The organism is Enterococcus sp. AZ196 (assembly GCF_050498845.1).
Lineage (GTDB): Bacteria > Bacillota > Bacilli > Lactobacillales > Enterococcaceae > Enterococcus_A > Enterococcus_A murrayae.
On record NZ_JBIPAM010000001.1, the window covers coordinates 2216374 to 2273280 of the forward strand.

Sequence of the window (56907 nt, forward strand, 5' to 3'; positions counted from 1 at the left end):
TATCCTCCTTTAATGTCTCTACGGTCTTAGGCACATAGGTCAGTGCTTTGTTCAAAGTTGGATAAATTGAAGGATGTTTCTCCGAAGTTTCAAATTGGAAACATAAGGCATCTGACAACACATCCATTGGCAAGTCAAGTTTCTTCAATAATTGATAGATATGCTTCACCTCTGACAATTTCATTGCTGTCTTACCTAAAATTTCTCCTGTATTCGTTTGAATCAATCCACCATTGAACGTGATCGAGTAATCATCTGCATCAAGCAGGTTCAACTCAGATAGATAATCTTTAATCGCAATCAATGGACGACCTGTGCAGATTACAATTTTAACCCCTCTAGCTTTTGCTTCTGCTAGTATTTTTTTATTTGCATCGGAGATCGTCTTTGCGTCAGTCAATAATGTACCATCTAAATCAATCGCCACTAATTTTATCATTCCAGAGATTCCCCTTCCTTCACTTGAAATTTCCCGTCATCTTTTACTTCCTCAAGTCGCACTGAAATAATTTTTGAAACACCGGATTCTTGCATCGTAACACCATAGAGTACGTCTGCAGCTTCCATCGTCCCTTTTCTGTGTGTAACTACAATGAACTGCGTATCGTTTTGGAAAGCACTCAAATAACGACCAAAACGAGCGACATTCGCTTCATCTAAAGCAGCTTCAACTTCATCTAAAACACAAAATGGTACTGGACGAACCTGAATGATTGAGAACAATAATGCGATAGCCGTTAATGCGCGTTCTCCACCAGAAAGAAGCGATAAACTTTGCAATTTTTTCCCTGGCGGCTGTGCCTCGATTTCAATTCCTGTGTTTAATAAATCATCTGGATCTGTTAACACCAGCTCTGCTCTACCTCCGCCAAACATGTTGGGAAATACCAGATTAAATTTCTCGCGAATTGCTTGGAATGTCGTGTAGAAACGAGTTTTAACTTCATCGTCCATCTCATCCATTGTCTCAAACAACTGCTCTTTAGCTGATAATAGATCGTCACGTTGTGTGGTAAGAAAGTCATAGCGTTCTTCGACTTGTTGATATTGCTCAATCGCATTTAGATTCACTGGCCCTAGTTTTTCGATTGCCTGTTTCAATCGACTAACTTCATTTTGGGCAGCCAGCTGATCAATTTCAGGATTTGCTTGAGCTTCAGCACCTTCAAAGGTTAGGCTGTATTCTTCCTGCAGATAAGCTAAAGCGTTGTCTAATTTCAGCTCATAACGATTTTTTTGAACATCCGCCTGCGATTGCCGCGCCAATAAATGTTTTTGCTCACGATTGGCTTCAGTCAATGCATTATCTGCCTGATCAACTTGACGTTGCAAGTTCTGACGGGTTTCTTTCCATAAGTTCAATTGCTCTTGCAAGTGTTCGCGAGCAACAGCCAGTTCTGTCAATCGTTGATTTAGACTTTCCTCAGATTCCTCATGATCCGATGAGTCACTAGAAAGTGCTAGTATTTGGTTCTCTAGCTTCGTTATCTGACTAATCAGCTCATTGATTTGCTCCTCAAAACTTAATGCTTGTCGTTCTAAGTAGAGCAAACGTTCATCTAATACTGCATAATCAGCTTGTAATCGGCTAAGTTCAGCATTGATGTTGGCTCGTTTTTCTTCTAGCTGATCGCTTTCTTCATTCATCTGTTGAATTTCTTGATTGATTTTTTCTTGCTGTGTCTTTAATTCAACTTGTTGAACTTCCAATACTTCTTTTTGTGACTGATAATCTGTTAAAAAGCTCTCCAGTTCCTTCGCCTCATAAGAAAATAGCGTCTGCTCTTTTTGCAAGCGGACCAGCTCAGCACTGACACGTTCTTCATTACTTTGTTCTTCTTGATATGCAAAACGCGTTTGTTCACCTTGCGTACGTAAATTATCTAAGGTCTCCGTTTGTTCAGCCACTTTGGTTTGCAGCTCACGAACGAAGTTTTCCTTTGTTTGTAATGCTTGATTGATTTCTTCGTAGCGTTTTGTCCATTCGGCTAATTCATGGCCTTGATTGAACAAATTTCCTCGATTGCCTTGCTTGGTGGCTCCGCCGGTCATTGACCCTCCAGCGTTCATCACATCACCATCTAAAGAGACTACCCGAACTTGATAGCGCAACTGACGAGCAAGCCGATTCGCACTATCTAGATCTTTGGCGATTACGATTGCTCCTAATAGATTCTGCATGACAGGAGCAACCTTTTCTGAAAATGACACAAGCTCACTGGCAACTCCTAAAAAACCAACCTCTTCTTTAATCGCTTGATACTGCTGGATACCTAAACTGCGCGGTTTGATTGTCGTTAATGGAAGAAATGTCCCTCGACCACTGCGCTGCTTTTTCAAGAAGGTAATCCCTTGCCGCGCATCTTTTTCATTTTCTACGATGATGTGCTGAGCTGACGCCCCTAAAGCAGTCTCGATTGCCAACGTGTATTCTTGCGGTACTTGAATCAGCTCCGCCACTGCACCAACAATTCCGCTCAATTGATCTTTGTGCTGCAGGACACTCCGGACTCCTTGATAAAAACCGCTATAGTTCTCTTGGATTTCCCGAAGACTTTTTTGTCGTGCTCGCGCCTGCTGAACCTGACTCATCAAATCGTACATCAGCTGCTGTTCTTTTTGCAATTGCTGCTGTGCACTATCCTTTTCTTCTGCTAAGCGAAGATAATTTTCTTGCTCTTTTGCCAACCGCTTCTCTAAGGACTGACTCTTAGCCTCAGCAGCTTCTTGTTGTGTCGTCAACTCTTTCAGCTGTTCCCGTAAAGCTTCAAAGCGTGTCATACTCTGTTGGTTTTTAGCCGTTTCTTGGGTATACTGACGCTCTAAATACTTCAACTCATTGCTGACATTCGCAGACTCCTGCATTAATTCAACATATGTACCACGCAGATCTTCCAATAATTCTTTTGGAGATTTTTTATATTTTTCTGCTTCTACCATCAATTGCTGAATTTTTTCTTCCAGTGCGAGTTTTTCCGCTTGTTTCTCAGCTTGCTGCGTTTGAATTCCCTGCAAATTCAACTGTGTCTCTGTTTTTTTCTTGCGTTGCTCGGTTAATGCAGCTTGATATTCTATGCTGGTCTTTTGGGTATTTTTGGAGCGTTCGCTTAGCAGTTCTTTCTGTCCTTCAGCCTGTTTTAATGCTTCCGATAAATGCAATAGCTGCTGCTGACCCGTTTCTAACTGTTCATCCAATGAGCCGCGTTTTTCTCGCAATGTTCCTAACTGCATTTCCGTCTGTTGAATAAAACAGCTTTTTTCTTCAACTGTTTTGGATAGCTCTTCAAAATCAGCCTTAGCCGATTGCCATGAGTCGCGAGACTGCTTGATTTTAGCCACCGTTAAGCTGACATCGGTTGCTGTTAACTCTTTTTTAAGCGCCAAAAACTCCTTAGCTGCTTCACTTTGAGCAGCTAAAGGAGTCAGCTGATCTTCTAATTCATAAATAATGTCCTGAACCCGACTAAGATTATCCTCTGTCTCAAAAAGCTTTTGCTCTGCTTTGCGTTTTCGTTGCTTATATTTCAGAACACCGGCAGCCTCTTCAAAAATACCACGACGATCTTCAGGTTTGCTGGCAAAAATTGCTTCGACTTTCCCTTGGGAAATAATTGAGAAAGACTCTTTTCCTAAACCAGAATCCATGAACAAGTCCTGGATATCTTTCAAACGACAGGCCTTCTTATTAATGAAAAAATCACTCTCACCTGTTCGGCGATAACGTCTCGTTACACTAACTTCACTAAAAGCCAATGGCAAATAATGATCCGTGTTGTCTAATACAACCGTTACTTCCGAAATATTTAACTGTTTTCGTGATTCCGAACCAGCAAAAATAATATCCGGCATCTTCCCCCCACGCAGACTTTTCGCAGACTGTTCTCCCAAGACCCAGCGAATTGCTTCAGTGATGTTGCTTTTGCCGCTGCCGTTTGGTCCAATGACTGCTGTCACACCTGGTTCAAATTCAATTTTAGTCCGATCGGCAAAAGATTTAAAGCCGGCGATTTCAATTCTTTTTAAATACAAAATGCTCCTCCTAAAATTTCATAAAAAGCCATACGAACTTGCACAGCAATGGAAAATGCTGTGCAACTTAGAATTATACATGTTCGTTTAGCTGGATATAGTCAATACTTACAGAAACAGTTCTACCCGCGACGTTTATCATTCTGAATCTCTCAAGAGAAGCTGATTATTTTTCCGAAATTTTTGTCAACGCCTTTTCCGCCGCATCCTGTTCAGCTAATTTCTTTGATTTACCTTGTCCTGATCCGATCAATTGATCATCTGCATAAACATCAATCGTAAAAACTCGTTCATGAGCGGGGCCCTCTTCGTTGACCAACCGATACTCGATCGTCACATCACCGCTTTTTTGTAAAACCTCTTGCAGACGAGTCTTATGATCCATCTCTCTTGTAAAAACACCTGCTTCAATCTTTGGGAAAACAACTGTTTGGATAAATCGCAACGCGACATCATAACCTTGATCTAAATATAAAGCACCTAAAAAAGCCTCGAATAGGTCGCATAAAAGTGCTGCTCGGTCACGGCCACCAGAGTTTTCTTCACCCTTTCCCAACATTATATAATGATCAAAATGGCATTCCTTCGCAAATTTTGATAGGCTTTCTTCTCGTACAATCGCCGAACGCAGACGGGTCAAGCGTCCTTCCGGCAGGTTTGGATAATAGTGATACAAATAGTCCGATACTTGAATTTCTAAGACAGCGTCCCCTAAAAATTCTAACCGTTCATTATCTGAAATATTCATGTTACGGTGTTCATTCACGTATGATGAGTGGGTAAACGCCTGTTCCAATAAGTTAACATCGTGAAAGACGATGCCGTAGTTTTCTTTCAATTCATTGATCAACTGTGTATCCATGGGCTCATTCCTTTTTTTGAGATTTCCATCACGCTTTATTATACTGTTTTTTCCACAAATTTTAAATCAGAAGTCGCGATAGTAAGAAATTTTCAAAAATTCATCGAAGTTTTTTCTTCTTGCTTTTAAAAATGTTAAAGTAGAAAAAAGAGCGGAGGAAATTTAATGGAGAAGCTTGCTGAGGCACTATTGATTATTGATTTACAAAAAGGTGTTTGCTTTGATGATAAGACGATCGATCATTTTTCTGATCTGATTACGCTTGTTAATCAACGAATGAAACTATATCGCGAACAAATCAAACCAATTATTTTCATTCAGCACTGCGACGAGGACTTAGTTCCAAATTCGAAGTCTTGGGAGATCGTAGATGAATTAGAGCGCAAAGAACACGATATTATCGTGCAAAAAACACATGCTAATTCCTTTTATCATACTAACTTGCAAGCTCTCTTACAGCAACAGCAAATCACCAGCCTAGAAATTTGCGGTGCCCAAACCCAATTTTGTGTCGATACCACTATAAAATTTGCCCATGGCCTAGGCTACCAGCTGACCATGCTGAAAAATGGATCGACCACCTATGACAATGAATTTCTTTCTGCTTCGGATACTATTGCTTTTTACGAGAATATTTGGAATAGACGTTTCTTGCATTTGATTCAATAAAAAACTTCGTCCTCAGCGACGAAGTTTTCCTCAACATTTATTTAAATAAAAAATGCACCAGCAAACACTGGTGCACCTTTTTTCGTTAAGCTTGGTTGTTTTCCATAATGTAATCAACTGCAGCTCCAACTGTTTCAATTTTCTCAGCATCTTCATCAGAAATTTCTGTTCCGAATTCATCTTCCAATTCTAAAACAAATTCCATGATACTGATTGAATCTGCATTTAAGTCGTCTTTGATACTCAATTCAAGAGTCACTTTGTCTTTATCGATTTCAAAATGATTTGAAATTATTTCAGCAACTTTACTAAATACTTCTTCACGAGTCAACAACATTCACCTCCGCCTGATCAACTATTATTCGTCTATGTTTTACCAGAAGGTCACAGTTCATTTTACTGATGTTTGATTACTTTGTCTACCTTTTTCGCTAAATTGCCATACCCCTATTCTTCTGTAGAGGGTTCAAAAAACTGTACCAATTGTCCAACAACATTCGTATCTAGCATTGTGTGGATTTGATCAATTGTGTTGGCTACAGCTTCAGGACCAGTAGAACCATGTGTTTTAATTACGGGAGCTTTAAGACCGAACAACACCGCTCCACCATGAGAAGAATAGTCCAATTTGTCTTTTAAGCCATATAATGTATCTTTTAACATCGCAGCGCCAAGTTTCCCTTTGACACCGGCATCATCAATACTGCTTTTCAACAAGCCCATTAAGCCCATCGCAGTTCCTTCAATCGTTTTTAACACGGCATTTCCGGTAAATCCATCAGTTACGACAACATCTGCCGCCCCATTTAGAAGCTCTCTAGCTTCCACATTTCCAATAAAATTGATGCTTTCTTCAGCTTGCAGCATCTTGAAGGCCTCTTTCGTCAACTCGCTGCCTTTGGTTTCTTCTGTACCATTATTCAAAAGTCCTACACGTGGATTCTTTATTCCACGAACATGTTTCGCATAAAACGATCCTAAAATTGCATATTGATGGATGTGTTCTGCCTTATTTTCAGCATTCGCACCTAAGTCCAACATATCAAATCCACTATCGCTATTCAAAACCGGCAGTGTCGACATTAATCCTGGTCGTTCGATCCCCTTGATTCTTCCTACGACAAACAAGCCGGCTGCCAATAACGCTCCTGTATTCCCTGCTGAAAAAATAGCATCTGCCTTGCCTTCTTTGACCGCTTGAGCGGCTAAAACCATTGAGGCTGTTTTTTTCCGGCGGATCGCCTTCACAGGTTCATCTTCGCTGTTGATCTTTTCATCCGTATGAATGATCGTAATATTTTTTTCATTGGTAATATATTGACGAATCGCGTCTTCTTTTCCATATAATTGAAACTCAATCTCGGGATGATTTTTTTGGGCTAACATTACACCCTCCACGATCGCTTTTGGTGCAAAATCGCCACCCATTGCGTCTACAGCAATTTTCATGAGAAAATTCTCTCCTTTTTTTCTTTTACTAAGTCTATTTCCTTACAGAAAATAGGTTCGATTAAAGAAACAACTGTCATTCATGTTTTTACTCAAAAATCTTCATTCAAACAATTAAAATCAGAAATGACAACTAGTTTCTTTAAATTTTTCTACAGTATAGCATACCTAATCAAAATATGTTTCACCAGTTTCAGTTGGTTTTAAAGTCTCTGCTAATGGTGCAAAGGCCGGTTGTGCTCGCCAATCCTCGATTTCCCAAATCTGATTAGCTTCATCTCGTGCTACTTCCAATACATTTGCATCATTTACAAGATCCGCTATCAGAAACTGTGGCAGCCCCGATTGACGGAAACCAAATACCTCGCCTGGCCCCCGTAATTCTAAATCCTTTTCACTTAAGACAAATCCATTATTCGTCTCAGTCATAATTTTCATGCGTTCTTTTCCCATTTCATTTTTCGGACTAGCTACTAAGATGCAGTAAGAGGCATCCGATCCACGACCGACTCGGCCGCGTAATTGATGAAGCTGCGCCAAGCCAAAACGGTCTGCATCCATGATAAACATCACAGTCGCATTTGGAACATTGACACCAACTTCAATAACTGTGGTAGATACTAAAACCTGACTCTGATTGTCCTTGAATTCTTCCATGATCGCATCTTTTTCAGCATTCTTCATTTTTCCATGCAAAAGATTGACCTGATAGGTTGGTGCGTAATACTCTTTCAAATGTTCATAGATTTCTGTTGCATTTTTCACATCTAGCGCTTCTGATTCCTCAATCAATGGACAAATCACATATAGCTGATGCCCCGCTTGCAATTCCTGTTTTGCCCAATCTAACGTGTGCTCCAGCTGTTTTGGTTTGATCCAACTCGTTTTGACGGGTATTCGTCCTGACGGCATTTGATCAATAACAGAAACATCCATCTCTCCATAGGCAGTAATCGCCAACGTACGCGGTATCGGTGTCGCTGTCATAAATAAGACATCCGGATGCAGCCCTTTTTCTCGCAAAACTCTGCGTTGATTTACACCGAATCGATGTTGCTCGTCAGTAATGACTAATCCAAGATTCGCAAACTGTACATCGTCTTGAATTAAGGCATGGGTCCCAATCACTACATCGATCTCCCCATTTTGCAGACCAGCTAGAATTGCTCGTCTTTCCTTGGTTTTTGTGGAACCAGTCAATAGCGCTGTTGTTAATTCCAGCGGATCAAACAATTGATTCAAACTTTCCAAATGCTGTTGAGCCAAAATTTCTGTTGGTACCATTAATGCTCCTTGGAAACCAGCAGTCATAGTCGCATACAACGCGATTGCAGCAACAACTGTCTTCCCGCTACCAACATCTCCCTGCAGCAAGCGCTGCATATGCTTTTTACTGCGTAAATCGTAACAAATTTCGTTAGTCACTCTTTTTTGTGCATCCGTTAATTCAAAGGGAAGCTTTTTAGTAAAGTCTTTCAGGCGTTTCACATCATATCGAATTGCAATCCCGTTTTTTTCACTACGTTCGCTTTTTTTCAAGCCTTGCATTCGCATTTGAAATAGGAAGAACTCTTCAAAAACGACTCTTCTTTTGGCTTGATGGCTCTCTTCTGGATTTTTGGGAAAATGCAGCGCCCGCATTGCTTGTTTTCTAGGCATTAGCCGGTATTTTTCCAATAAATAATCAGGCAAATTTTCCGTTACCTGATCACCAAATTTTTCAAATGCAGCTTTAATCAAATCAACTAGTGTACTTTGCCGGATGGCTTTAGTCACATGATAGATTGGCGCATACTCTTCTGTTTGCTTACCGCCTAAAATTTTCATCCCAGTTAGCGATTTCCGTTTAGCGTCCCACTTCCCATAAACGGCTAATTCTTCACCGACTTCGACTTTATCTTTTAAATAAGGCTGATTGAAGAAGGAGACCATAAAAACTGCGTGATCTTGCATCATCCGAAACTGCAATCGACTTTTTTTGTATCCAAAACGACTGACCACCGGAGCTGAAACAACCACACCTTTCAATGTGACTTTCTCTTGATCATTGATTTCTAATAGATTTTTTTCTTGAATATCCTCATAACGAAATGGATAATAGCTTAATAAATTCTCAATCGTTACGATTCCTAACTCAGCTAATGTTTGTGCACGTTTTGGTCCTACACCCGGCAGTATCGATACAGACTCTTGAATCGACATAGGCAACCTCCTTTCATTTCTATAATTCAGCTAACTCATTTTAAAGGAATGTCATTTTTCCAAAGTCAGGAAGAATAAACTACCCTCGTACGCAGACGGTCCAACTAAACTCAATCTGCTCATATCTAGTGAACAAATTAGATGTAATGTAAACTTTATACACTGCGAAAAGCTAGACTGGCAAAAAGGAGGGGGTGAGCCAGATATTCTTGGCCACTCCCTCCGACTTTTACTTATTATTCTGCTGAAAGCAAGTATGGATAGACAGGCTGCTTTCCTTCATGAATCTCAACTTCTAACTCAGGATAACTTGCCTCGATTGCTTCACTCAATTTTTCAGCTTCTGCTTGCGTACCTTCTTCGCCAATAATGATCGTGATGATTTCAATATCCTCACTAATCATTTTTTTCAAGGTATCTAAGGCTGCTAGGTATCTATCTGCTTCAGAAAGAACAATTTTCCCGTCAATCATCCCTAAGTAATCGCCCTCGTGAATTTCAACACCATCAATTGTAGTATCACGAATTGCGTTTGTGATTTGACCGCTGACTACCGATTCAAGCATTTCAGTCATCGCTGTTTTATTGTCCTCCAAGCTTTGCTCACCATTGAAGGCTAACATCGCTGTCATTCCTTGAGAAACAGTTTTACTTGGTACAACAGCTACAGGAATATCGGCTACTTCAGCTGCCTGATCCGCTGCCATAAAGATATTTTTATTATTCGGCAAGACAATGACTTGATCTGCATTGACTTCTTTGATTGCTTTTAAAATATCTTCTGTACTTGGATTCATGGTTTGACCGCCGCTGATTACATACGCCGCTCCTAAACTCTTGAACAATTCTTGAACACCTTCACCAGCTGCGATTGCAATCACTGCATAAGGCTGATGTTCTGCTGGCGCTGCTTTGAATTCAACTGCTTCTTCATCATGCTCCAAAATCGTTTCATGTTGCAGACGCATATTATCAACTTTAACTTTGATTAAAGCACCAAATTTTTGTCCATAATTCATTACTTCGCCTGGATGTTCTGTATGCACGTGAACTTTAACAATTTCATCATCATTGACAACGAGTAATGAATCACCAATACCGTCTAAATAGTTGCGGAACGTGTCATAATCAAAATTACTGTCAACTGTTGGTCCTTCACCTAGACGAACCATAATTTCGGTACAGTACCCAAACTTGATGTCCTCTGTTGCCAATTGACCTTGCACGCTGCGGTGATGTTCTGCATTAACCATTTCATCCATTTCTGCTGGACTTGGTTCATATGTGTCATCTGCTTGGAATTCACCGTTTAATGCGTTTAGAAACCCTTCATAGATGAATAGCAATCCTTGACCGCCACTGTCGACTACGCCAACTTCTTTTAAAACTGGCAACATGTCTGGCGTTTTATCCAATGCTTTTTTTCCATATTTAACAACAGCTGACATTACTTCAATCACGTCATCTGTTTGTTTTGCTTTACGCTCACCGGCCTTAGCTGATTCACGTGCCACAGTCAGAATTGTTCCTTCTACAGGTTTCATTACTGCTTTATAAGCAGTTTCTACACCATGAACGAGAGCCTCAGCTAAATCTTTTGCATTTAATGTATCGACATCCAAAATTTGCTTAGAGAAGCCACGGAATAATTGAGACAAGATAACACCGGAATTTCCCCGTGCCCCCATTAATAGACCTTTTGCTAAAACATTCGCTAATTCTCCAACTTTCTCAGAAGCAGAATTAACAACAGCAGTCGCGCCGCTAGTCATAGATAGGTTCATATTGGTTCCAGTATCGCCATCCGGCACTGGAAATACATTTAATGAATTGACATACTCTGCATTAACTTGCAGACGTTTAGCGCCAGCCTCTACCATTTCTTGGAATTGACTCGCGCTGATTTCTGTTACCTTCACTTACTTAGTCCTCCTTAAGAACGCTGCCTTTAGTCAGGCAGAACACGTACACCTTGAACGTAGACATTCACCGAATTAGCTGTAACTCCAAGCATCGTTTCCAAATTGTATTTCACTTTTTCTTGGACATTGCGCGATACTTCTGAGATCTTCGTGCCGTAGCTGACGATCGTATAAACGTCAACAGCGATTCCGTTCTCTTCTTGACGTACAACGACGCCGCGTGAATAATTTTCTTTTCTTAAAATCTCTGTGATATTGTCTTTAATTTGATTTTTACTAGCCATACCGACGATACCAAACACGTCAGTAACTGCACCGCCGACAACCGTCGCGATGACGTCGTTTGAAATTTCGATCATACCAGTCTGTGTATTAATTTTCACAGCCATAGTTGTTAGCCTCCTTAAATAGGCCTATTCGCCCATTTTTTCTACTATAATAGTTTATCATAGCCCTATGACAAATAAAAGAAAGTTCCATTGCGATTTGCTGATAGGGCACTCCCTGCGTATCGCAATTTTCTTACATCAAAGCTTTTACTTAAAAATTTTTACGCTAACAGAGTATAATTTACCTGCAAATCCTTTGAATGTCAATCTTTCTAAAAAAATTCACTTGCTAATCTTGCTGATATATGCTATTTTATTTTAGTATGAGCCAAAGAAGCGCTCCAATATCAAGGCTAAAGGAGGAAACAACACATGGCAAAAGTTTGCTATTTTACTGGTCGTAAAACAAGAAGTGCAAATAACCGTTCTCACGCTATGAACGCTACTAAACGTACTGTAAAACCTAATTTACAAAAAGTTCGTGTATTAGTGGACGGAAAACCTAAAAAAGTTTGGGTCTCAACTCGTGCTTTGAAATCTGGAAAAGTTGAGCGCGTTTAATATTATCCAACTAAATCAAACCGTTCATATATGAGCGGTTTTTTGTTTTCCTATTTTATTTACATAGCTACAATGAAAAAGCGGGTCGCTTAAGTCGATCCGCTTTTTTCTCTTCTCACTTAGATAAGATAGCACGCCGCATAATTTTCAAATCTTTGCTCGAGTTTCATAGCTCTTTCACAATATTTTGCTATATCTATGGTAAAATTTGGATAGTCTGTTGAAAGAAGTTTGGTGATTTTTATATGAAAAACTATCTTAAAGAAAACCGTTGGTATTTACTGTCCAGTTTTTTCCTGCCGCTTTTGCTCATGGTAGTCGTCTATTTAACGATTGGGATTTATCCGGGATCAAGCCGCAGTGTCTTAGCCAGTGATGCCTTCTCACAATTTTCGAATTTTCATGCAAGTTTTAGAAATATGCTTTTGGGCAAACAAGGCCTTTTTTATACTTGGAACGCCTCGATGGGGCTTAATTACTTATCGCTAGTCTCCTATTATCTTGGCGGTTTCTTTACTCCGCTGGTCATTTTCTTTCCAAATCAGTTAATGCCTGATGCATTATATTTCTTAACACTAATTAAAATTGGTTCAGCAGGGTTAGCATTTTGGTTTTATGCCAAAGGCAGTTTTAAATTACCTGATTGGTCACGAGTAGCGCTTAGCGTTACCTATGCCTTGATGTCTTTTGCTATTGCCCATTCTGAAATCATTATGTGGCTGGATGCCTTTGTTTATCTGCCCTTGATTATTTGGGGCATTAATCGCGTGATGGATTTGAAGAAACCAACCGTTTTGTTTGTTTCCTACTTAATGCTGTTTTTGACAAGCTTTTATATGGGCTTTATGATTGGCGTCTTTTCAGTATTGTATTTCATTGCACGCTTGATCACCAATTGGAAATCCTATAAAAAAAGTATCATTCCATATGGAGCCACTTCACTATTAGCCGGTTTTGCATCAATGATTGTAATTTTGCCGTCGATTCTCGATCTGCGAACAAACGGTGAAGAATTGACTCAGATCACCACCTTTAAAACAGAAGCAACAAGCTGGTGGGATTTTATTGCAAAAAATTTGATTGGTTCTTACGATACAACAAAATATGGATCAATCCCATTCATTTATATCGGCCTTTTGCCATTAGCTCTATGTCTGTTTTTCTTTATCTGTAAAAAAATCCATTGGAAAAACAAACTTGCTTACGGTGTGATTGCCGCAATCTTAGTAGCAAGTTTCTATATACAACCAATGAATTTATTCTGGCATGGGATGCATGCGCCGAACATGTTCTTGTTCCGCTATGCTTATCTGCTTTCTTTTTTAGTAATCACTCTGGCCGCTTGGGGCTGGGAAAAATTGGATCAAGAAAATATATTACAGTTAGTCGCTTCTCTCTTGCTGCTAATTGCTGTCTTTGCGATTTTCTGGGGTATGAAGGGCAAAGATTATGACTACCTTAAAAATATTTCACTGTATATCACAATCGGATTCTTAGCTGTTTATGCGTTAGTCTTTACAGCGCATCATTTTAATAAGATTCCATTGAAAGTTCTTAGTATTCTGCTATTACTATTAATGTCTACAGAAGCCTTCATCAATAGCGATTTTATGGCACGTGGTATTTTAAAAGATTGGAATTATGCCTCTCGTAGTCTCTACACAGAGCCCTATCCTTCAATCAAAGCCTTAGTTGATGAAACAAAGGACAATAATGATACCTTTTATCGCATGGAGAATCTCGATCCTGTCTCATCCAATGATTCCTTTAATTATGGCTATAGCGGTATCAGCATGTTCTCTTCGATCCGCAACCGTCATTCATCTGGCTACATGGATCAATTAGGCTTCCGGTCAAGAGGAACCAGCTTGAACATTCGCTATCAGAACAACACACTGCTTGCCGATGCATTCACTGGTATTAAATACAATATCGCAAAAGCTAAAAACCTGAATAAATATGGTTTTTCTAAGATTAAAAGCATTGGTGAGTATAACCTTTTCGAAAATAATCATCATTTGCCATTAGCTTTTACCGCTCCAACAAGCATTGATAAATTAAAGGCTTTGCCAAATAATAATCTTGGTACACAAACTCAATTGTTCAATGCCTTGTCGCAAGAACAATTCCAGTATTATCAGTTCTTGCCAATCACACAAGTAGGCACAAAAAACGCCACCGTTACCAACGCTGGCAATATTACGACTATCACGGAAAAACAAGGAAATGTAGCAAAAGATGTCACCTGGAAAGTTCAAGTTCCAGCAAATACACAAGCTTACTTAAGTCTCTATCCTTACGACTTCGCTGAATTAGAAAGCTCAACCGCCACCGTTACAGCTGACGGTCAAACGCGCCAAGCGCAAATCGGGATCAGCGGACAATATTATGACTTAGGCTACTATCAAAAAGCAACGATAGTCACTTTTACTGCAAGCTTTTACGGAACAAAAGCCATCAGCTTCCAAAACCCGCAAGTTTTGGCGTTAGACACCGTCGCTTACCAATTAGCTGTTGATAAGATTAAAGAAAACGGCGTGGATATGAAAGTTGGTAAACGCAGTGCGGAGGGAACAGTAAATGCTAAAGAAGCACAAACACTGATTACCACGATTCCTTATGATGAAGGCTGGACAGCCAAAATCGATGGGAAAAAAGTAGATACGAAAGCCTTTCAAAACGCCTTTGTCAGCATTCGAGTACCAAAAGGTGAGCACAAAGTAACCTTTAGCTATCTGCCTAAAGGATTTATCGCAGGAGCTCTTTCTTTCGTAATCGCGATTGGGATGTTTATCCTCTATTTGCGAACGTTAAAACAAAAACAATCACATCGACATTAAAAAGAACCACACATTTTAAAAAAGGAAACTTTTTATTTTGGATAGTTGCTCCCCTTTTATTCACTTGCTGTAAACAAAAGAAAACATCCAGCACCAATCACGTAGATTGCTGTTGGATGTTTTCTTTTTTATTCATATTTTACTTCTGCTAAGTATAGTCCTTCTGGATGAGCTGTTGGTCCAGCAGCATTCCGATCCTTCGCCTCGATAATCGCTGGAATACTGTCTGCCGGGATGCGCCCATTCCCAATTTTTAGCAAAGTGCCTACTAATATCCGAATCATCTTATATAAAAAACCATTCCCACGAAAAATAAACGTCAATTCCGTTCCCGCTTTATTTATCTCCACGTCTGCTTGATAGATCGTCCGGACTTTATCCTCTATTGAACCACCCGTTGCGCAAAAAGAAGTAAAATCATGCGTTCCTAATAAATCCGGTAAGGCTTGACGAATCAAATCCAAATCTAAAGGATAGGGATAATATGCAGCATAATATCGTCGAAATGGACTTCGTGGTTTAGTTATTTGGACTTTAAAATGATACGTTTTCTCCACAACATGATAGCGAGCATGAAACTCGTTATCCACAATTTCAACTGAAGAAACGGCAATATCATCTGGTGTTTGAGTATCTAACGCAAATCGCATCCTTTCTAACGGACGCTCCTGTGGATAATCAAAATGAATCACTTGACCAATTGCATGAACTCCCGCATCAGTTCTCCCCGAGCCAAAAATCGTTACCGAAGATCCATTATTCATTTTCTGTAGTGTTTTCTCTATTTCTTCCTGCACTGTTCGGCCATTCGGCTGCCGTTGAAACCCATTAAAATTTGTTCCATCATAGGCTATCACCGCTTTATATCTAACCATCGTACTTCTCCTTTTTAATAGTAAGGAAATCCTTTTAAGCTGCTGCCATTCCACTCACTTATTGAGTCTCTATCCACTTAACTCTGGGATTTATTTCTCTCACGAAAAAATAGAACAGGTATATTCAGCCGGAGTCATTATAACAGCTTTTTCAGCAGGTTTCCAACGCTTTCAAGTCTGCTGCATGGTATTTATTGTCGCCTGGTAGTGCTCTCTTATACTTCCAGCAAACAATAGCCTCTTGTAGGGAGCAACCCTGATTATCAGCAAAAAAATCACGAATATAGGTATTGTATTCAAATTGCGAATCAATTTTTTCAGGTTTCTTAGCTGCGATTTCTGAATAAACTTCAACAGCCTCACGGTACGTTTTGCCAGCATTAGACTTCAGCCATTTTTGAAAAGCCACTTTAAAACTGAAGGTTTCGCCTAATTCCCTCCTAAAAAAGGTACGATGCTTTTCAGAACATACTATATTTTCTTCAATCAAACTATTCAATGTAATTTCTTCCGTGCGCACAGCTTTCTGCTCTTCATTCACAGCAGCCAACCGTTGACCCGTACGCAAAAAATGCTCGATCCGTTGATTTAATTCTGCTTTGCTCCCTGACTTAGCCAGGCCCTGTTCTTGGCAAAATAACTGTAACTCCGCCTTTAAATAGTAATAATCAAGGAAAGTATCAGGCTTCAATCCAACTTTCAATTCCGGGCGCTTCTCAGTCACTTTTCTTCCCCCATTCGTTCATACTATTATTCATCCTAACATAAAAAAGATAAACTTAAACTCAGAAAATCACAAAACATGCTCTTCATATCCCATCTCAAATCAGCGTAATAAAAAAGCTTGGATTTCTCCAAGCTTAGCTGCGTAAAAAGATCAAAATAATGGTCGCAACTCCAAAAACTACGAGAACGATCGTATCTCGTAATGCCCATTGTAATTTGCGATACTTACTGCGGCCTTCGCCTCCCCGATAGCCACGAGCTTCCATCGCAGTCGCTAAATCTTCCGCGCGATTAAAGCTGCTGACAAATAAAGGAATCAACAAAGGAACAATCGCTTTAACCTTTTGAATCAAGTTGCCATCATTGAAATCTACTCCACGCGCACGTTGCGCATTCATGATTTTTTCTGTTTCATCCATCAAAGTTGGTACAAAACGTAGAGCAATCGACAACATCAACGCAATTTCATGAACTGGCAAATGAAATCTCTTCAATGGATTCAGCAAGGATTCAATTGCATCTGACATTGATAATGGCGGTGTCGTCAATGTTAATAACGTTGACATAAATATGATCAGAACAAAACGACAAAAGATAAATAGTCCATTTTGGATTCCATAAGAAGAAAGACTGAACACGCCCCATGACCAATATAAGGTACCTCCACGAGTAAACAACACTTGCAGCGCTACTGTAAAAATGATCAGCCAAATTAACGGTCTGACTCCCTTTAGAAAGAAGTTCAAATTTATCTTTGATAAAAACACGGCAAACATAGTAAAAGCACCTAAAAATAAATAGCTTTGCCAATTGTTTGCCAAAAAAATAATCCCAATAAAATAGAAACTAGCAACTAATTTAGCGCGTGGATCCAAACGATGAATCAGAGAGTTTCCAGGAATATAGCGACCAAAGATCAATTTATTCATCATGAGCAGGACCTCCTGCAAATTTTACGATCCAGTCCGCCAATTCATTTTCTGTCAACGGTAATTCATCAAAAACCGCGCCTCGCTCCCGCATCTTCACAGCAAAGGCGCTTGCTTGCGGCACACCTAATTGTTTCTCCTTTAACCATGAAACATCCGCAAATACTGTCTGTGGCTCTCCGTACTTCACTACGTGGCCTTTCTCCAAAACATAGACGTAATCGGCAAAATTTGCCACATCATCCATTAAGTGAGTGACTAAAACGATTGTTATATTCTTTTCTTGATGCAGTCGCCAAAACATTTCCATCATTTCTTTGCGCCCAAGCGGGTCTAAGCCAGCTGTTGGCTCGTCTAAGACTAAAACTTCCGGTTCCATAGCCAGAACTCCCGCAATCGCTACACGGCGCATTTGACCCCCAGAAAGCTCAAATGGCGAGCGATGTAAGTATTCTTCATCCAAGCCGACTAATTTCAAATTCTCTTGAGCTAAAGCGAGTGCGTTCTCATCGCTTACCCCAAAATTCTTTGGTCCAAAAGCAATATCTTTTGCAACAGTCTCTTCAAATAGCTGTGCTTCTGGAAATTGAAAGACAATCCCGACTTTTTTACGAACTGGTTTCAGATTTTTGTTATCTGTTATAGGTGTAATCGTTCGGTCGCCAATTTCAACGTGCCCAGAAGTTGGTTTCAATAATGCATTCAAATGCTGCAACAGAGTAGATTTCCCACTACCCGTATGACCAACTAATGCCGTATATGAGCCTTCCTTGATGTCCAGATCAATATCATAAAGTGCACGTTGTTCAAAGGGAGTATTCGGTTGATAAACGTAGCTTACTTTCTCAAAACGGATGTCCATAACCAGTCCATCATCCCTTCTTCGTCTAAATAATCCATTGGTACTTTCACACCGCGGGCCTTCAACGCAGATTTTAATTTCTCAGGAAACGGCAAATCAAGTCCGAGCGAAACTAATTCAGGTCCAGCAGAGAAAATTTCTTCAGGTGTGCCTTCTTGATACAATTCTCCTTCTCGCATTACTAAAATTCGGTTTGCGCTGGCCGCTTCATCAATGTCATGGGTAATAGAAATAACTGTCAGATCACTTTCTTCTTTAATTTCACGGATTGTCGCAATGACATCATCACGACCTTCAGGATCTAACATACTGGTTGCCTCATCCAAAATAATAATATCTGGGCGCAAAGCCACCACACCAGCAATAGCTACTCGTTGTTTTTGACCACCTGATAGACGAGCTGGCTCACGTGTTGCAAAATCTAACATTTTAACTTTTTCCAAAGCATCCTGAACGCGCACTTGCATTTCACTCCGTTCAATTCCTTGGTTTTCTAGACCAAAAGCAACATCATCTTCTACCGTTGCACCAACAAACTGGTTATCTGGATTTTGGAAGACCATTCCTACCATTCGGCGAATGTCCCAAACTGAGGCCTCAGACAGTTTCATTCCTCCAACAGCCACTGTTCCTTTTTGTGGTAAATGAAGGCCGTTGATCGTTTTAGCCAGAGTTGATTTCCCCGACCCATTATGTCCAACGATAGCGATCCATTCACCTTTCTTAATCGAAAAACTGACATCTTTTAAAGCAGGTGTCGCTTCTTCTTGATAGCTAAATTCAATTTGATTGATTTCAATAATTGGCTCCATGGTTGCACCTTTCCACTTCTTTACAAATCTGTTCTAAGCCTAGCAAAAAAGCCACGTTTTATCAATCCTTGATACTCAATAAAATGCTTTTGTATACCTATCTGTCTTGACAGTAATTTTGGGTATAAAAAAACACTTTATGATGAGTGCCGGCTTCCCAGTCATTCTGGGAAGCGGCGCTGAGCTAGACTCGGAGAAAATCTCCAACATCATAACACTCTAAAAGAATCATCTATAAAGTGAAGAGTGATTATTATACAAGTTCTAAAACAACCATAGGGGCGTTGTCGCCACGACGAGGTTCAGTTTTCAAGATACGAGTGTATCCCCCTTGACGTTCAGCATAACGAGGCGCAATGTCATTGAATAATTTTTGCAATGCAGATTCAACAACAACTTCTTCGTTTTCTTCGCGAATTTCAGCAACTTCATTACGTACAAAGCTAGCAGCTTGACGACGTGCATGAAGATCCCCGCGTTTTCCTAAGGTAATCATCTTTTCAGCAGTTGAACGAACTTCTTTCGCACGAGCTTCAGTCGTCACGATACGTTCGTTGATAATTAAGTCAGTTGTTAAGTCACGCAACATCGCTTTACGTTGGCTAGATGTGCGTCCTAATTTACGATAACTCACGTAGGTTTCCCTCCTTTGTAAACAATATTAATCGTCTTTACGTAGTCCTAATCCAAGATCATGCAATTTAGCTTTCACTTCTTCAAGTGATTTACGACCCAAATTACGTACTTTGATCATTTCAGGTTCAGACTTATTCGTTAATTCTTGAACCGTATTAATTCCAGCACGTTTCAAGCAATTGTACGAACGTACAGACAAGTCTAGTTCTTCGATGGTCATTTCTAACATTTTTTCTTTTTGTGTTTCTTCTTTTTCAACCATGATTTCAGCGTTTTTCGCTTCATCTGTAAGATTTACAAAAATATCTAAATGTTCAGTTAAAATTTTCGCTGCAAGGCTCAATGCTTCTTGAGCAATGATTGATCCATCAGTCCAAATTTCCATCGTTAATTTATCGAAATCATCACGACGACCAACACGTGTATTTTCAACTTGATAGTTTACTTTGCGTACTGGTGTATAGATAGAATCGACTGGAAGCACACCGATTGGCATATCTTCCTTTTTATTTTCGTCTGCTTGAACATAGCCTCGACCAGGTTTTACTGTTAAGCGCGCATGGAATGTCGCTCCTTCAGCAACAGTACAAATGTACATATCTTTATTCAAGATTTCAACGTCGCTGTCAACGATAATATCGCCGGCAGTTACCGTAGCTGGTCCAGTAATATCGATCTCAAGGGTTTTTTCTTCTTCAGCGAATAATTTCAAAGCCAAACCTTTGATATTCAAAATGATTTGTACAACGTCTTCTCTTACACCTTTGATGGTTGAAAATTCGTGTAACACACCATCGATTTGAATATTAGTAATGGCAGCGCCCGGTAAAGAAGAAAGTAGAATACGACGTAGAGAATTACCTAAAGTAGTTCCATAACCTCTTTCCAAAGGTTCAACAACGAACTTGCCATAATCTCTGTCTTCATCAATTTTTGTGATTCTTGGTTTTTCGAATTCAATCATTCTTGTCTTTTACCCCTTTCAAAACGAAAAGTGTCTTGTTCAATGACGTTCCTGTAAAACTCATAGAAAAGAGGCACTCATTAAACACGACGGCGTTTTGGAGGGCGGCATCCATTATGAGGTACTGGAGTCACGTCACGAATTGCAGTTACTTCTAAACCAGTTGCTTGCAATGAACGAATCGCTGCTTCACGACCAGAACCAGGTCCTTTAACAGTTACTTCAACACTTTTCAATCCATGTTCCATTGCAGCTTTTGTTGCTGTTTCAGCAGCCATTTGAGCAGCGAAAGGTGTAGATTTCTTACTACCTTTGAAGCCTAATGAACCTGCAGATGACCATGCTACGGCATTACCGCTTGCATCAGTAATCATGACGATTGTATTATTGAAAGTCGAATGAATATGAGCAATACCTGTTTCGATATTCTTTTTCACACGACGCTTACGATTGACTTTCTTTGCTACCATGAAGTTTTATACCTCCTTCACTAATTATTTTTTCTTACCGGCAATAGCGCGAGCTGGGCCTTTACGAGTACGAGCGTTGTTCTTCGTGTTTTGTCCACGTGTTGGCAACCCACGACGATGACGGATTCCACGGTAAGAACCGATTTCCATCAAACGTTTGATGTTTAAGTTAGTTTCACGACGAAGATCGCCTTCAACTTTTAATTTATCAACTTCAGCACGGATAGCGTCAGTTTGTTCGTTTGTTAAATCACGTACACGAATATCTTCTGAAACGCCTGCATCGGCCAAAATTTGTTTCGCTGTAGTATTTCCAATACCGAAAATATAAGTAAGAGAAATTACCACGCGTTTATCACGAGGAATATCTACTCCTGCAATACGAGCCATACTTAATTACACCTCCAATTATCCTTGACGTTGTTTATGTTTTGGGTTTGCTGGGCAAATCACCATAACACGTCCATTACGACGAATGACTTTACAATGTTCACACATTGGTTTTACTGATGGTCTTACTTTCATGATTATACCTCCTGAAGTTTTACGGAGTACAACTTACTTAAAGCGATAGGTAATGCGACCACGGCTCAAATCATAGGGAGAAAGTTCAACAGTAACCTTATCTCCAGGTAAGATTCGAATATAATACATCCGGATTTTACCAGATACGTGTGCAAGAACTTCGTGTCCATTTTCCAATTCGACTTTAAACATTGCATTCGGCAAAGTTTCGACGACTGTTCCTTCGATTTCAATCATATCTTCTTTTGCCACGCAGAGTACCTCCTTGTAGTTGTTTCGCATTTTCACACGATAAAATGGCGGAAACTGCAGTTCCCACCCTAATTCTAAAGTTAACTTCTAAAAATCTAGAAGTCGGACTGACAAATTCTATCATAAAACATCGAACTTGGCAAGATAAACTGCATCTCAAGTCGGCAGGCAAAATTATTTTTCGATAATCTTTTCTACATCCGCAAATACGGCATCAATTTCACGATCTCCATCAACTGGATATAACAGACCTTCTTCTTCATAATAAGCTAAAATTGGTTCACTGTTTTTAATGTTTACAGAGAGACGATTTTTAACTGTTTCTGGCTTATCATCTTCACGTTGGTAAAACTCATGACCACCACAGCGGTCGCAAGTATCTTCTACTTTTGTAGGGTTGAAGACTTTATGATAAGTTGCACCGCAATTACGGCACATGAAGCGTCCTGCCAAACGTTCAACTAACACTTCTTCTGCTACTTGAATTTCAATCACAGCATCAATCTTTTTGTTCAAGTCCGTTAACATTTCGGCTAATGCTTTGGCTTGATCTAAAGTACGAGGGAACCCGTCCAATAAGAAACCTTTTTCAGTATCTTTTTGAGCTAAACGTTCCTTCACGATACCGTTAGTAACTTCATCTGGGACCAAATCCCCTGCATCCATATAAGATTTTGCTTTCAATCCGAGTGTTGTCTCGTTTTTGATTGCTTCTCGGAACATATCCCCCGTGCTAATATGCGGAATATTGTACGTTGCAACAATTCTTTCTGCTTGTGTCCCTTTTCCTGCCCCTGGCAGTCCCATTAAGATCAGGTTCATTGCTTTCCCTCCTAAATATTTGAAGCGAGAACGGCGTTGAGGGGAAACCTCAACACACGAATCTACTCTTCATCCATGAATCCGACGTAACGCCGTTTCAACATGAGTCCTTCTAATTGTTTTGCAGTTTCTAGCGCAACACCAACTACAATCAAAAGACTGGTACCACCTAAACCAATTGATTGAGGCAAGTTCCAAATCATTTGTGCGATAATTGGAATCAGGGCGATCAATCCTAAGAAAATAGCACCAACCACACTTAAACGCATCAAAATTGCAGAAACATATTCTTCTGTCCCTTTCCCTGGTCTTACACGAGGAATATAACTTCCTTGCTTTTGTAAGTTCTCTGCTAATTTTTCAGGATTAACCTGAACAAATGCATAGAAAAAGGTGAAAGCAACAATCAGAACAGTATAAATCGCAGCTCCTGGAACCGTGTTATAACTGAATAATTTCGTTAAAACATCGTACCAGCCTTCCGCACTGTACTTACTAGCCAACGCCTGTAACACCGCATTCGGCGTAGCAATAAACGAGCTAGCAAAAATAACTGGAATAACCCCGGCAGCATTTACTTTTAATGGCAAATAACTGCTTGTTGGAGCGCCAACGACTTGTTTTGTATATTGTATAGGAATTTTTCTTTCTGCTTGTTGGAAATACGTTACAAAAACAACTATTACCACAATAGCAATAAGTAAAATTACAACAAAAATAACTGACTTCCAAATATCACCAGAATCAATGTTTACGAAATAATCGTCATAGATATCTTTAATACTTTGCGGTAATCGAGAAATGATACCTGCAAAGATAATCATAGATACACCATTACTGATTCCTTTTTCAGTGATCTGTTCTCCTAACCACGTAACAAACATAGTTCCTGCGGTAAGAATAATACCAATTGTAACAAAAGTCTGAACATTGCGGTTTGGTACAAATCCAAATTGTGCAAAATAGTCAAATCCAGCAGTAATACTTACAGACTGAATAAAAGCCAGGACTAAAGTTAAATAGCGAGTTGCTTGGTTTAATTTTTTGCGTCCGACTTCACCTTGTTTTGACCATTCAACAAATTTAGGAATGATATCCATCTGCAACAACTGAATCACAATTGAAGCAGTGATGTATGGCGAAACTCCCATTGAGAAGATTGAAAAGTTTTGCATGGCTGAACCACTCACCATATTCAGCATTCTGAAAAATGGCATTTCGCTTAAGCCTTGCAATCCATGTGCATCAACTCCCGGCACAGTAATCTGAGCACCTAGCCGAAAAATTAGCAACATTAAGACGGTAAAAAGGATCCGTGATCGGATGTTCTGAACTTTGAAAGAATCTTTTAAAAGTTTGAACATTAAATCACCTCGATTGAACCACCAGCAGCTTCAATTGTTTCTTGAGCATGTTTAGAGAATTTAGCTGCTTTAACGGTTAGTTTTTTATCTAATGATCCGTTTCCTAAAACTTTGATTCCAGCTTTTTCGTTTTTCACGATTCCAGCTTCAACTAAAGCAACTGGTGTTACTTCAGTTCCATCTTCAAAACGATTTAAGACATCCAAATTGATTACAGCGTATTCTTTACGATTCACATTAGTAAATCCGCGTTTTGGTAGACGACGGAATAAAGGAGTTTGACCACCTTCAAATCCTAGACGTACACCACCGCCTGAACGAGCCTTTTGACCTTTTTGACCACGTCCAGCTGTTTTTCCGTTACCTGATGAAGTACCACGACCAACGCGGTTGCGAACTTTACGTGAACCTTCGGCAGGTTGTAATTCATGAAGTTTCATTATATTGGGCACCTCCTTAGATTTTAATCATCATTGTTTTATTAAACTTCTTCTACGTCCACTAAATGAGACACTGTGTTTACCATACCTTTGATTGCATCATTAGCAGGTTTAACAACTGTGCTGTTCATTTTTTTAAGACCCAACGCTTTAACAGTGTCACGTTGGTTTTGAGGACGTCCGATAATACTGCGTTTTAAAGTAATTTTTAATTCAGCCATTTCATTCGTCCTCCTTAATTAGCTAAGTTTTCAACAGAGATGCCACGTAATTGTGCCACTTCTTCTGCTTTTTTCAATTGAGTTAAACCTTCAACAGTCGCGCGAACAACGTTGATTGGTGTGTTTGAACCTAAAGATTTAGAAGTTACATCGGCAACCCCAGCTAATTCCAAGACGGCACGAACTGGTCCACCAGCGGCAACTCCAGAACCTTCAACGGCTGGTTTCATCAAGATGCGTCCGCCGCCGAATACACCAATAACTTCGTGAGGAAGTGTAGTTCCTACCATTGGTACTTCGACTAGGTTTTTCTTAGCGTCTTCGATTGCTTTGCGAATTGCTTCAGGTACTTCTTGAGCTTTCCCTGTACCAAAGCCTACGTGACCGTTTTTGTCACCGACAACAACTAGTGCTGCAAAACGTAGACGACGTCCACCTTTAACAACTTTAGTAACACGGTTGATCGCTACAACGCGGTCTTCTAATTCCAAATGTTTTGGATCGATATAAACCATGAATGGTGTTCCTCCTTCTCCTAAAATTCTAGTCCATTTTCGCGTGCTGCTTCAGCTAAAGCTGCTACACGGCCATGGTAAAGGTATCCACCACGGTCAAAGACTACTTTCTTAATACCTTTTTCTGATGCACGTTCTGCTACTAATTTCCCAACAGCTTGTGCTTGTTCAGTTTTTGTTCCACCTGAAATTTCTTTATCCAAGGCAGAGGCACTTGCTAGCGTCACACCCGCTACGTCATCAATTACTTGCGCGTAGATGTTTTTGTTAGAACGAAAAACGTTCAAGCGTGGGCACTCAGCAGTACCAGAGATTTTGTTACGGACACGCATGTGGCGCTTTTGGCGTGTTTTATTTTTATCTGGTTTTGTAATCACAATTGTCACCTCTTTAATTAAGCTGGCCTAAGCCGCGTGTAGGTTTGACCTACTATTTACCAGTTTTACCTTCTTTACGGCGTACATATTCACCAACATAACGAATACCTTTGCCTTTGTAAGGTTCTGGAGGACGAGTTCCGCGGATTTTCGCAGCTAATTCGCCTACTACTTCTTTATCTGATCCCTTAACGATTACTTGTGTATTCGAAGGAACTTCGATTGTAACGCCTTCTGGAGCTACCATTTCAACTGGATGTGAGTAACCAACGTTCAATACAAGTTTTGAACCTTGTAATTGTGCACGGTACCCAACCCCGATTAATTCTAATGCTTTTTGGAACCCTTCTGAAACACCAACAACCATGTTATTGAAGTTTGCACGAGTTGTTCCGTGGATTGTTTTCATTTCTTTGCTGTCATTTGGACGAGTAAATGTTACTTCATTTCCTTCGATGCTCATTTTGATATCGGAAGAAAAAGTACGAGTTAATTCACCTTTAGGTCCTTTAACAGTAATGTCGTTTCCGTTTTGAGCTACTTCAACTCCAGCAGGTAAAACGACTAATTTATTACCAATACGGCTCACTTAAAGACACCTCCTCATGGATTGTTTGATCTTACCAAACGTAAGCTAGCACTTCGCCGCCGACGTTTTTACCTCTAGCTTCTTTGTCGGTTACTAAACCTTCAGAAGTAGAGATGATTGCGATACCTAAACCATTTAATACTTTTGGCACTTCGTCAGCTTTGACATAAGCACGCAAGCCTGGTTTAGAGATACGTTTTAAGTTCGTGATAACACGCTCGTCATTTTTACCGTATTTAAGGAAAACACGGATCATGCCTTGTTTGTCATCTTCGATATATTCAACATCACGTACGAATCCTTCACGTTTAAGGATTTCTGCGATGTCACGTTTGATTTTTGAAGCAGGCACTTCTACTGAATCGTGCTTTACCATGTTGGCGTTACGAATACGAGTTAGAAAATCTGCAATTGGATCTGTCATGACCATTGAACTATTTACCTCCTTTATGCGAGTTTATTTTACCAGCTAGCTTTCTTCACGCCGGGAATTTGACCTTTGTAGGCAAGTTCGCGGAAGCAAATACGGCAAAGATGAAATTTACGATAAACTGAATGTGGACGTCCGCAACGTTCGCAGCGAGTATACTCTTGCGTTGAATGTTTTGCAGGGCGTTTGTTTTTAGCAATCATTGATTTTTTAGCCAATTTTTTCGCCTCCTTGATTATTTTTGGAATGGCATTCCAAGTTGTGTTAATAATTCGCGAGATTCTTCGTCGGTTTTAGCAGTTGTAACAACAACGATATCCATACCGCGGACTTTATCAACTAAATCATAATCTACTTCAGGGAAGATCAATTGTTCTTTAACACCTAAAGTAAAGTTACCACGGCCGTCAAAGGATTTTTTGCTTACTCCGTGGAAGTCACGTACACGGGGAAGTGATACAGACACTAATTTGTCTAAGAATTCATACATTCTTTCTCCACGTAGTGTTACTTTCGCACCGATAGGCATTCCTTCGCGCAAACGGAAACCAGCGATTGATTTTTTAGCTTTTGTGATAATTGGTTTTTGACCAGAAATCAACGCTAATTCTTCAACAGCTTTGTCTAAGTTTTTTGCATTTGATACCGCATCACCAACACCCATGTTGATAACGATTTTTTCAACTTTAGGAACTTCCATCACTGAATCATAGTTAAATTTTTCCATCAAAGATGGTGTAATTTCACTTACAAATTTTTCTTTTAGGCGGTTCATCTATAAGATCCTCCTTCCTTGTTTAATTATTTATCTAGAGCTTCGCCGGTTTTCTTAGAAACGCGGACTTTCTTACCGTCAACCACTTTATAGCCAACGCGTGTCGCTTCTCCATTTGAAGGATCAATCACCATAACGTTAGAAGCATGAATTGGTGCTTCTACCTCAACGATTCCGCCTTGAGGGGCTTCTTGAGAGGCTTTTTTATGTTTTTTTACGACATTGATGCCTTCAACAACGACTTTATCTTGTTTAGGAAGGGCTTCTAATACTACGCCTTCTTTATTTCTGTCTTTACCAGAGATAACTTTTACTTTATCGCCTTTTTTAACGAACATTACTGTTGCGCACCTCCTTTGGTTGAATCTTTCGATTATAATACTTCCGGTGCCAATGAAACGATCTTCATGAAGTTGCCTTCGCGTAGTTCACGAGCGACAGGTCCGAAGATACGTGTTCCTCTTGGGCTCTTGTCATCACGAATGATAACAGCTGCATTTTCATCAAATTTGATATAAGAACCGTCAGTACGACGAGCGCCTGATTTAGTTCGAACGATAACGGCTTTAACCACATCGCCCTTTTTGACAACACCACCTGGCGTTGCTTGTTTAACCGTAGCAACAATCACATCACCGATATTAGCAGTTTTGCGACCAGATCCGCCAAGAACTTTAATAGTTAAAATTTCACGAGCGCCTGAGTTGTCCGCGATTTTTAAACGGCTTTCTGCTTGGATCACTTTTGTATCCTCCTTTCAGATTTAAGAAACATCTATATAGGAAAATCTCGTGTGATTAGATAATCACTGCTTTTTCAACGATTTCAACCAGACGGAAACGTTTGGTAGCTGATAATGGACGAGTTTCCATGATTTTCACGATATCACCAATTTTTGCTTCATTGTTCTCATCGTGAGCTTTGTATTTTTTAGAATATTTCATACGTTTACCGTAGATTGGATGGTTCTTTTTGGTTTCAACGACAACAGTGATCGTCTTATCCATTTTGTCAGATACCACGCGTCCTTGATAAACCTTACGTTGATTTCTTTCTTCAGTCATACTGGAAATGGCCTCCTTCCACTATTTGTCAGCTTGTTCACGCAACACAGTTTTGATGCGTGCAATCGATTTACGTACTTCTTTAATACGTGCAGTGTTTTCTAATTGACCTGTTGCTAATTGAAATCTAAGATTGAACAATTCTTCTTTCAATTGTTTTTCTTGATCTAGCATTTCGGCAGTGGTTAATTCTCTGATTTCTTTAACCTTCATTCGATTCACCACCCATTTCCTCACGTTTTACGATCTTAGTCTTCATTGGTAACTTGTGAGAAGCAAGACGTAATGCTTCACGAGCAACTTCTTCAGGAACGCCGGCGATTTCAAACATGATCTTACCGCGTTTAACTGGTGAAACCCAGCCTTCAGGAGCACCTTTACCAGATCCCATACGTACACCAATTGCTTTGGCAGTATAAGATTTGTGAGGGAAAATTTTAATCCATACTTTCCCACCACGTTTCATGTAACGAGTCATTGCAATACGGGCAGCTTCAATTTGGCGGTTAGTAATCCAATGTGAATCAACAGCTTGTAAGCCATATTCTCCAAATGCGATTTCTTTACCACCTTTAGCTTCCCCACGCATTTTACCGCGGAATTCACGACGGTGTTTTACACGTTTAGGTACTAACATGATTATTTCCCTCCTTTCTTAGTGTTTTTCTTTGTAGGAAGAATTTCTCCACGATAAATCCACACTTTAACTCCTAGTTTTCCGTATGTTGTATCTGCTTCTTCCCATGCGTAATCAATGTCGGCACGCAATGTATGAAGAGGAACTGTTCCTTCAGAGTATCCTTCTGAACGAGCGATATCCGCACCATTCAAACGACCAGATACTTGAGTTTTGATTCCTTTTGCGCCTGAACGCATTGTACGTTGGATTGCTTGTTTTTGTGCACGACGGAAAGCAACACGGTTTTCTAATTGACGCGCGATTCCTTCACCGACTAATTTTGCATCTAAATCTGGTTTTTTGATTTCAACGATGTTAATGTGAACTCGTTTACCAGTTAATTTATTTAATTCTTTTCTTAGGCTCTCAACTTCAGATCCGCCTTTACCGATAACCATACCAGGTTTGGCTGTGTGAATTGAAATGTTTACGCGATTTGCTGCACGTTCGATTTCAACAGTTGACACAGCGGCATCAGCAAGTTTAGTTGCGATGAACTTACGGATTCTCAAATCTTCGTGTAGAAATTCAGCATACTCTTTTTCGGCATACCATTTAGCATCCCACTCACGGATGATGCCTACACGCATTCCAATAGGATTTACTTTTTGACCCACTGATTATCCCTCCTTATTTTTCTGATACCACAACGGTAATATGACTTGTACGTTTGTTGATTGGTGAAGCTGAACCTTTTGCACGCGGACGGAAACGTTTCATTGTTGGTCCTTCGTTAACAAATGCTTCAGAAACTACCAAATTTTCAACATCTAAGTCAAAGTTGTTTTCTGCGTTAGCAACTGCTGACATCATAACTTTTTCGATGATTCCTGCAGATTTATTTGGTGTGAATTTCAAGATTGAAATTGCTTCTGCTACGCTTTTTCCTCTGATAAGATCGATTACTAAACGTGCTTTACGAGGAGAAGTGCGAACTGTTTTCGCAGTTGCCTTAGCTGATGTAATTTGTTCTGCCATGTTAATATCCTCCCCTCAAAATTAACGTCTTGTTTTCTTATCGTCGGCGGCATGTCCACGATAAGTTCTTGATGGTGCAAATTCACCTAATTTATGTCCTACCATGTCTTCTTGGATGTAAACTGGCACATGTTTGCGTCCGTCATAAACAGCAATTGTAAATCCTACAAAACTAGGGAAAATTGTTGAACGACGAGACCAAGTTTTGATAACTTTTTTCTTTTCAACACCTTGTTGCGCTTCAACCTTTTTCATCAAATGATCATCGACGAAAGGTCCTTTTTTCAAACTACGACCCATGGTGTACCTCCTCTCAAAATATGCGACACATAGTCAATGGTTCTATTTAGTCTTGCGACGACGTACGATAAGCTTGTCTGATGCAGCTTTCTTATTACGAGTTTTATACCCCAATGCAGGTTGTCCCCAAGGAGATACAGGAGCTTTACGTCCAACTGGAGCTTTACCTTCACCACCACCATGTGGGTGATCGTTAGGGTTCATTACGCTACCACGTACAGTTGGGCGTTTACGCATCCAACGAGAACGACCAGCTTTACCGATATTGATTAATTCGTGTTGTTCGTTACCAACAGAACCGATAGTAGCACGGCAAGTAGCTAAGATCATGCGAACTTCGCCAGAGTTTAAACGTACTAATACGTATTTTCCTTCTTTACCAAGTACTTGAGCACTTGTACCAGCTGAACGGATTAATTGTCCGCCTTTGCCGGGTTTCATTTCAATGTTGTGAACAACAGTACCAACTGGAATATTTTCTAGTGGTAAAGCATTCCCGATTTTGATATCTGCATCTTTCCCTGAAACGAGTGTCATGCCAACTTCTAGACCTTTAGGGGCTAAAATGTAAGCCTTCACTCCGTCTGTATAGTGAACTAATGCAATATTCGCTGAACGGTTTGGATCGTATTCGATCGTTTGAACGGTTGCAACGATATCATCTTTATTACGTTTGAAATCAATCACACGATATTGGCGTTTGTGTCCGCCGCCTTGGTGACGTACAGTAATGCGACCGTTGTTGTTGCGGCCAGCATTATTTTTTAATGGCTCTAACAAAGTTTTTTCTGGCGTGCTAGTAGTGATCTCAGCAAAGTCAGAACTTGTCATATTACGACGGCCATTTGTGGTTGGTTTGTACTTCTTAATCGCCACGTCTGTTTCCCTCCTGTATTAATCGCTATTTCTTGTGCTTATTCAGCAGCATCGAAAAGCTGGATTTCTTTTGAGTCTTCAGTCAAAGTCACAACAGCTTTGCGACGTTTTTTCGTGAAGCCTTGATATTTACCCATACGTTTTGCTTTTGGTTTAGCATTCATAATGTTTACGTTTTTAACTTTAACGTCGAAAGCAGCTTCAACAGCTTGTTTCACTAAAGTTTTGTTTGCGCGAGTGTCAACTTCGAAAGTGTATTTCTTTTCATCCATATCTAACATGGATTTTTCAGTGATCACCGGGCGTTTAATTACGTCTAGTAAGTTCATTATGCAAGCACCTCCTCAATTTGAGTAAGAGCAGTTTGCGTTGCTAAGATCTTGTCATTAGCGACTACATCTAATACAGTAACGTTGTTTGAAGTAGTAACAGTAACGTTTGATAAGTTGCGAGCAGCTAAACCTGCAACTTCATTTTCTGTTTCTAATACAACCAATACTTTAGAATCAATAGACAAGCTACTTAAAACTTGTTTAAATTCTTTGGTTTTAGGTGCGTCAAAGCTTAAAGCATCAACAGCAACTAAGTTATTTTCAGCAACTTTTTCTGATAAAACAGATTTGATTGCTAAGCGACGAACTTTTTTAGGAAGTTTGTAGCTGTATGAACGTGGTGTAGGTCCGAAGACAACGCCACCTCCACGCCATTGTGGTGAACGGATAGAACCTTGACGAGCACGTCCAGTTCCTTTTTGACGCCATGGTTTGCGACCACCGCCGCGAACTGCGCTACGATTTTTCACAGCGTGTGTTCCTTGTCTTAATGAAGCGCGTTGCATAACGATTGCATCGTAAACAACACTTTCATTTGGTTCGATTCCGAAGATTTCTTCATTTAAAGTGATGTCACCATTTTGAGTTCCATCTTGTTTGAATAATGCTACAGTTGGCATTCCTTAGTTCCTCCTTTCCTTTAACTAATTATTTAGCTTTCACAGCTGATTTGATAGTGATTAAAGATTTTTTAGCTCCAGGAACATTTCCCTTAACTAAGATAACGTTGCGATCAGCGTCCACACGAACGATTTCAAGATTTTGAATCGTTACACGGTTGCCGCCCATGCGACCAGCAAGTTTTTTATTTTTAAATACGCGGTTTGGTGCAACAGGACCCATAGATCCAGGACGACGGTGGTAACGAGAACCGTGAGCCATTGGGCCGCGGCTTTGTCCGTGACGTTTGATAACGCCTTGGAATCCTTTACCTTTAGTCGTTCCGGTAACATCAATGATGTCTCCAGCTTGGAAAGTATCAACTTTCACTTCTTTACCTACTTCATAGTCTCCTAGCTCAACATCTTTGAATTCTCGAATGAAGCGCTTAGGAGCCGTGTTTGCTTTTGCAACATGACCTTTCGCAGGTTTGTTAGACAAAACTTCACGCATATCTTGGTAACCTAATTGAACAGCTTCGTAGCCATCGTTTTCCATTGTCTTCACTTGTAAAACAACGTTTGGAGTAGCTTCGATAACAGTAACTGGAATAAGTTCACCAGATTCAGTGAAGATTTGAGTCATTCCCACTTTTTTCCCTAAGATTCCTTTGGTCATGATTACACCTCCATCTTCTTAATTATAATTTGATTTCGATATTCACACCTGATGGTAAGTCAAGCTTCATTAAAGCATCAACTGTCTTCGGTGTTGGGTTCACAATGTCAATCAGACGTTTGTGAGTACGCATTTCGAATTGTTCGCGTGAATCTTTGTATTTATGAGTCGCACGGATTACAGTGTACAGACTGCGTTCAGTTGGTAATGGAATTGGACCAGATACACTAGCTCCAGTTCTTTTTGCAGTTTCTACGATTTTGTCCGCTGATTGATCTAAAATACCATGTTCATACGCTTTTAAACGGATACGAATTTTTTGTTTTGCCATCTTGTTCCCTCCTTCGCCTATTTTAAAAGTAGACATAGCTCCACGAAAATCTCCGTCACGCTCGTTCGTGGCAAAGCGTCCGGGCGTGTCGCAACCTCTCGTTTCAAAGCCGACGGATTCCTTTTCGAACCCCCCAATGATATTTGCACTTCTGCAAACAGCACCTTTATGATTATATTACATGAGATTAGTGATTGCAAGGATTTTCTAGGTTTTTTTGAACTTTTGCTTTGGTTTTCAGAAAATAATATATTGAAATTTCACACGCTTGCTTCTATTTATAGAATTCCACGCTGGTAAAATACTTTCTATATCCTTTAAAATGCCATAAAAATCAGTTCTTATTTGTCCTTTTATATTCAGTCAAAACAAAAAAAGAGTCGCTGAAAAATCAGCAACTCTTTACGTCCGATCATAAATTCAAATTAAAAAGTTAATTATGCTTTGATTGAAGTTACAACGCCTGAACCAACAGTACGTCCGCCTTCACGAATTGAGAAACGAGTTCCGTCTTCAATAGCGATTGGGTGGATTAATTCAACTTCCATAGTTACGTTATCACCAGGCATTACCATTTCAGTACCTTCTGGTAGATCAACTACACCAGTTACGTCAGTTGTACGGAAGTAGAACTGAGGGCGGTAGTTAGTGAAGAATGGTGTATGACGTCCGCCTTCTTCTTTAGTTAAAACGTAAACTTCTGCAGAGAATTTTGTATGTGGAGTAATTGAAGCTGGTTTAGCCAATACTTGTCCACGTTGGATGTCTTCACGTGCAACCCCACGCAATAACGCACCAATGTTGTCTCCTGCTTCAGCGTAATCTAATAATTTACGGAACATTTCAACACCTGTTACAGTTGTTTTAGCAGTGTCTTCAGCGATACCTACGATTTCAACTTCGTCACCAACGCGAACTTGTCCACGTTCAACACGACCAGTTGCAACAGTACCACGACCAGTGATTGAGAATACGTCTTCGACTGGCATCATGAATGGTTTGTCAGTATCACGAACTGGTGTTGGGATGTATTCGTCAACAGCAGCCATTAATTCTAAGATTTTTTCTTCGTATGAAGCGTCGCCTTCTAAAGCTTTCAAAGCTGAACCTGCGATAACTGGAGTGTCGTCGCCTGGGAAGTCGTATTCAGTTAATAAGTCACGAACTTCCATTTCAACTAATTCTAGTAATTCTTCATCGTCAACCATATCCATTTTGTTTAAGAATACAACGATGTAAGGAACACCAACGTTACGAGATAACAAGATGTGTTCACGAGTTTGAGGCATAGGGCCATCAGCAGCAGATACTACTAAGATAGCTCCGTCCATTTGTGCAGCACCAGTGATCATGTTTTTAACGTAGTCCGCGTGTCCTGGGCAGTCAACGTGAGCATAGTGACGGTTGTCAGTTTCGTATTCTACGTGAGAAGTGTTGATAGTGATCCCACGTTCGCGTTCTTCAGGTGCACCATCGATTGAAGCGTAATCCATTGCTTCTGCTCCGCCTTGTTTAGCAAGTACAGTTGTAATTGCAGCAGTTAAAGTAGTTTTACCATGGTCAACGTGTCCGATAGTACCAATGTTAACATGGGGTTTTGAACGGTCAAATTTTTCTTTAGCCATTTAAATTGTTCCTCCTAAGTAAATGAGATTATTTTTTATCTGATAGGTCCGCACCGCAAAAGCGCTGCGAGCCCATATCATCAGTTAATTATTTTACATGAAACGTTACTAAAAATACAGTTCTTTTAGAAAAAGCAGTCAAAAACCAATTGACTTTTAAGAATTATTCAGCTTTGCCGCCGTTTTTCTTAATAATTTCCTCTTGAACAGATTTAGGTACATCTTCATAGTGGTCAAAGACCATCATGAATGTTCCACGTCCTTGCGTTGATGAACGAAGCGTTGTTGCGTAACCGAACATTTCAGCTAACGGCACGATTGCGTTAACGATTTGTGCGTTACCATGCGCTTCCATACCTTCAACACGTCCACGACGAGCAGTTACGTGACCCATCACATCACCTAAGTAATCTTCTGGAACAGTGATCGTAACTTTCATCATTGGTTCAAGGATTGATGGGCTAGCTTTCTTAGCTGCCGCACGTAGAGCCATAGAAGCTGCTACACGGAAGGCTGTTTCATTTGAATCGACATCATGGTATGAACCATCATAAAGCTTAGCTTTAATGTCAACTAATGGATACCCAGCTAACACACCGTTTGCCATTGCGTCTTCTAATCCTTTTTCAACTGCTGGGATGTATTCACGAGGAACCACACCACCGACAATTGCATTTTCGAATTCGAAGCCTTTACCTTCTTCGTTAGGTGTAAATTCAATCCATACGTGACCGTATTGACCTTTACCACCTGACTGACGTACAAACTTACCTTCTGCATTTGTTGAAGCACGGAAAGTTTCACGATAAGATACTTGAGGCGCTCCTACGTTTGCATCTACTTTAAATTCACGACGCATGCGGTCTACTAAAACGTCTAAGTGAAGTTCACCCATACCAGCGATAACTGTTTCGCCAGTTTCAACGTTTGTTTCAACGCGGAATGAAGGATCTTCTTCAGCAAGTTTTTGTAGCGCCACACCCATCTTATCTTGGTCAGCTTTTGATTTAGGCTCAACAGCAACTTCGATAACTGGATCAGGGAATTCGATAGATTCAAGGATAACTGGTGATTTTTCATCACAAAGCGTATCCCCAGTAGTTGTATCTTTCAAACCAACAGCAGCTGCGATATCTCCTGAATAAACCGTTTCGATTTCTTTACGAGTATTCGCGTGCATTTGTAGAATACGTCCGATACGTTCACGTTTGCCTTTAGAAGCATTCAACACGTATGAACCAGAGTTTAGCACACCTGAGTACACACGGAAGAAAGTTAGACGACCTACGAACGGGTCAGTCATTACTTTAAACGCTAGTGATGAAAATGGAGCTGAATCGTCTGCAGGACGTTCAGTTTCTTCGTCAGTTTTAGGGTTGAAACCTTTGATCGCAGGTACATCAGTTGGCGCTGGAAGATAGTCGATGACTGCATCCAACATCAATTGAACACCTTTGTTCTTGAAGGCTGAACCACATAAAACTGGGTAGAAATCTACCGCTAAAGTCGCGTTACGGATACCTGCTTTCAATTCTTCTTCAGTGATTTCTTCACCTTCCAAGAATTTCATCATTAGGTCTTCATCAGTATCAGCTACAGCCTCAACTAATTTTTCGCGCCATTCTTCAGCTAATCCCTGATAGTCAGCAGGAATTTCAGTTTCTTGAATTTCTGTACCTAAATCGTTTGTGTAAATCTCAGCTTTCATTTTGACTAAGTCAATAATTCCAGTGAAATCATCTTCCGCACCAATTGGTAATTGGATTGGATGAGCATTTGCTTGCAAACGATCATGTAAAGTGCTTACTGAGTAAAGGAAGTCAGCACCGATTTTGTCCATTTTGTTACAGAATACGATACGTGGAACGCCATATTCTGTTGCTTGACGCCAGACAGTTTCTGTTTGTGGTTCTACACCTGATTGTGAGTCCAATACAGTTACTGCACCGTCAAGTACACGTAATGAACGTTGAACTTCGATTGTGAAGTCCACGTGTCCTGGGGTATCAATGATATTTACGCGGTGACCTTTCCATTGCGCTGTAGTAGCGGCAGATGTAATCGTGATACCACGTTCTTGTTCTTGTTCCATCCAGTCCATTTGAGAAGCGCCTTCGTGAGTTTCTCCAATTTTATGGATTTTACCAGTGTAGTATAAGACACGCTCTGTTGTTGTTGTTTTACCAGCATCAACGTGAGCCATGATCCCGATATTACGAGTATTGTCTAGAGAAAATTCTCTTGCCATTTCTTTGTTTGCTCCTCTCTTCTATTAAATTAGCATGGTTCGGTCAGACATCTGTTGACCTTCGTCAGCAGAAAATATCTTACCAACGATAATGAGCAAATGCACGGTTGGCTTCCGCCATTTTGTGTGTATCTTCGCGTTTTTTTACAGAAGCGCCAGTGTTGTTAGCAGCATCCATAAGTTCTTTCGCTAAGCGTTCTTCCATTGTATGTTCGCCGCGTAGACGAGCGAAGTTTACAACCCAACGCAATCCTAAAGTAGTACGACGTTCTGGACGTACTTCAACGGGTACTTGGTAGTTAGATCCCCCAACACGGCGGGCTTTAACTTCTAGTACAGGCATGATATTTTCCATTGCTTGTTCGAAAACTTCTAACGGATCATTTCCTGTTGATTCTTTGATTGTGCTAAAAGCATTGTATACAATATTTGAAGCAGTTCCGCGTTTTCCATCAACCATTACACGGTTGATTAAACGAGTTACTAGCTTAGAGTTATACATAGGATCTGGCAAAACGTCGCGTTTTGCGATAGCTCCCTTACGAGTCATACGTAACTCCTCCTTTTCGAAAATATGTCTTTATCTATTCGTTTGATTAAGCTTTAGGTTTTTTAGTACCGTATTTAGAACGGCTTTGTTTACGATCGTTAACACCAGCAGTATCTAGTGCGCCACGAACGATATGGTAACGTACCCCTGGTAAGTCTTTTACACGACCACCACGTAATAGAACAACACTATGTTCTTGTAGGTTATGGCCGATACCTGGAATATAAGCTGTTACTTCGATCAAGTTTGACAAACGAACACGAGCATATTTACGTAACGCTGAGTTAGGTTTCTTAGGCGTCATAGTCCCCACACGTGTACAAACTCCACGTTTTTGTGGTGAGTTCACATTTGTTTGAGCTTTCTTAAAGCTGTTATATCCTTTGTTCAATGCTGGTGAATTTGATTTTTCCACCTTTGATTTACGAGGTTTACGTACTAATTGATTAATTGTAGGCATTCCTTGTTTCCTCCTTCCTCGATTCGCTTCCTAGTACCACACATCCGTGTGGTTCTTTTTCTGCGATAAAAAATAATGCATCCCTGCATTCTCTATCAAGCTGTACTTCGACACAGTCAGCACGTCTCTATCGAGAGACCTGTTCACAAAGCACCTTTGATAGCATACCATGATTGATTTTAGCTGTCAACAAACTATTCAGAGTTTTTTTCTACTATTATTAATGTTGTAACCAGCCCTTTAGAAAAATATCCAAATAAGAAAATTCTTATTCGTAAAATAAATAGTTTGTTAATTCCCAGATTCCCAGCAAATAAACCGCATTCATTTTTTTGGTCTTTTTTACTTAAAAGGCTATCTTTTTTCTTTTTTTGCGATTACAATGAACGTAACTTAACAAAAGGTGGGATTTTTCAATGAATTTGAAAGAATCAGTTGGGATTGAAGCAGCAAAATTTGTCAAAGACGGAATGACCGTTGGGCTAGGTACTGGATCAACAGCTTATTATTTAGTGAAGGAATTAGGTCGTCGAGTGAATGAGGAAGGCTTAAAGATTACAGGTGTTGTGACTTCCTCTAAAACAGAAGAACAGGCAAAAGAATTAGGTATTCCCTTAAAAGCAATTGACGATGTAGAATCGGTCGACCTTACAATTGATGGTGCAGATGAAATCAGCAATGACTTTCAAGGAATCAAAGGCGGCGGTGCAGCGCTGCTCTTCGAAAAAGTAGTGGCAACCTATTCAAAGGATTGCATCTGGATTGTAGACGAAAGCAAAATGGTTAATAAGTTGGGGCAATTTCCTTTACCTGTTGAAGTCGTGCCATTCGGCAGTCACAACGTCTTTCGTCTGTTTGAATCAAAAGGTTACGAGCCAACATGGCGCATGGATGATGCTAATGAACTCTTAACTACAGATGGAGGGCATTACATTATTGACCTTCATTTAGAAACTATTGAAAATCCACATGCACTCGCTGAAGAACTTGATGCTTGTGTCGGTGTTGTTGAGCATGGCTTATTTATCGATATGATCTCTCGTGTAATTGTCGGCACTACTGAAGGGCCAAAAATTTTAGAAACTCCAGCAAAATAATTTTATAAAAATCCCTTTAAAGCATGTGATTTGATAAAAAACACACTCAATTTAATGGAAATCATGGCGGAAACATTGTACAATGAATCAGGAATTGAAAATTTCAGAAATTTCAAAGGAGAGAATGTTATGCCAAAATTAGTTTTTTCTCGTCACGGCTTAAGTGAATGGAACAAATTGAATCAATTTACTGGCTGGGCAGACGTTGACTTGGCTCCAGAAGGTGTCGAAGAAGCAAAAGAAGGCGGCCGTAAAATCAAAGAAGCAGGAATTGAATTCGATGTTGCATATACATCTGTTTTAACTCGTGCAATCAAAACTTGTGACTTGATCTTAGAAAACTCCGATCAACTTTGGGTACCAACAATCAAATCTTGGCGCTTAAACGAACGTCACTATGGTAAATTGCAAGGCCTGAACAAAAAAGAAACCGCTGAAAAATACGGTGACGAACAAGTTCACATCTGGCGTCGTTCATACGATGTATTACCTCCATTGATGGAAGCAACTGATGAAGGCTCAGCAGCACAAGATCGTCGTTATGCAATGATGGATCCTCGCGATATCCCTGGTGGAGAAAACTTAAAAGTTACTCTAGAACGTGCATTACCTTTCTGGCAAGATGAAATCGCTCCTGCTTTGAAAGACGGCAAAACTGTTTTAGTAGCAGCGCACGGCAACTCACTGCGTGCATTAGCTAAACACATTGAAGGTATTTCTGACGAAGATATCATGGACTTAGAAATCCCAACAGGTCAACCGCTTGTTTATGACTTGAACGACGACTTAACAGTCGCTAAAAAATACTACTTATAACATTTTTCCCGACTTACTAACTGAGTCGGGATTTTTCATTTAGTATCGCATCTTTTTCGCTGTCATAATCAATTTTTTATGCTAAAATAAATACGTGCTTTCTTTGCGGTCGTGGCGGAATTGGCAGACGCGCTAGCTTCAGGCGCTAGTGGTAGCAATACCGTGGAAGTTCGAGTCTTCTCGGCCGCATCATAAAAAATTGTTAAAAAGAGCAAGACAGAAAACTTTCTGTCTTGCTCTTTTTGTATGTTTTGAAAACCATAGGCTATGCCTATGGTTCCAGAGAGCTTCCAGCGTGGTATTAAAAAAGCCTCCCAAAATTGATAAACTGATGATGGTTTCCCGACCGCATCACAATCAAATTTAGGAGGTATCCTTATGATGAAGGATAAAGAAAGTTTAGCACACTCAAAATGGAGATGTAAGTATCATATTGTATTTGCACCAAAATATCGTAGACAAATCATTTATGGGAAATATAGAGAAAGTATCGGAGCAATCATCCGTAAGCTTTGCGAAAGAAAAGGGGTAGAAATTCATGAAGCAAATGCTTGTAAGGATCACGTTCATCTTCTTGTCAGCATTCCACCAAAGCTAAGTGTGGCTCAATTTATGGGATATTTAAAAGGAAAAAGCAGCTTAATGATATTCGATCGACATGCGGAGTTGAAATATCGATATGGGAATCGTAAATTTTGGTGTCGCGGATACTATGTGGATACGGTTGGTCGAAATAAGGAACAGATAGCAGAATACATTCGTAAACAACTCAAAGAAGATCATGTAGCGGACCAGTTAACGTTGTTTGAAGAAGTAGATCCATTTACAGGAGAAAAAAACAAGAAGAAATAAAGAGAGATTCTTTTAGAATCAGCGAGTAGATGTGGTGCGGGAGGAAGCCTTCAGATGGCCTTTCAGGCCAAGGCCGGTAATAGAGGCTTTCAGCCGAAGAGCAAACCACCCGTTTCACGGGTGGTTTTGATTACTCATGATTCAAAAAACTCGCTACTTTTGTCGCAATCAGATCGATAGCTACATGATTTTCTCCGCCTTCTGGTACGATGATGTCTGCGTAGCGTTTGGTCGGTTCAATAAATTGGTGGTACATCGGCTTAACTACTGTCAAGTATTGGTCGATAACTGATTCTAGAGTCCGACCACGCTCGTTCATATCTCGTTTGATACGACGAATGATCCGAATGTCATCATCAGTATCTACATAGATCTTTATATCCATCAAATCGCGTAAACGTTCGTCCTCAAGAATTAAGATCCCTTCCAAGATAATGACCTCTTTGGGTTCTTGCACATAGACTTTTTCACTGCGGGTATGCTTTACGTAATCATAGATCGGCACTTCTACCGATTGGTATTTCGTTAACTCTTTTAAATGCTCGATTAATAAATCTGTGTCAAACGCAAACGGATGATCATAATTTGTTTTTAACCGTTCCTCAAAGCTGATACCGCTTTGGTCCTTATAATAAGAATCGTGCTCCAGCATCATAATCGAATGATTGGGAAACCGATTGTAAATCGCGCGGCTAACACTTGTTTTTCCACTTCCCGAACCGCCCGTTACACCAATAATGATCGGCTTGTTTTCCATGCAAATAAAACCTCTTTCGTTTTTCATTAGTCCTATTATAGCGAAACATCGCCAAATTACTATCAAAAACTTAAAATTCTTCTAAAATCTGATAGAGGTCAGTTAATTTTTTAATCTGAAATGTTGGTTTGATTTCCATTGCTTCTTTTCCCTGTGGATTCATCCAGATCGTATCTATCCCAGCAGTTTGCCCACCTTTGATGTCTGAAGTTAAAGAATCACCAACGATTACGGTCTTTTCTTTATCCAACTGAGGAATCTCAGCAAAAACAATGTCAAAGAATTCTTTCATCGGTTTATGGACACCCATCTCTTCCGAAATAAACAATTTCTTAAAATAAGGAGCCAGTCCTGATTTTTTTAGACGTTGGTGCTGCGTTGCAGAGACTCCATTAGTAACTACATAAAGATCTTTTTTCTGACTTAAGTTCTCCACGACTTCTAGGCTGTTTGAGATCAACTGATGCCCTTGATTTAAATAGTGCCGATAACGAGCTTCTGTCCTCGGACCATCAACCTCTCGTTCATACTGCTCAAAAAATAAACGGAAGCGGTTATCTAACAGTTCTTGGCGCGAAAGCAACCCTGCTTCATGGTCACGCCAGAATCCTTGATTCATTTTTTTATAATTATTTTTCACTGATAGGGAGGGCTCTACCCCCATATCTTGAAACAGCCAGCTTAAAGCTTGCTCTTCCGCTGCCTTAAAATCCAGTAAAGTATCATCAATATCAAATAAAATTGTTTCGTATCCCATTTTCAAACCTTCTATCTAAAGTATGTTTTTAATTGTCGAAGCTCAGCTAGCGTCAACGATCGATAAGCACCTTCTGCTAAGTCTTCTGGTAAAATCAACGGCCCCATTGCAAGGCGCACCAGACTAGTCACTTTTTTCCCACGAGCCAAAAACATCTTTTTGACTTGATGAAACTTGCCTTCTTGGATAGTCAGCAGAACCTCCGAATTTCCAGCTTCTGAATTCAGAATTTTCAACTGTGCTGGCTGACAACGTATCCCACCGTGAAAAATTATCCCTTTTTCAAAAGCCGCCACATCTGCTGTGGTCACTGTTTCATTAACTGTTGCACGATACAGCTTTGCAACTTTAGCATGCGGCTGCAAAAGATCATAACCTAATTGTCCATTGTCCGTCAAAAGTAATAATCCTTTTGTATCTCGATCTAAGCGGCCGACTGGATATAAAGCGGCAGGGCGGTCTTCTTCCCCCACTAACTGTGTTACTGTTTGAAGTTTTGCATCTTTCTTGGCTGTCACAACACCTGCTGGTTTATTCAGTAAATAATATACATGATTCGTTTTCAATTTTTGACCATCAACAAGAATCTCATGGAGCTGACTGTCGACATTTCGATGCTGATTAAGCTCGATTGCCCCATCGATAAAAACCTTCTTCATAAGAAACAGACGTTTCATCTCTTTTCTAGACGTTTTAAGATTTTGTTCTATCACCTTATCTAAGCGCATGTTGGTCTCCTTCAAATCTGTCGGACTTATTATACCGAATTTTATATAGAAGACAAAACCCTCAAGCTTGGCATTTACGTTTTATTCACTTTTGAAGAACAGTACGGTTTATCTTTTGCCTGTAAATCATGCTCTATTAAATAATTAATTTCCTCTCTAAAACCTCTACACTAGCGCATTTCCACTGATAAAATCACTCTTTACTCAAAACCAGCAGGAAGTTAATGCTTGCATTTCGATTAGATTAGACCTAGAATTTAATTATACGAGTCAGAGATTCGTATGATTAAGTGAATCGACACTTCGGTGTTAAAAGGTTTCTCATACACAGCGTTATGACCTGGTAGAGAAAGTTGTACTTAGACTTTTTTTGGACAGTTGTGTATACGACTGTCTTTTTGCGTTTTTTTCGCAAAGCCATTGTGCTGAGAATAACCCGTCACTTAAATAAAATCTGTCTGCTTAACCACAGACAGTCACATTTTAAGGAGGAATTTGGTTATGGCAGTATCATTGAAAGTAGAAGAAAGAGCAACTCGTCCTCGTTCCATTCGTAACAAATTACGTCATGAAGGAAAAGTTCCCGCAATCGTCAATGGGTACAAGGTTGAAAGCACACCTATTTCAATCGACGAGCGTGAATTTTCAAGATTATTGCGTGAAAATGGTGCAAATACTGTTTTTACTGTTGAAATTGGCGGAAAGAAAGTAAACACATTATTACGTGAGACTCAATTAGATACTTTTACTCATCGTTTAACACATGTTGAATTAGTATCTGTAAACTTGTCAGAAGAAACTGAAGCTGAAACAGAAATTAATCTAGTCGGTGAAGCTGTTGGCGTGAAGGCTGGCGGAGTGCTTGCCCAAACACTTTATACAGTAATTGTCTCTGCAACACCAGAAAAATTACCAGAAGGTATTGAAGTTGACATCTCTGGACTAGAAATCGGTCAATCAATCTCAATCAGCGATCTACCTAAGAACCCTGATTATACGATTGTAACGGATGCAGAAGAACAAGTCGCTTCTGTACAAGAAGCTCAAGAACTTCCTGCAGAAGGCGAAGTATCTGAAGGTACTCAACCAGAAGTCATCGGTGAATCAACAGAAGAATAACTATTTGTTAAGATGTGCCGGAAATATTCCGGCATGTCTCTTTTTTATCAAATTACAGTAGATAAAGAAGAATTTCTTCCCTACTTTAAGTAGCTAATTATTTAGTTTTTCTTATATACCAAGTACAATGAGTGGTCTTTTTTGATAAAAAGATTTACAATAAGGCACTACAAAGCTTACTTGTACTTTTAGTAAGTGATTCCAACTAAAGGAGGAAAATCTATGTTTGAAACATTTGATTCGAAAAAAAGTCGTTATGCCTCTGTCGGTGTGGTGTCCAGCTTGCCAGGCGAGCTGATTGATAGTATCTGGTATATCATTGACTTAGACTTAAAGGGCTTGATCCCATTAGACAATATCTTAAGTTTTGATTTGATCAACAATAATGGACGTGTCACGATGCACTTCTCCCAAGAAGGCAGCGAGGTTGAGATGGGGATTGACCTGCCGTTTGGTTTTTCTTATGATTTCCCACAAGAAGTCTATGCTTATGATGACGGCAACCGTCAAACCATTTTATTACCGAATGAGATCCGTCAACGCTAATCTTTCAGACAACCTTTCTTAAGGGTTGTCTTTTTTTCTTAACTTTTTACTCGATCCTCTTGCTTTCAGAAAATATTGTGGTAATATCAATCAGAAAATTTTATTAGAAAGCGGGAAAAAGATGAAAGAGTTAACTCACGGAAATCCGGCAAAGCTGATCATTCTGTTCGCCTTGCCCTTATTTGTAGGAAATGTTTTTCAGCAATTTTATAGCATGGTCGACATGGTAGTTGTTGGTCAGACATTAGGAAAAGATGCATTGGCCGCAGTAGGAGCTACCAGCAGTGTCAGTTTTTTGATTATCGGATTTGCACAAGGTTTGACTGCAGGCTTATCAATTATAACTGCACAACGTTTTGGCGCCCAAGATATTCAAGGTGTCCGAAAAAGCTTTGCTTCCTCGATTCTCATTAGCCTGGGAGTAACAATCGTCTTAACCGTTTTGAGTCTGATATTCTTACGACCGTTACTATTATTGATGCAAACCCCGCCAGAACTATTGGATCAAGCGCAAAAATTTATTTCAATAATATTGGCCGGAATTTTTGCTTCAATGAGCTTCAATTTATTATCCAATATGGTACGAGCGTTAGGCGACAGCCGCACACCGCTATTTTTCTTAGCTTTTGCGGTTGTAATCAATGTCGTTCTGGATTTAGTATTCATTATTTATTTTCACATGGGTGTTGCAGGAGCAGGGTTTGCGACGGTTATTGCTCAAGTAGCTGCTAGCTTGATGTGTGTGTGGTTCATTCGAAAAAAAATCCCTTTACTGCAGATCGGCCGGAAACATTTTTCTTTGGATAAAGCAGATTTGCGTGTGCATTTGAATGCAGCACTGCCAATGGGCTTCCAATCATCTATTATTGCGATTGGTGCCGTCATTTTGCAATCAGCTTTAAATACCTTAGGAACTGATGTTGTAGCAGCTCAAACTACTGCAAGCCGTATCGATCAATTCGCCATCTTACCTATGATGTCATTTGGAATCACTATGGCGACCTTTACTGCACAAAATCTAGGGGCCAAAGAATATGGACGTATTTTACAAGGCGTGAAACAATGCTTATTGATGAGCGGAGCATTCAGTATCTTTGCTGGGCTTCTAGTCATAACCTGCGGCCGCTTTTTTGTCGCACTTTTCGTTAATAGCACTGAAACTCGTGTCTTCGAACTTGCACAGATTTATTTCACTATCAACGGCTCTTTATACTGGGTTTTAGCCATTCTATTTATCTTACGCTACACTCTGCAGGGTTTAGGTCAAGCAAAAATCCCAACGATTGCCGGGATTATGGAACTTGTCATGCGCTCCTTTGCAGCTATTATTTTGACACACGCATTCGGTTTTGCCGGTGCAGCATTTGCTTCACCATTAGCTTGGATGGGATCAACGGCCGTCTTGCTGACTTCATACTTTAAAGCAATGCGACACTTGAAGAAATTGGATCAGGAACAACAACTACATCTACAAATAAAGAGTGAGGGCTAACCTCACTCTTTTGCTAGTTGGCAATATACATCCAACATATTCTGAGAAAACTCTGAAGTAAAATCCTTAGCCATATCGATAATTTGGTTGCATCGTGCAAAATAAATCTGGAAGTACATCTGCGAATCGTCTTCCAAAATTCGTGCTACTGCCGATGCATAGCTCATAATCAACAATTCTTTAATGCCTTCTGATTCTCCAAAAATCCCCACAAAATCTAAGCCGCATTCAACAAAATACAATTCTACGTCAATCAAGGCTCGCTGATTTTGACAGCTTTTGCGAAACTTTCTCAACAATTCTTCCGCTTTTACTAAAGAACGATCGATTTCTCCATGTGGAAAAAAAGCTTTCTCTAACCTTTGATTTGTTGTTTTTGCCAAGCGCATTCCGTAATCATCGCCTAAAAAGCGTGAATCAACAATCTGTTGAGCAACCTCCGAATGTTTATATACCTGACAAAGCAACTCTATTAACTGATCATTATCTGCCTTATACAATTTATCTCGCAATCCTGAAATCGTCATTTCCATCCTGCACCCCTCACCTTCATTCTTTTTTAATCTTAATTTAACTTATTTCAAATAAAAAGAAAAGAACTTTTGATGCTTATTCAAGCCAAAAGTTCTTAATCTGTATAAATGTTTTTAATAGAGCCAATTAAATCACCTACATGATAGGATCACATTTTCCGCTCTTTAAGCCATGTTTTTCTAGTTTCACCTACAATTAATGGAACTGTCTCATAAGTTACTTCACTATATTCGATCCCAAACCAGCGCTCTGGAGTAACCGTATGGTGTTTGATGGCGAGTCGTGCCTGCATCACTTGACGATCCCATTTATCTAATTTCGTCATATTCGACAGCACTTCTTGAATCATCACAAAGCGGAAGTCACCAACTTGGCGTCCCGGTGTCAATGAGTAATGTTGCGGTTGTTTTGGCAAACGTCCTTGCTTCATCAAATCATGGATGATCTGACGTAAATAAACATTGACGTCTTGGGAAATACGAAATCCCAAATAAAGTTTGACCTTCACAATAAAATCCGTTCCCATCATATCGATACTATATTCTTCCGTGTAAGGCTCATCTGTTACTTCCACATTCACGAACCAATAAACTTTTGCTCGCTTCAATCGTTTATCTAAAATCGAATAAATAAATTGCTGTGGAATCTGATCCCCATCCAAACGCGGGACCAGAAATACCACGTTCGTCTGATAATATGGAATCTTGTTATCATCGTGTAATTCTTGTAACTGTGGAAGATAGTCTTTGAAGTTCACATCTTGGCTAGTATTTTCCTGTACACGATTGCTTCGGTACCAGATGTACATGACACTCAAGATCAATAGTGCCATTGCGACGGCTACAAAACCGCCGTGGAAAAATTTAGTCACACTTGAGATGAAGAAGAAACCTTCTAGCGTTCCGAAAAAGACTAACATTAATAGTGCCAAAAACCGAGATGTTCCTTTTTGCAGCAGGTAGTGATACAGCAAGAACGTGGTCATCAGCATTGTAACTGTAATGGACAGTCCATAAGCCGCCTCCATATGACTAGACGTACGGAAAGTCAGAACAATCAATGAACATGCTGCCCATAAAATCATATTGATTGCTGGAATATACATCTGTCCAATACTTTTACCAGGATAGATAATCCGCATTCTTGGTAAGAGTTTTAACTTGATTGCCTCAGAAACCAATGTAAATGATCCTGAAATCAATGCTTGAGAAGCTATGACTGCAGCAATGGTCGCAAAGACGACTCCAAAAATCATCCAGCCCTCTGGCAATATTTGGAAGAAGGGATTCAAATTTTCGATGCCTTCGATCGCCGCATCTCCTTTAGCATGCAAAATCCATGCAGCCTGTCCAGCGTAATTCAACATCAGACAAAGTAAAACGTAGGGCCAGCTGATATGGATATTCTTTTTACCTACATGTCCCATATCAGAGTAAAGAGCTTCTGCACCAGTCGTTGCCAAGAAGATACTTCCTAAAATAAAGATACCCATTTTATTATCAGGACTGAATAATAAGTGAACGGCATAATAAGGATTCAACGCCTTGATCACACCAAAATCATAAGGAATGTTTAATAAGCCCATTAAACCTAAAAACGTAAACCACAGAAACATGATGGGACCAAAAGCCTTTCCAACAAAATCCGTTCCAAATCGTTGGATCAAAAATAGAAAGAGCAAAATCACTAAAGTAATAATCACGATAATATTTTGATTATTACCGAATTCTTGATAGAAACCTGGAATTCCTCTCAACCCTTCGATTGCCGTCGTAACTGTCACGGCTGGTGTCAATACTCCATCGGCTAATAGCGCTGCTCCGCCAATCATCGCAGGCACGATTAAATACTTCCCGCCTTTTCGCACTAAGGTGTATAAAGAGAAGATTCCTCCTTCACCATGATTGTCTGCTTTTAAAGCAATCAGCACATATTTGACCGTCGTTAACAGCATGACGGTCCAAAAAACAAGGGAGACTGCTCCAAGAACAAAATCTTGCGTGACAGTACTCAACCCACCATTTTCTTCCAAGATAGCTTTCATTACATACAATGGGCTTGTCCCGATATCTCCGTAAACAACCCCCATCGCGATCAGCAATCCAGCTGCCGAAAGCTTCTTAATATGATCTTTCTTCTTTTCCATTTTGCACACTCCTATTACAGCCAATGCTGAAGCGGTATTGATTCTTTATATTAAGCTTTAGGCTCGTTGCAGTCATTTTCTCTTATAAGCACGTTTTTCATCTGTTTTTATGATTGCATTTTATGTTATGTGAAAAATGAAACTGACAGTTCGTCTAGTGTAAACAAAGTCACTTTCCTAACAACGCTAAAACATATAGAAACTCGCAAAAAAGACCTAAACAACAGCTCTCACTATTGTTTAGGTCTTGCAAATTATCTCTTAGACCAGTGCTATGCACTAGTTGTTGATCTAAAAGCATAGAGCCAGGCTCTATGTCGCTACTCCCCTAAAACTTAACCGTATTATCCAGTTTCCAGAGAGGATTGTCAAAGAATAACCTCAAATTAGAAACTATTTTTCTTCTTTTTTACTTTCTTCTTCCTTCAACAAGGCTTTGCGAGAAGCATTTACACGACCTTGACGATCGATCTCTGTAACTTTAACGAGTACTTCATCGCCTAATTTTACGACATCCTCCACTTTATTCACACGTTCATTCGCAAGCTGAGAAATGTGAACCAAAGCGTCTTTGCCTTTGATTAAGTTTACGAAAGCGCCGAATTTCTCAATACGAACGACTTTACCTAAATAAACTTCACCGACTTTAACTTCTTTCGTTAATTCTTCAATGATCTTGATTGCTTTCTTGATCATGTCTGCATCTGAAGAAGCAATGCTGACGTTCCCTTCTTGATCAATATCGATCTTCACGCCGGTTTCATCAATGATCCCGTTAATAGTGTCGCCGCCTTTACCGATAACTGTTTTGATCTTATCTGGATCGATTTGGATCATTTCAATCTTCGGTGCATATGGGCTTAATTCTTCACGCGGTGTAGCCAACGTATCTGTCAATACTTCAAGAATTTCCAAACGGGCTTGTTTTGCTTGTGTTAATGCTTCAGTCAAGATTTGTTCTGTGATTCCTTGGATTTTGATATCCATTTGTAGAGCTGTGATACCATCTTTTGTACCAGCAACTTTAAAGTCCATATCGCCAAGGTGATCTTCTAGACCTTGAATATCGGTTAAGATCGTATAGTTTTCCCCATCAGAGACAAGTCCCATTGCGATCCCAGCAACTGGTGCTTTGATTGGCACACCAGCATCCATCAATGCCAAGGTTCCGGCACAGATACTTGCTTGAGAAGAAGAACCGTTTGATTCCAATACTTCCGCTACTAAACGGATTGTGTAAGGGAAATCTTCTTCACTTGGAATAATTTGCGCTAAGGCACGTTCACCCAACGCTCCATGTCCGATTTCACGACGACCAGGAGAACCTGCACGTCCCGTTGAACCAACAGAGAATTGTGGGAAGTTATAATGATGGATGAATCGTTTGCTCTCAACTGTTCCAAGACCATCAATGATTTGGTGTTCACCTAATGGTGCCAAGGTACAAGCAGATAACGCTTGGGTTTGTCCACGAGTGAACAGACCTGATCCGTGAACACGAGGCAATAACCCAGTTTCAGCGGCTAATGGACGGATTTCATCCAATTTACGGCCATCCGGACGAATCTTATCGATCGTGATCAATTCGCGAACCACATCTTTCTCAAGATCTTCGGCGATTTGTTTCACTTCTTTAGTTAATTGCGCTTCTTCTTCATGATCCGCAAATTTCTCTGCGTACACTTCTTTGACGGTTTCTTTAACTTTTTCGATCTCGTCTTCACGAGCCAATTTATCCATGGTCATTACGGCTGTTTTCATTGTTTGATAATAGCCATCAAAGATTTCTTTCTTCAACTCAGGATCAACTTGTAATAATTTGATTTCCATTTTTTCTTTGCCGACAGCGGCAACGATTTCTTCTTGGAAAGCAACTAATTCTTTGATTGCGTCAAAACCAAATAATAATGCTCCTAGCATATCTTCTTCAGAAACTTCTTTAGCACCAGATTCTACCATGTTGATGGCTTGTTTTGTTCCAGCCACTGTTAAGTCGATATCTGACTCCGCATGTTGTTCTTCCGTTGGATTCAGTACATATTCGCCATTCACTCGACCAACATCAACACCAGCGATCGGGCCTTCGAATGGAATATCTGAAATGGCTAACGCCAATGAAGAACCAAACATCGCAGCCATTGCTGGTGTGCAATCTTGTTCAACACTCATTACGAAGTTCGTTACTTGGACTTCGTTACGGAACCCATCCGCGAACATTGGACGAATCGGACGGTCGATTAAACGGGCAGTTAAAGTCGCTTCCGTACTTGGACGTCCTTCACGTTTGATGAAGCCGCCAGGAATTTTCCCAACCGCATACATTTTTTCTTCATAATTAATCGTTAATGGGAAAAAGTCGAAATCCTTCGCTTCTTTTGAAGCAACTGCTGCACTTAATACAACGGTATCACCGTAACGAACTAATACTGCACCATTGGCTTGTTTAGCAAGCTGACCAATTTCAACTTGCAGAGGGCGCCCGCCCCAAGTGGTTTTAAAAACTTGTTTTTCTGACATAATTTCTCCTTTTTCCTTTGACCAGTGCGACGCTACTAAACAAATGGAAACAGCGAAATCCTTCGCTTCTTGCATTTGGTTAGTAGAGTGACAACACGCCAATCAAAGGGATTTTATTTTTTCTGAGTTGAGCTCAGATAATTACTATTTGAAACCTCAGCAGCCAGCTCGTTAATAATGAATGAATGTTACTGGCGTAAAATTCTTTTGTTCTCGTACGCATAACATTGCGCTAAACTGCTTGATCTATAGTTGGTAATAATTTCTTTTTCACCAACTAAAACTGGAAAAAACGCAACTGTCAAAAAAAGTGAGATTCCTAGGAACCTCACTTCAATAGTAGTACGAATTAACGACGTAGTCCTAGACGTTGGATTAATTCACGGTAACGTTGTACTTCGTTCTTACGTAAGTAAGCTAGCAAGTTACGACGATGACCAACTTTTTTCATTAGACCGCGATATGAATGGTGGTCTTTTTTGTGGACACGTGCATGCTCATTTAGTTGATTGATTTCTTCCGTCAATACAGCGATTTGTACTTCTGGAGAACCAGTATCTCCTTCATGGCGAGCAAATTCATTGATGATTTCGTTTTTACGTTCTTTTGATAATGCCATGGTTTTCACCTCTTCCTTTTTTCTTCCTATGACTGAGTAGAGCGTTGGTGAATCGCCCAACCAAGTGATAGGTGGTGCGCTTTGCACACTCTAACACTTTACTTGATTTACTCCAAAAAATCAAGCTGTACAGCAATTTAAACTACTCTTTTAGAATCATTACAATTTTTTTAAAGAACAGCTTTATTAAAAACAGTTTTTTTACCTTACTTACTTTTTGTGTTAAACTAACGTGATGAAATTAAAGTCTTGAGAGGAGATTTTTTAATGATCACAATGGATGATATTATTCGGGAAGGCCATCCGACTTTGCGAGCTGTCGCCAAAGAAGTCCCGATTCCTCCAACTGCTGAAGATGTGGAGCTTGGCAAAGAAATGTTGCAGTTTCTTAAAAATAGTCAAGACCCTGTGAAGGCAGAAGAATTAAATCTACGAGGCGGAGTTGGTTTAGCGGCTCCCCAATTAGATATCTCAAAACGGATTATCGCGGTTCACGTTCCTAGCGTTGACCCAGAAAAACCGGAGAACGGCATCAGTACCGTCATGTATAATCCGAAAATTTTGAGCCACTCAGTTCAAGAAGCTTGTTTAGGTGAAGGCGAAGGCTGTCTGTCAGTCGATCGCGAAGTACCAGGCTACGTGGTTCGTGCTGCGCGCATCACTGTTTCTTATTTTGACTCGGAAGGCGAAAAACATAAGATTCGGTTGAAAAATTATAACGCAATCGTCGTACAACATGAGATTGATCATATCAACGGCATTATGTTCTATGATCATATTGATGAAAAGAACCCCTTACATTTGAAAGATGGCGTGTTAGTCATTGAGTAGATCAAAATGATTGATCTAAAAAATACTTAATAAAAGCCGAACGACCATGTACTATCGGAATCGATAGAAATAGGATTGTTCGGCTTTTATTTTTTTATGCTGCTTTTAATAAGAAGTTAGTTCTTTCGTGTGTTTTTTCTTTTTTAGTTTAGCGTTTATTCTTCATATAATATACCTTTTTCTGAAAGAGCGTGTTTGATTTCTAATAAATCATCCAATGTCTCATATGCGATCGTGTGAAGATGAATGCCTCCTGTCAACTCAGATAAGAGCGTCACCCGCGATCCATTGGCTTCTTTAATGAATCGATCAACATCTTGTTCAGTCGCCAAATGCAGTCCGCCGACTAATTCCCCATATAAGGGATGCTCCACTATTACATCAACGACCTCACCGCCATGTTCAATAATCGTACGCAGTTCTTCTTCCGTTTGTTCAGGTGCATGTTGTACGGCAATTTTACTAAATAATTTCTCTGACTCACGCTCCAGTAAATATCCGCGCGCAGTTGCGATGATATCCTCACCTGCTGCTCGTAATAAAGCGACATCACCAACCACAATCTGACGACTCACGCCAAATTCTTTAGCAAAGCTTGTCGCGCTGATGGGTTTTTCCGCCTGCTGCAGTGCTGCGAGAATCTCAGCTTTGCGTCTTTCACCATCGATCATAATTATTTCAACCGCCCTTCTTGATAGTTCCGTGACTGTTTCATAATATCTTTGAATGTCTCTACAATTGTTTCGCGATAATTTTCATCTTTCACTAAACTCGCGACATTCTCCAAAACACGCTCTTCACGGCTAGTATCCAAAACAGCTTTCTTCGTTTGTGCTTTGTAGGCAGTCACTTCATTCACTGCTGCCATGCGTTTTTCTAACAGTGCAACGATTTCTTGGTCGATTGTATCAATTTTTTCCCGTGCTTGAGTGAGCTTATCCTTTTCATTCTCGTCCTCAATCGTCTTAATGATCCGTGCGGGATTTCCGCCGACCACGACATTAGCCGGAAACGATTTTGTCACTACCGATCCAGCCGCCACAACAACATTATCACCCAGAGTTACTCCAGGAACCACAACCGATGAACCGCCGATCCAAACATTATTGCCAATGGTAATTGGTTTGCCCAATTCTTGTCCACTATTGCGTTTGCCTGGCTCTAATGGATGACTCGCCGTGTATAGTTGAACACTCGGTCCAAATAAGCAATTATCTCCGATAGTAATCGGACAGATATCTAAAAAGACATTGTGAAAATTACAATAGAAGTTTTCTCCTACAAAAATGTTATAGCCATAATCAAAAGAAATTGTCGGCTCCACATATACACGGTTTTTAGTTCCGCCAAATGCTTCCTTTACAATCACTTCTCTTTTTTTCTTATCCGATTCTTGATTGATTGCTCGTAATTTTACACGCGCATCTTTGCGATCTGCTACCAATTCAGGATCTCCTGCAAAATATAATTTGCCAGCAATCATTTTTTCTTTTTCAGTCAACTCCACACCTTTTCCCCCTAGTTTAAAATAAATAGATTCTTTTGATTTTCATAAGCTGCCATCTTTACACCTTTTCAAAAACTACCGTTCCATCCGCCTGTACAAAATCATACGTACTGGTTAATTGGATTGGTGTTTGATTGATTACTAATACTTTCGCATCTTCGTGTTTTTCATAAATTAAATCACAAAATGGATGAACTTGGAAGCTTGTCCCGACAATAACTACAAGCTCCGCATTTCTTACCGCCGTAATCGCCTGCTGGATGACTGTCTTTTCAAAGCCCTCGCCATACAAAACAATATTTGGACGAATTTGTCCGCCGCAAACTTTGTGGCGATCGCTTTGTAAATAATCTGTCCATGCTACGGATTGCTGACACTTGCGGCAATAACAATCGTAAAGAGAACCGTGAAAATCCACTAGTTGACGACTTCCTGCTGCTGTGTGCAAACCGTCAATATTTTGCGAAACCACCCAGACATCTTTTCTTTTTTCCATCTGCGCCATTGCTTGATGAATACTATTCGGTTGAGCTTCCTCGTGGTATAAATGTTTGACAAACTGATAAAATTTCTCTGGTTCACGAACAAGACACTCGCTGCTCAGTAAGTATTCCGGCGCTTCAATTCCATGGTAGATACCTTGTAACGAACGATAGTCTGGTACCCCCGAAGGAGTAGAGACTCCTGCCCCTGTTAAAAAGGTTATTCTTTTACTTTGCTGAATCATTTTTACCGCTTGATCAATCGTGATTTCCATTTTTTGTCACCTCAAGAATTAGTATAGTATAAATGCAAGGGAAAATAAAAAGAGTTCCCCCAGTTAACTATACTGAGGGGACCCTATCCATATTTACTTCACTACAATTTACGTTTCAAAAATCAAATCGATTGTACCGAAGAGTTGTTTATCGGATAATGACAAGACTTAATCGTATCATTAGCCATTCACTTTTTCAGTTGAAACATTTAGGAAAAACGAAAAGAAGCTCTTTTCCAAAAGAAAAATTATTTACCGAACTTTTTTGTCCATTTAAACAAATAAATCTACGCGAAATAAAAAAACAATCGTCTTTTTTGTTCGTTCCAAATGATTTCCATTGACTTTTTCATTTTTAGGCTTTAGACTGTGAAACATAATAACTGAATACGAGATGCCTCAGGACAATGAGGTAGAGGTCGCGAACCTTATTAACCCTATGGAGTGTAGAGACACGTCGAAGTAGGACTAGGAAGTTTCGCCGAAATGTACAGAATTCTCTTTATTTTGTATGTTGGGACGCAAGCGAATAACTTGCGGACTGTCTTAGCAGTGATGCTAAGTTGCGCTATGTTTTTGTGAGAGGGAACATCATCTTCTTATTATCTGCAAGCGGCCTTATATACGAATCGGCGGCTTTTTTTGTTGTAGATTTTTAAAAACATCCCCTACCCAATCTCGTGATTTCAAGAAAGGGAGAAATTATGAATAGAAGAAAATTTTCAGTTATCGCACTCATCGCATTATTTATTTCATTTCTAGGAGCCCCATTAGTCACTCGGGCAGACGAAAAAACACCTGAAGGAGAATTACGTGTCGGTATGGAAGCGGGCTATGCTCCTTTCAACTGGACTCAAAAAGATGACCGAAACGGCGCAGTAAGAATCCAAGGCGACAAGGCTTATGCTGGCGGCTACGACGTCCAGATGGCGAAAAAAATCGCCGATAAAATGAATCGGAAATTAGTTGTTGTTAAAACTGAATGGGATGGTTTACTGCCTGCCCTACAATCTGGCAAGATCGACGCTATTATTGCCGGCATGTCACCGACGGCTGAACGACGTAAAGAGGTCGATTTTTCTGACCCTTATTACGAATCACAATTAGTCATCGTCACCCGTAAAGATACTGATTACGCCAAGGCTACTTCAATCAAAGATTTTGCTGGTGCAAAAATCACTGCCCAGTTGAGTACTTTCCATTATGATGTCATTCCTCAAATCCCTGACGTAAAAAAACAGGAAGCCATGGATAATTTCCCGGCGATGCGTGTCGCTTTGGAATCTGGAACAATCGATGGGTACGTTAGCGAACGACCTGAGGGTGTGACTGCAGAAAGTGTAAACCCTGATTTGAAAATGGTGGAATTCGACAAAGCGGACGGCTTCCAAACCAATCCGGAAGATGTTCAAGTTTCTGTTGGGATGCGCAAAGGAGATCCTGAAATGGCGCAAGTCAATCAGATCCTAGCTGGCATTTCACAAGACGATCGGGTTGAAGTCATGGATCAAGCCATCAAAGATCAACCAGCTACAGATGAAACACAAAACTCTTCAGGTAAAAAAGAAAATGTATTTGTTCGTATCTTGAAGCAAAACGGTTCGATGTTTCTGCGTGGTACAGGTATGACATTGCTGCTTGCAATCGTGGGTACCACTGTTGGT

At 40.0% G+C, this 56907-nt stretch carries 67 protein-coding genes, 1 tRNA gene and 1 riboswitch (2 of these 69 cut by a window edge); of the genes, 12 read left to right on the forward strand and 56 right to left on the reverse strand.

Annotation, left to right across the window (positions count from 1 at the left end; all coding sequences use genetic code 11):
* From IGI67_RS10530 to rnc, 3 genes are all read right to left on the reverse strand, one after another.
* On the reverse strand, positions 1-439 hold the 5' portion of the coding sequence (locus IGI67_RS10530) for a Cof-type HAD-IIB family hydrolase (RefSeq protein ID WP_429957676.1). The gene continues 377 nt to the left of window position 1, outside the view; only the first 439 of its 816 coding nucleotides appear in the window; the start codon lies at positions 437-439; the stop codon falls past the left edge of the window.
* Positions 436-4029 (reverse strand): chromosome segregation protein SMC, encoded by a 3594-nt coding sequence (gene smc, locus IGI67_RS10535; protein ID WP_429957677.1) that lies wholly within the window; start codon positions 4027-4029, stop codon positions 436-438. The genes IGI67_RS10530 and smc overlap by 4 nt, the downstream gene beginning before the upstream one ends.
* 166 nt (positions 4030-4195) lie before the next feature.
* Positions 4196-4891 carry a ribonuclease III gene (gene rnc / locus IGI67_RS10540; protein ID WP_429957678.1) on the reverse strand — a complete coding sequence of 232 codons (696 nt, stop codon included), beginning with the start codon at positions 4889-4891 and terminating at the stop codon, positions 4196-4198.
* 165 nt (positions 4892-5056) lie between these two features.
* On the opposite strand from rnc, the gene IGI67_RS10545 reads away from it, so the two are divergent.
* Positions 5057-5560, forward strand: a complete 504-nt coding sequence (locus IGI67_RS10545; protein ID WP_207107485.1) for a cysteine hydrolase family protein — start codon at positions 5057-5059, stop codon at positions 5558-5560.
* An 85-nt stretch (positions 5561-5645) separates the two neighbouring features.
* On the opposite strand, the gene acpP is transcribed toward IGI67_RS10545, so the two are convergent.
* The 5 genes from acpP to IGI67_RS10570 all read right to left on the reverse strand — a co-directional run bounded on the left by acpP (position 5646) and on the right by IGI67_RS10570 (position 11522).
* On the reverse strand, positions 5646-5891 hold the full coding sequence (gene acpP, locus IGI67_RS10550) for an acyl carrier protein (protein WP_034708719.1): 246 nt from the start codon (positions 5889-5891) through the stop codon (positions 5646-5648).
* A gap of 116 nt (positions 5892-6007) precedes the next feature.
* Positions 6008-7009 (reverse strand): phosphate acyltransferase PlsX, encoded by a 1002-nt coding sequence (plsX, locus tag IGI67_RS10555; RefSeq protein WP_207107484.1) that lies wholly within the window; start codon positions 7007-7009, stop codon positions 6008-6010.
* A 168-nt stretch (positions 7010-7177) separates the two neighbouring features.
* Positions 7178-9211: an ATP-dependent DNA helicase RecG gene (recG, locus tag IGI67_RS10560; protein WP_429957679.1), complete on the reverse strand. Its 2034-nt coding sequence runs from the start codon at positions 9209-9211 to the stop codon at positions 7178-7180.
* A 236-nt stretch (positions 9212-9447) separates the two neighbouring features.
* The gene (locus IGI67_RS10565) at positions 9448-11130 is read right to left on the reverse strand and encodes a DAK2 domain-containing protein (protein WP_429957680.1); all 1683 of its coding nucleotides are present in this window, start codon (positions 11128-11130) and stop codon (positions 9448-9450) included.
* Between the two features lie 29 nt (positions 11131-11159).
* Positions 11160-11522 (reverse strand): Asp23/Gls24 family envelope stress response protein, encoded by a 363-nt coding sequence (locus tag IGI67_RS10570; protein ID WP_010742791.1) that lies wholly within the window; start codon positions 11520-11522, stop codon positions 11160-11162.
* 312 nt (positions 11523-11834) lie between these two features.
* On the opposite strand from IGI67_RS10570, the gene rpmB reads away from it, so the two are divergent.
* Positions 11835-12023 carry a 50S ribosomal protein L28 gene (gene rpmB / locus IGI67_RS10575; protein ID WP_010747188.1) on the forward strand — a complete coding sequence of 63 codons (189 nt, stop codon included), beginning with the start codon at positions 11835-11837 and terminating at the stop codon, positions 12021-12023.
* Positions 12024-12268: 245 nt separating this feature from the next.
* Positions 12269-14863, forward strand: a complete 2595-nt coding sequence (locus tag IGI67_RS10580) for a YfhO family protein (RefSeq protein WP_429957681.1) — start codon at positions 12269-12271, stop codon at positions 14861-14863.
* 128 nt (positions 14864-14991) lie between these two features.
* Here the strand turns inward: IGI67_RS10580 and truA are convergent, their stop codons facing one another.
* The 38 genes from truA to rpsL form a co-directional block, all read right to left on the reverse strand.
* Positions 14992-15738 (reverse strand): tRNA pseudouridine(38-40) synthase TruA, encoded by a 747-nt coding sequence (gene truA / locus IGI67_RS10585; RefSeq protein ID WP_429957682.1) that lies wholly within the window; start codon positions 15736-15738, stop codon positions 14992-14994.
* A 151-nt stretch (positions 15739-15889) separates the two neighbouring features.
* A complete protein-coding gene (locus IGI67_RS10590) occupies positions 15890-16462 on the reverse strand; it encodes a DUF6434 domain-containing protein (protein WP_429957683.1) in 573 nt (190 codons plus the stop codon).
* Positions 16463-16598: 136 nt separating this feature from the next.
* Complete coding sequence (locus IGI67_RS10595; protein ID WP_207107478.1) at positions 16599-17396, reverse strand: energy-coupling factor transporter transmembrane component T family protein; 798 nt, start codon at positions 17394-17396, stop codon at positions 16599-16601.
* Complete coding sequence (locus IGI67_RS10600) at positions 17386-18255, reverse strand: energy-coupling factor ABC transporter ATP-binding protein (RefSeq protein WP_429957684.1); 870 nt, start codon at positions 18253-18255, stop codon at positions 17386-17388. The genes IGI67_RS10595 and IGI67_RS10600 overlap by 11 nt, the downstream gene beginning before the upstream one ends.
* Positions 18231-19067 (reverse strand): energy-coupling factor ABC transporter ATP-binding protein, encoded by an 837-nt coding sequence (locus tag IGI67_RS10605; RefSeq protein WP_429957685.1) that lies wholly within the window; start codon positions 19065-19067, stop codon positions 18231-18233. The genes IGI67_RS10600 and IGI67_RS10605 overlap by 25 nt, the downstream gene beginning before the upstream one ends.
* Positions 19068-19320: 253 nt before the next feature.
* Positions 19321-19701: a 50S ribosomal protein L17 gene (gene rplQ / locus IGI67_RS10610; RefSeq protein ID WP_207107475.1), complete on the reverse strand. Its 381-nt coding sequence runs from the start codon at positions 19699-19701 to the stop codon at positions 19321-19323.
* Between the two features lie 27 nt (positions 19702-19728).
* Positions 19729-20667 (reverse strand): DNA-directed RNA polymerase subunit alpha, encoded by a 939-nt coding sequence (locus IGI67_RS10615; protein ID WP_010747196.1) that lies wholly within the window; start codon positions 20665-20667, stop codon positions 19729-19731.
* A gap of 80 nt (positions 20668-20747) precedes the next feature.
* A complete protein-coding gene (gene rpsK, locus IGI67_RS10620; RefSeq protein ID WP_016179483.1) occupies positions 20748-21137 on the reverse strand; it encodes a 30S ribosomal protein S11 in 390 nt (129 codons plus the stop codon).
* Between the two features lie 24 nt (positions 21138-21161).
* Positions 21162-21527 (reverse strand): 30S ribosomal protein S13, encoded by a 366-nt coding sequence (rpsM, locus tag IGI67_RS10625; protein ID WP_146622764.1) that lies wholly within the window; start codon positions 21525-21527, stop codon positions 21162-21164.
* Positions 21528-21545: 18 nt separating this feature from the next.
* Entirely contained in the window at positions 21546-21662 is a 117-nt protein-coding gene (gene rpmJ, locus IGI67_RS10630) for a 50S ribosomal protein L36 (RefSeq protein WP_010742772.1), read from the reverse strand.
* A 33-nt stretch (positions 21663-21695) separates the two neighbouring features.
* Complete coding sequence (gene infA, locus IGI67_RS10635; RefSeq protein ID WP_010742771.1) at positions 21696-21914, reverse strand: translation initiation factor IF-1; 219 nt, start codon at positions 21912-21914, stop codon at positions 21696-21698.
* A 174-nt stretch (positions 21915-22088) separates the two neighbouring features.
* Complete coding sequence (locus tag IGI67_RS10640; protein WP_207107474.1) at positions 22089-22736, reverse strand: adenylate kinase; 648 nt, start codon at positions 22734-22736, stop codon at positions 22089-22091.
* 62 nt (positions 22737-22798) lie between these two features.
* A complete protein-coding gene (secY, locus tag IGI67_RS10645) occupies positions 22799-24100 on the reverse strand; it encodes a preprotein translocase subunit SecY (RefSeq protein ID WP_429957686.1) in 1302 nt (433 codons plus the stop codon).
* Complete coding sequence (gene rplO, locus IGI67_RS10650) at positions 24100-24540, reverse strand: 50S ribosomal protein L15 (RefSeq protein WP_010782047.1); 441 nt, start codon at positions 24538-24540, stop codon at positions 24100-24102. The genes secY and rplO overlap by 1 nt, the downstream gene beginning before the upstream one ends.
* Positions 24541-24581: 41 nt before the next feature.
* Positions 24582-24761, reverse strand: coding sequence for a 50S ribosomal protein L30 (gene rpmD, locus IGI67_RS10655; protein ID WP_010747202.1), 180 nt, complete (start codon positions 24759-24761; stop codon positions 24582-24584).
* A 14-nt stretch (positions 24762-24775) separates the two neighbouring features.
* The gene (gene rpsE, locus IGI67_RS10660; RefSeq protein ID WP_010747203.1) at positions 24776-25276 is read right to left on the reverse strand and encodes a 30S ribosomal protein S5; all 501 of its coding nucleotides are present in this window, start codon (positions 25274-25276) and stop codon (positions 24776-24778) included.
* Between the two features lie 20 nt (positions 25277-25296).
* Positions 25297-25653 carry a 50S ribosomal protein L18 gene (gene rplR, locus IGI67_RS10665; RefSeq protein WP_010747204.1) on the reverse strand — a complete coding sequence of 119 codons (357 nt, stop codon included), beginning with the start codon at positions 25651-25653 and terminating at the stop codon, positions 25297-25299.
* Positions 25654-25705: 52 nt separating this feature from the next.
* Entirely contained in the window at positions 25706-26242 is a 537-nt protein-coding gene (gene rplF, locus IGI67_RS10670; protein WP_207107472.1) for a 50S ribosomal protein L6, read from the reverse strand.
* 31 nt (positions 26243-26273) lie between these two features.
* Positions 26274-26672 carry a 30S ribosomal protein S8 gene (gene rpsH / locus IGI67_RS10675; RefSeq protein WP_010747206.1) on the reverse strand — a complete coding sequence of 133 codons (399 nt, stop codon included), beginning with the start codon at positions 26670-26672 and terminating at the stop codon, positions 26274-26276.
* Positions 26673-26704: 32 nt separating this feature from the next.
* Positions 26705-26890, reverse strand: coding sequence for a type Z 30S ribosomal protein S14 (locus tag IGI67_RS10680; protein WP_028020384.1), 186 nt, complete (start codon positions 26888-26890; stop codon positions 26705-26707).
* A 17-nt stretch (positions 26891-26907) separates the two neighbouring features.
* Positions 26908-27447 carry a 50S ribosomal protein L5 gene (gene rplE, locus IGI67_RS10685; RefSeq protein ID WP_010742762.1) on the reverse strand — a complete coding sequence of 180 codons (540 nt, stop codon included), beginning with the start codon at positions 27445-27447 and terminating at the stop codon, positions 26908-26910.
* 26 nt (positions 27448-27473) lie between these two features.
* On the reverse strand, positions 27474-27785 hold the full coding sequence (rplX, locus tag IGI67_RS10690; protein WP_207107471.1) for a 50S ribosomal protein L24: 312 nt from the start codon (positions 27783-27785) through the stop codon (positions 27474-27476).
* 35 nt (positions 27786-27820) lie between these two features.
* Positions 27821-28189 carry a 50S ribosomal protein L14 gene (gene rplN, locus IGI67_RS10695; RefSeq protein WP_010742760.1) on the reverse strand — a complete coding sequence of 123 codons (369 nt, stop codon included), beginning with the start codon at positions 28187-28189 and terminating at the stop codon, positions 27821-27823.
* A 55-nt stretch (positions 28190-28244) separates the two neighbouring features.
* The gene (gene rpsQ / locus IGI67_RS10700; protein ID WP_010742759.1) at positions 28245-28511 is read right to left on the reverse strand and encodes a 30S ribosomal protein S17; all 267 of its coding nucleotides are present in this window, start codon (positions 28509-28511) and stop codon (positions 28245-28247) included.
* A gap of 21 nt (positions 28512-28532) precedes the next feature.
* A complete protein-coding gene (rpmC, locus tag IGI67_RS10705; protein ID WP_010747210.1) occupies positions 28533-28724 on the reverse strand; it encodes a 50S ribosomal protein L29 in 192 nt (63 codons plus the stop codon).
* Positions 28714-29148: a 50S ribosomal protein L16 gene (rplP, locus tag IGI67_RS10710; RefSeq protein WP_010747211.1), complete on the reverse strand. Its 435-nt coding sequence runs from the start codon at positions 29146-29148 to the stop codon at positions 28714-28716. Before rplP ends, rpmC begins: the two co-directional genes overlap by 11 nt.
* Positions 29149-29150: 2 nt before the next feature.
* Positions 29151-29807, reverse strand: coding sequence for a 30S ribosomal protein S3 (gene rpsC, locus IGI67_RS10715; RefSeq protein WP_088934192.1), 657 nt, complete (start codon positions 29805-29807; stop codon positions 29151-29153).
* 13 nt (positions 29808-29820) lie between these two features.
* Complete coding sequence (gene rplV / locus IGI67_RS10720; protein WP_010742755.1) at positions 29821-30168, reverse strand: 50S ribosomal protein L22; 348 nt, start codon at positions 30166-30168, stop codon at positions 29821-29823.
* 21 nt (positions 30169-30189) lie between these two features.
* A complete protein-coding gene (gene rpsS, locus IGI67_RS10725; protein ID WP_010742754.1) occupies positions 30190-30468 on the reverse strand; it encodes a 30S ribosomal protein S19 in 279 nt (92 codons plus the stop codon).
* A gap of 42 nt (positions 30469-30510) precedes the next feature.
* Entirely contained in the window at positions 30511-31344 is an 834-nt protein-coding gene (gene rplB / locus IGI67_RS10730) for a 50S ribosomal protein L2 (protein WP_207107470.1), read from the reverse strand.
* Positions 31345-31382: 38 nt separating this feature from the next.
* Positions 31383-31673, reverse strand: a complete 291-nt coding sequence (locus IGI67_RS10735) for a 50S ribosomal protein L23 (RefSeq protein WP_010782060.1) — start codon at positions 31671-31673, stop codon at positions 31383-31385.
* On the reverse strand, positions 31673-32296 hold the full coding sequence (rplD, locus tag IGI67_RS10740) for a 50S ribosomal protein L4 (protein WP_207107469.1): 624 nt from the start codon (positions 32294-32296) through the stop codon (positions 31673-31675). The genes IGI67_RS10735 and rplD overlap by 1 nt, the downstream gene beginning before the upstream one ends.
* 28 nt (positions 32297-32324) lie before the next feature.
* The gene (gene rplC, locus IGI67_RS10745) at positions 32325-32954 is read right to left on the reverse strand and encodes a 50S ribosomal protein L3 (protein ID WP_207107468.1); all 630 of its coding nucleotides are present in this window, start codon (positions 32952-32954) and stop codon (positions 32325-32327) included.
* A gap of 22 nt (positions 32955-32976) precedes the next feature.
* The gene (gene rpsJ, locus IGI67_RS10750) at positions 32977-33285 is read right to left on the reverse strand and encodes a 30S ribosomal protein S10 (RefSeq protein WP_010756438.1); all 309 of its coding nucleotides are present in this window, start codon (positions 33283-33285) and stop codon (positions 32977-32979) included.
* A 437-nt stretch (positions 33286-33722) separates the two neighbouring features.
* On the reverse strand, positions 33723-34910 hold the full coding sequence (tuf, locus tag IGI67_RS10755; protein ID WP_207107467.1) for an elongation factor Tu: 1188 nt from the start codon (positions 34908-34910) through the stop codon (positions 33723-33725).
* Between the two features lie 163 nt (positions 34911-35073).
* Entirely contained in the window at positions 35074-37158 is a 2085-nt protein-coding gene (gene fusA, locus IGI67_RS10760; protein WP_207107466.1) for an elongation factor G, read from the reverse strand.
* Positions 37159-37237: 79 nt separating this feature from the next.
* A complete protein-coding gene (rpsG, locus tag IGI67_RS10765; protein ID WP_088935882.1) occupies positions 37238-37708 on the reverse strand; it encodes a 30S ribosomal protein S7 in 471 nt (156 codons plus the stop codon).
* Positions 37709-37754: 46 nt separating this feature from the next.
* Entirely contained in the window at positions 37755-38168 is a 414-nt protein-coding gene (gene rpsL / locus IGI67_RS10770) for a 30S ribosomal protein S12 (protein WP_010742744.1), read from the reverse strand.
* A gap of 416 nt (positions 38169-38584) precedes the next feature.
* Here rpsL and rpiA point away from each other — a divergent pair, with 416 nt between their 5' ends.
* The 4 genes from rpiA (at position 38585) to tnpA (ending at position 40933) form a co-directional block, all read left to right on the forward strand.
* Entirely contained in the window at positions 38585-39265 is a 681-nt protein-coding gene (rpiA, locus tag IGI67_RS10775) for a ribose-5-phosphate isomerase RpiA (protein ID WP_429957687.1), read from the forward strand.
* A 129-nt stretch (positions 39266-39394) separates the two neighbouring features.
* Complete coding sequence (gene gpmA / locus IGI67_RS10780) at positions 39395-40081, forward strand: 2,3-diphosphoglycerate-dependent phosphoglycerate mutase (protein ID WP_207107464.1); 687 nt, start codon at positions 39395-39397, stop codon at positions 40079-40081.
* Positions 40082-40186: 105 nt separating this feature from the next.
* Positions 40187-40270: transfer RNA gene (locus IGI67_RS10785), tRNA-Leu, on the forward strand.
* A gap of 189 nt (positions 40271-40459) precedes the next feature.
* Positions 40460-40933, forward strand: a complete 474-nt coding sequence (tnpA, locus tag IGI67_RS10790) for an IS200/IS605 family transposase (RefSeq protein WP_429956784.1) — start codon at positions 40460-40462, stop codon at positions 40931-40933.
* Between the two features lie 130 nt (positions 40934-41063).
* Here the strand turns inward: tnpA and udk are convergent, their stop codons facing one another.
* From udk to IGI67_RS10805, 3 genes are all read right to left on the reverse strand, one after another.
* Positions 41064-41690 carry a uridine kinase gene (gene udk, locus IGI67_RS10795; protein WP_207107463.1) on the reverse strand — a complete coding sequence of 209 codons (627 nt, stop codon included), beginning with the start codon at positions 41688-41690 and terminating at the stop codon, positions 41064-41066.
* A gap of 70 nt (positions 41691-41760) precedes the next feature.
* Entirely contained in the window at positions 41761-42447 is a 687-nt protein-coding gene (locus tag IGI67_RS10800) for a YjjG family noncanonical pyrimidine nucleotidase (protein WP_207107462.1), read from the reverse strand.
* An 11-nt stretch (positions 42448-42458) separates the two neighbouring features.
* The gene (locus IGI67_RS10805; RefSeq protein WP_429957688.1) at positions 42459-43175 is read right to left on the reverse strand and encodes a 16S rRNA pseudouridine(516) synthase; all 717 of its coding nucleotides are present in this window, start codon (positions 43173-43175) and stop codon (positions 42459-42461) included.
* Between the two features lie 501 nt (positions 43176-43676).
* Here IGI67_RS10805 and IGI67_RS10810 point away from each other — a divergent pair.
* From IGI67_RS10810 to IGI67_RS10820, 3 genes are all read left to right on the forward strand, one after another.
* Positions 43677-44294 (forward strand): 50S ribosomal protein L25/general stress protein Ctc, encoded by a 618-nt coding sequence (locus tag IGI67_RS10810; RefSeq protein WP_429957689.1) that lies wholly within the window; start codon positions 43677-43679, stop codon positions 44292-44294.
* 222 nt (positions 44295-44516) lie between these two features.
* A complete protein-coding gene (locus IGI67_RS10815) occupies positions 44517-44840 on the forward strand; it encodes a DUF960 domain-containing protein (RefSeq protein WP_207107459.1) in 324 nt (107 codons plus the stop codon).
* A gap of 121 nt (positions 44841-44961) precedes the next feature.
* Positions 44962-46332: an MATE family efflux transporter gene (locus IGI67_RS10820; RefSeq protein ID WP_207107458.1), complete on the forward strand. Its 1371-nt coding sequence runs from the start codon at positions 44962-44964 to the stop codon at positions 46330-46332.
* A 2-nt stretch (positions 46333-46334) separates the two neighbouring features.
* Here the strand turns inward: IGI67_RS10820 and IGI67_RS10825 are convergent, their stop codons facing one another.
* The 4 genes from IGI67_RS10825 to rpsO all read right to left on the reverse strand — a co-directional run bounded on the left by IGI67_RS10825 (position 46335) and on the right by rpsO (position 52148).
* On the reverse strand, positions 46335-46865 hold the full coding sequence (locus tag IGI67_RS10825; protein ID WP_207107457.1) for a hypothetical protein: 531 nt from the start codon (positions 46863-46865) through the stop codon (positions 46335-46337).
* Positions 46866-47014: 149 nt separating this feature from the next.
* Positions 47015-49012, reverse strand: coding sequence for a KUP/HAK/KT family potassium transporter (locus IGI67_RS10830; RefSeq protein WP_207107456.1), 1998 nt, complete (start codon positions 49010-49012; stop codon positions 47015-47017).
* Between the two features lie 393 nt (positions 49013-49405).
* A complete protein-coding gene (pnp, locus tag IGI67_RS10835; protein WP_207107455.1) occupies positions 49406-51529 on the reverse strand; it encodes a polyribonucleotide nucleotidyltransferase in 2124 nt (707 codons plus the stop codon).
* 349 nt (positions 51530-51878) lie between these two features.
* A complete protein-coding gene (gene rpsO, locus IGI67_RS10840) occupies positions 51879-52148 on the reverse strand; it encodes a 30S ribosomal protein S15 (protein ID WP_088934178.1) in 270 nt (89 codons plus the stop codon).
* A gap of 267 nt (positions 52149-52415) precedes the next feature.
* On the opposite strand from rpsO, the gene def reads away from it, so the two are divergent.
* Positions 52416-52979 carry a peptide deformylase gene (gene def / locus IGI67_RS10845; RefSeq protein WP_207107454.1) on the forward strand — a complete coding sequence of 188 codons (564 nt, stop codon included), beginning with the start codon at positions 52416-52418 and terminating at the stop codon, positions 52977-52979.
* A gap of 155 nt (positions 52980-53134) precedes the next feature.
* On the opposite strand, the gene IGI67_RS10850 is transcribed toward def, so the two are convergent.
* Genes IGI67_RS10850 through IGI67_RS10860 form a run of 3 tightly spaced genes read right to left on the reverse strand, consistent with a single transcriptional unit; the run spans position 53135 to position 55243 of the window.
* Positions 53135-53650, reverse strand: a complete 516-nt coding sequence (locus tag IGI67_RS10850; protein WP_207107453.1) for a transcription repressor NadR — start codon at positions 53648-53650, stop codon at positions 53135-53137.
* A gap of 2 nt (positions 53651-53652) precedes the next feature.
* Positions 53653-54486 (reverse strand): chorismate mutase, encoded by an 834-nt coding sequence (locus IGI67_RS10855; RefSeq protein WP_429957690.1) that lies wholly within the window; start codon positions 54484-54486, stop codon positions 53653-53655.
* 58 nt (positions 54487-54544) lie between these two features.
* Positions 54545-55243: an NAD-dependent protein deacylase gene (locus tag IGI67_RS10860; RefSeq protein ID WP_429957691.1), complete on the reverse strand. Its 699-nt coding sequence runs from the start codon at positions 55241-55243 to the stop codon at positions 54545-54547.
* A 405-nt stretch (positions 55244-55648) separates the two neighbouring features.
* Positions 55649-55822: riboswitch (Lysine riboswitch) on the forward strand.
* Positions 55823-55947: 125 nt separating this feature from the next.
* Between IGI67_RS10860 and IGI67_RS10865 the strand changes: the two genes are divergently transcribed.
* Positions 55948-56907, forward strand: the 5' portion of a protein-coding gene (locus IGI67_RS10865; RefSeq protein ID WP_429957692.1) for an ABC transporter permease subunit. 639 nt of this gene lie beyond the right edge of the window; the window shows 960 of its 1599 coding nt (coding positions 1-960); the start codon lies at positions 55948-55950; its stop codon lies beyond the right edge, outside the window.

Bases quoted from the DNA above. Each gene is read 5' to 3' on its own strand.
- rpmD (WP_010747202.1), bottom strand. From the start codon at position 24,761: ATGGCTGAATTAAAAATTACTTTAAAACGCAGTATTATCGGACGTCCT.
- IGI67_RS10595 (WP_207107478.1), bottom strand. From the start codon at position 17,396: ATGATGAATAAATTGATCTTTGGTCGCTATATTCCTGGAAACTCTCTG.
- IGI67_RS10735 (WP_010782060.1), bottom strand. From the start codon at position 31,673: ATGAACTTACTAGACGTAATTAAACGCCCGGTGATCACTGAAAAATCC.
- IGI67_RS10580 (WP_429957681.1), top strand. From the start codon at position 12,269: ATGAAAAACTATCTTAAAGAAAACCGTTGGTATTTACTGTCCAGTTTT.
- IGI67_RS10825 (WP_207107457.1), bottom strand. From the start codon at position 46,865: ATGGAAATGACGATTTCAGGATTGCGAGATAAATTGTATAAGGCAGAT.
- IGI67_RS10830 (WP_207107456.1), bottom strand. From the start codon at position 49,012: ATGGAAAAGAAGAAAGATCATATTAAGAAGCTTTCGGCAGCTGGATTG.
- rpsM (WP_146622764.1), bottom strand. From the start codon at position 21,527: ATGGCTCGTATTGCAGGAGTAGATATTCCTCGTGATAAACGCGTGGTA.
- IGI67_RS10640 (WP_207107474.1), bottom strand. From the start codon at position 22,736: ATGAACCTGATCTTAATGGGACTGCCAGGGGCAGGAAAAGGGACACAA.
- rpsH (WP_010747206.1), bottom strand. From the start codon at position 26,672: ATGGTCATGACAGATCCAATTGCAGATTTTCTAACTCGTATTCGTAAC.
- rpsG (WP_088935882.1), bottom strand. From the start codon at position 37,708: ATGACTCGTAAGGGAGCTATCGCAAAACGCGACGTTTTGCCAGATCCT.
- rplV (WP_010742755.1), bottom strand. From the start codon at position 30,168: ATGGCAGAACAAATTACATCAGCTAAGGCAACTGCGAAAACAGTTCGC.
- pnp (WP_207107455.1), bottom strand. From the start codon at position 51,529: ATGTCAGAAAAACAAGTTTTTAAAACCACTTGGGGCGGGCGCCCTCTG.
- IGI67_RS10615 (WP_010747196.1), bottom strand. From the start codon at position 20,667: ATGATTGAATTCGAAAAACCAAGAATCACAAAAATTGATGAAGACAGA.
- IGI67_RS10800 (WP_207107462.1), bottom strand. From the start codon at position 42,447: ATGGGATACGAAACAATTTTATTTGATATTGATGATACTTTACTGGAT.
- udk (WP_207107463.1), bottom strand. From the start codon at position 41,690: ATGGAAAACAAGCCGATCATTATTGGTGTAACGGGCGGTTCGGGAAGT.
- rpsE (WP_010747203.1), bottom strand. From the start codon at position 25,276: ATGGTTTATATCGATCCAAAACATTTGGAATTAGAAGACCGCGTTGTA.
- IGI67_RS10810 (WP_429957689.1), top strand. From the start codon at position 43,677: ATGGCAGTATCATTGAAAGTAGAAGAAAGAGCAACTCGTCCTCGTTCC.
- recG (WP_429957679.1), bottom strand. From the start codon at position 9,211: ATGTCGATTCAAGAGTCTGTATCGATACTGCCGGGTGTAGGACCAAAA.
- rplO (WP_010782047.1), bottom strand. From the start codon at position 24,540: ATGAAACTTCATGAATTACAACCTGCCGAAGGTTCACGTAAAGTTCGC.
- gpmA (WP_207107464.1), top strand. From the start codon at position 39,395: ATGCCAAAATTAGTTTTTTCTCGTCACGGCTTAAGTGAATGGAACAAA.
- IGI67_RS10860 (WP_429957691.1), bottom strand. From the start codon at position 55,243: ATGGAAATCACGATTGATCAAGCGGTAAAAATGATTCAGCAAAGTAAA.
- truA (WP_429957682.1), bottom strand. From the start codon at position 15,738: ATGGTTAGATATAAAGCGGTGATAGCCTATGATGGAACAAATTTTAAT.
- plsX (WP_207107484.1), bottom strand. From the start codon at position 7,009: ATGAAAATTGCTGTAGACGCAATGGGTGGCGATTTTGCACCAAAAGCG.
- rnc (WP_429957678.1), bottom strand. From the start codon at position 4,891: ATGGATACACAGTTGATCAATGAATTGAAAGAAAACTACGGCATCGTC.
- IGI67_RS10820 (WP_207107458.1), top strand. From the start codon at position 44,962: ATGAAAGAGTTAACTCACGGAAATCCGGCAAAGCTGATCATTCTGTTC.
- IGI67_RS10605 (WP_429957685.1), bottom strand. From the start codon at position 19,067: ATGGAGCCAATTATTGAAATCAATCAAATTGAATTTAGCTATCAAGAA.
- IGI67_RS10570 (WP_010742791.1), bottom strand. From the start codon at position 11,522: ATGGCTGTGAAAATTAATACACAGACTGGTATGATCGAAATTTCAAAC.
- rpsK (WP_016179483.1), bottom strand. From the start codon at position 21,137: ATGGTAGCAAAGAAAGTCAATCGTAAGCGTCGTGTGAAAAAGAATATC.
- tnpA (WP_429956784.1), top strand. From the start codon at position 40,460: ATGATGAAGGATAAAGAAAGTTTAGCACACTCAAAATGGAGATGTAAG.
- rpsS (WP_010742754.1), bottom strand. From the start codon at position 30,468: ATGGGTCGTAGTTTGAAAAAAGGACCTTTCGTCGATGATCATTTGATG.
- rplP (WP_010747211.1), bottom strand. From the start codon at position 29,148: ATGTTAGTACCTAAACGTGTAAAACACCGTCGTGAATTCCGCGGTAAA.
- rplD (WP_207107469.1), bottom strand. From the start codon at position 32,296: ATGCCAACTGTAGCATTATTCAAACAAGATGGAACTCAAAATGGTGAC.
- tuf (WP_207107467.1), bottom strand. From the start codon at position 34,910: ATGGCTAAAGAAAAATTTGACCGTTCAAAACCCCATGTTAACATTGGT.
- rpmJ (WP_010742772.1), bottom strand. From the start codon at position 21,662: ATGAAAGTAAGACCATCAGTAAAACCAATGTGTGAACATTGTAAAGTC.
- rplC (WP_207107468.1), bottom strand. From the start codon at position 32,954: ATGACCAAAGGAATCTTAGGGAAAAAAGTGGGAATGACTCAAATCTTC.
- secY (WP_429957686.1), bottom strand. From the start codon at position 24,100: ATGTTCAAACTTTTAAAAGATTCTTTCAAAGTTCAGAACATCCGATCA.
- IGI67_RS10815 (WP_207107459.1), top strand. From the start codon at position 44,517: ATGTTTGAAACATTTGATTCGAAAAAAAGTCGTTATGCCTCTGTCGGT.
- IGI67_RS10545 (WP_207107485.1), top strand. From the start codon at position 5,057: ATGGAGAAGCTTGCTGAGGCACTATTGATTATTGATTTACAAAAAGGT.
- rpmB (WP_010747188.1), top strand. From the start codon at position 11,835: ATGGCAAAAGTTTGCTATTTTACTGGTCGTAAAACAAGAAGTGCAAAT.
- fusA (WP_207107466.1), bottom strand. From the start codon at position 37,158: ATGGCAAGAGAATTTTCTCTAGACAATACTCGTAATATCGGGATCATG.
- IGI67_RS10805 (WP_429957688.1), bottom strand. From the start codon at position 43,175: ATGCGCTTAGATAAGGTGATAGAACAAAATCTTAAAACGTCTAGAAAA.
- rpsL (WP_010742744.1), bottom strand. From the start codon at position 38,168: ATGCCTACAATTAATCAATTAGTACGTAAACCTCGTAAATCAAAGGTG.
- IGI67_RS10600 (WP_429957684.1), bottom strand. From the start codon at position 18,255: ATGGACATCCGTTTTGAGAAAGTAAGCTACGTTTATCAACCGAATACT.
- rpsO (WP_088934178.1), bottom strand. From the start codon at position 52,148: ATGGCATTATCAAAAGAACGTAAAAACGAAATCATCAATGAATTTGCT.
- rpiA (WP_429957687.1), top strand. From the start codon at position 38,585: ATGAATTTGAAAGAATCAGTTGGGATTGAAGCAGCAAAATTTGTCAAA.
- def (WP_207107454.1), top strand. From the start codon at position 52,416: ATGATCACAATGGATGATATTATTCGGGAAGGCCATCCGACTTTGCGA.
- rpsQ (WP_010742759.1), bottom strand. From the start codon at position 28,511: ATGACTGAAGAAAGAAATCAACGTAAGGTTTATCAAGGACGCGTGGTA.
- IGI67_RS10850 (WP_207107453.1), bottom strand. From the start codon at position 53,650: ATGATCGATGGTGAAAGACGCAAAGCTGAGATTCTCGCAGCACTGCAG.
- rpsJ (WP_010756438.1), bottom strand. From the start codon at position 33,285: ATGGCAAAACAAAAAATTCGTATCCGTTTAAAAGCGTATGAACATGGT.
- rplE (WP_010742762.1), bottom strand. From the start codon at position 27,447: ATGAACCGCCTAAAAGAAAAATTTGTAAGTGAAATTACACCATCTTTG.
- rpmC (WP_010747210.1), bottom strand. From the start codon at position 28,724: ATGAAGGTTAAAGAAATCAGAGAATTAACCACTGCCGAAATGCTAGAT.
- rplX (WP_207107471.1), bottom strand. From the start codon at position 27,785: ATGTTCGTTAAAAAAGGCGATAAAGTAAAAGTTATCTCTGGTAAAGAC.